Annotated in this window: 44 protein-coding genes and 2 pseudogenes (1 of these 46 running past the window's edge); 19 read left to right on the forward strand and 27 right to left on the reverse strand. The window is 39.4% G+C overall.

The window, feature by feature from the left end; translation table 11 throughout:
* Positions 1–97: 97 nt before the first annotated feature.
* Together QSE00_RS14000 and QSE00_RS14005 are read right to left on the reverse strand one after the other, a co-directional pair.
* Positions 98–358 (reverse strand): hypothetical protein, encoded by a 261-nt coding sequence (locus QSE00_RS14000; RefSeq protein WP_286106432.1) that lies wholly within the window; start codon positions 356–358, stop codon positions 98–100.
* 216 nt (positions 359–574) lie between these two features.
* Positions 575–991, reverse strand: a complete 417-nt coding sequence (locus QSE00_RS14005; protein ID WP_286106433.1) for a hypothetical protein — start codon at positions 989–991, stop codon at positions 575–577.
* 645 nt (positions 992–1,636) lie between these two features.
* On the opposite strand from QSE00_RS14005, the gene QSE00_RS14010 reads away from it, so the two are divergent.
* Positions 1,637–2,766 (forward strand): IS3 family transposase gene (locus tag QSE00_RS14010; protein ID WP_286106434.1). Its coding sequence is split into 2 segments (ribosomal slippage): positions 1,637–1,898 and positions 1,898–2,766, totalling 1,131 coding nucleotides; the frame shifts between segments, so codons are not numbered across the junction.
* A 250-nt stretch (positions 2,767–3,016) separates the two neighbouring features.
* Here the strand turns inward: QSE00_RS14010 and QSE00_RS14015 are convergent.
* From QSE00_RS14015 to QSE00_RS14030, 4 genes and pseudogenes are all read right to left on the reverse strand, one after another.
* A pseudogene (locus QSE00_RS14015) lies at positions 3,017–3,172 on the reverse strand (type I methionyl aminopeptidase); the annotation flags it as partial.
* A 33-nt stretch (positions 3,173–3,205) separates the two neighbouring features.
* The gene (locus QSE00_RS14020) at positions 3,206–3,901 is read right to left on the reverse strand and encodes a LytR/AlgR family response regulator transcription factor (protein ID WP_286106435.1); all 696 of its coding nucleotides are present in this window, start codon (positions 3,899–3,901) and stop codon (positions 3,206–3,208) included.
* The gene (locus QSE00_RS14025; RefSeq protein ID WP_286106436.1) at positions 3,901–4,941 is read right to left on the reverse strand and encodes a sensor histidine kinase; all 1,041 of its coding nucleotides are present in this window, start codon (positions 4,939–4,941) and stop codon (positions 3,901–3,903) included. The genes QSE00_RS14020 and QSE00_RS14025 overlap by 1 nt, the downstream gene beginning before the upstream one ends.
* Before the next feature lie 86 nt (positions 4,942–5,027).
* Positions 5,028–5,495, reverse strand: coding sequence for a hypothetical protein (locus tag QSE00_RS14030; protein ID WP_286106437.1), 468 nt, complete (start codon positions 5,493–5,495; stop codon positions 5,028–5,030).
* A gap of 519 nt (positions 5,496–6,014) precedes the next feature.
* Between QSE00_RS14030 and QSE00_RS14035 the strand changes: the two are divergent.
* Positions 6,015–6,233: pseudogene (locus QSE00_RS14035) on the forward strand (hypothetical protein); the annotation flags it as partial.
* A 69-nt stretch (positions 6,234–6,302) separates the two neighbouring features.
* Here the strand turns inward: QSE00_RS14035 and QSE00_RS14040 are convergent.
* The 3 genes from QSE00_RS14040 to QSE00_RS14050 form a co-directional block, all read right to left on the reverse strand.
* Positions 6,303–9,674 (reverse strand): VCBS repeat-containing protein, encoded by a 3,372-nt coding sequence (locus tag QSE00_RS14040; RefSeq protein ID WP_286106438.1) that lies wholly within the window; start codon positions 9,672–9,674, stop codon positions 6,303–6,305.
* A gap of 173 nt (positions 9,675–9,847) precedes the next feature.
* The gene (locus tag QSE00_RS14045) at positions 9,848–11,704 is read right to left on the reverse strand and encodes a RagB/SusD family nutrient uptake outer membrane protein (protein WP_110354472.1); all 1,857 of its coding nucleotides are present in this window, start codon (positions 11,702–11,704) and stop codon (positions 9,848–9,850) included.
* Between the two features lie 19 nt (positions 11,705–11,723).
* Positions 11,724–14,954, reverse strand: coding sequence for a SusC/RagA family TonB-linked outer membrane protein (locus QSE00_RS14050; RefSeq protein WP_286106439.1), 3,231 nt, complete (start codon positions 14,952–14,954; stop codon positions 11,724–11,726).
* A gap of 449 nt (positions 14,955–15,403) precedes the next feature.
* On the opposite strand from QSE00_RS14050, the gene QSE00_RS14055 reads away from it, so the two are divergent.
* The 6 genes from QSE00_RS14055 (at position 15,404) to QSE00_RS14080 (ending at position 20,869) form a co-directional block, all read left to right on the forward strand.
* Positions 15,404–15,775 carry a VOC family protein gene (locus tag QSE00_RS14055; protein WP_110354471.1) on the forward strand — a complete coding sequence of 124 codons (372 nt, stop codon included), beginning with the start codon at positions 15,404–15,406 and terminating at the stop codon, positions 15,773–15,775.
* An 85-nt stretch (positions 15,776–15,860) separates the two neighbouring features.
* A complete protein-coding gene (locus tag QSE00_RS14060; protein ID WP_286106440.1) occupies positions 15,861–16,349 on the forward strand; it encodes a DoxX family protein in 489 nt (162 codons plus the stop codon).
* 164 nt (positions 16,350–16,513) lie between these two features.
* Positions 16,514–17,638: a serine hydrolase domain-containing protein gene (locus QSE00_RS14065; protein WP_286106441.1), complete on the forward strand. Its 1,125-nt coding sequence runs from the start codon at positions 16,514–16,516 to the stop codon at positions 17,636–17,638.
* 138 nt (positions 17,639–17,776) lie between these two features.
* Positions 17,777–19,225 (forward strand): sulfatase family protein, encoded by a 1,449-nt coding sequence (locus QSE00_RS14070; RefSeq protein WP_286106442.1) that lies wholly within the window; start codon positions 17,777–17,779, stop codon positions 19,223–19,225.
* 159 nt (positions 19,226–19,384) lie between these two features.
* Positions 19,385–19,681 carry a putative quinol monooxygenase gene (locus tag QSE00_RS14075; RefSeq protein WP_110354467.1) on the forward strand — a complete coding sequence of 99 codons (297 nt, stop codon included), beginning with the start codon at positions 19,385–19,387 and terminating at the stop codon, positions 19,679–19,681.
* Between the two features lie 81 nt (positions 19,682–19,762).
* Complete coding sequence (locus QSE00_RS14080; RefSeq protein ID WP_286106443.1) at positions 19,763–20,869, forward strand: Gfo/Idh/MocA family protein; 1,107 nt, start codon at positions 19,763–19,765, stop codon at positions 20,867–20,869.
* Positions 20,870–20,885: 16 nt separating this feature from the next.
* On the opposite strand, the gene QSE00_RS14085 is transcribed toward QSE00_RS14080, so the two are convergent.
* The 7 genes from QSE00_RS14085 to QSE00_RS14115 all read right to left on the reverse strand — a co-directional run bounded on the left by QSE00_RS14085 (position 20,886) and on the right by QSE00_RS14115 (position 31,226).
* Positions 20,886–21,407, reverse strand: a complete 522-nt coding sequence (locus tag QSE00_RS14085) for a hypothetical protein (RefSeq protein ID WP_286106444.1) — start codon at positions 21,405–21,407, stop codon at positions 20,886–20,888.
* Between the two features lie 71 nt (positions 21,408–21,478).
* A complete protein-coding gene (locus QSE00_RS14090; RefSeq protein ID WP_110354464.1) occupies positions 21,479–21,757 on the reverse strand; it encodes a F0F1 ATP synthase subunit epsilon in 279 nt (92 codons plus the stop codon).
* A gap of 78 nt (positions 21,758–21,835) precedes the next feature.
* The gene (gene atpD / locus QSE00_RS14095) at positions 21,836–23,344 is read right to left on the reverse strand and encodes a F0F1 ATP synthase subunit beta (protein WP_110354463.1); all 1,509 of its coding nucleotides are present in this window, start codon (positions 23,342–23,344) and stop codon (positions 21,836–21,838) included.
* A 194-nt stretch (positions 23,345–23,538) separates the two neighbouring features.
* Positions 23,539–26,349: a TonB-dependent receptor gene (locus QSE00_RS14100; protein ID WP_110354462.1), complete on the reverse strand. Its 2,811-nt coding sequence runs from the start codon at positions 26,347–26,349 to the stop codon at positions 23,539–23,541.
* Positions 26,350–26,596: 247 nt separating this feature from the next.
* A complete protein-coding gene (gene glmS, locus QSE00_RS14105; RefSeq protein ID WP_110354461.1) occupies positions 26,597–28,444 on the reverse strand; it encodes a glutamine--fructose-6-phosphate transaminase (isomerizing) in 1,848 nt (615 codons plus the stop codon).
* 128 nt (positions 28,445–28,572) lie between these two features.
* The gene (locus QSE00_RS14110) at positions 28,573–30,411 is read right to left on the reverse strand and encodes a DUF4270 domain-containing protein (protein WP_110354460.1); all 1,839 of its coding nucleotides are present in this window, start codon (positions 30,409–30,411) and stop codon (positions 28,573–28,575) included.
* Between the two features lie 5 nt (positions 30,412–30,416).
* Positions 30,417–31,226: a glycogen/starch synthase gene (locus QSE00_RS14115; RefSeq protein WP_110354459.1), complete on the reverse strand. Its 810-nt coding sequence runs from the start codon at positions 31,224–31,226 to the stop codon at positions 30,417–30,419.
* Between the two features lie 103 nt (positions 31,227–31,329).
* Between QSE00_RS14115 and panC the strand changes: the two genes are divergently transcribed.
* From panC to radA, 5 genes are all read left to right on the forward strand, one after another.
* On the forward strand, positions 31,330–32,172 hold the full coding sequence (gene panC, locus QSE00_RS14120; protein WP_286106445.1) for a pantoate--beta-alanine ligase: 843 nt from the start codon (positions 31,330–31,332) through the stop codon (positions 32,170–32,172).
* 76 nt (positions 32,173–32,248) lie between these two features.
* A complete protein-coding gene (gene panD, locus QSE00_RS14125; protein WP_110354457.1) occupies positions 32,249–32,599 on the forward strand; it encodes an aspartate 1-decarboxylase in 351 nt (116 codons plus the stop codon).
* A 2-nt stretch (positions 32,600–32,601) separates the two neighbouring features.
* Entirely contained in the window at positions 32,602–33,567 is a 966-nt protein-coding gene (locus tag QSE00_RS14130) for a lysylphosphatidylglycerol synthase transmembrane domain-containing protein (RefSeq protein ID WP_286106446.1), read from the forward strand.
* 25 nt (positions 33,568–33,592) lie between these two features.
* Positions 33,593–34,735, forward strand: coding sequence for an alpha/beta hydrolase (locus tag QSE00_RS14135; protein ID WP_110354455.1), 1,143 nt, complete (start codon positions 33,593–33,595; stop codon positions 34,733–34,735).
* Between the two features lie 231 nt (positions 34,736–34,966).
* Complete coding sequence (gene radA, locus QSE00_RS14140) at positions 34,967–36,328, forward strand: DNA repair protein RadA (RefSeq protein ID WP_110354454.1); 1,362 nt, start codon at positions 34,967–34,969, stop codon at positions 36,326–36,328.
* Between the two features lie 138 nt (positions 36,329–36,466).
* On the opposite strand, the gene QSE00_RS14145 is transcribed toward radA, so the two are convergent.
* Positions 36,467–37,507 (reverse strand): NADP(H)-dependent aldo-keto reductase, encoded by a 1,041-nt coding sequence (locus QSE00_RS14145; protein ID WP_286106447.1) that lies wholly within the window; start codon positions 37,505–37,507, stop codon positions 36,467–36,469.
* A gap of 53 nt (positions 37,508–37,560) precedes the next feature.
* Positions 37,561–38,322 carry an exodeoxyribonuclease III gene (locus QSE00_RS14150; RefSeq protein WP_110354452.1) on the reverse strand — a complete coding sequence of 254 codons (762 nt, stop codon included), beginning with the start codon at positions 38,320–38,322 and terminating at the stop codon, positions 37,561–37,563.
* 246 nt (positions 38,323–38,568) lie between these two features.
* Between QSE00_RS14150 and QSE00_RS14155 the strand changes: the two genes are divergently transcribed.
* On the forward strand, positions 38,569–40,650 hold the full coding sequence (locus QSE00_RS14155; RefSeq protein ID WP_286106448.1) for a TonB-dependent receptor family protein: 2,082 nt from the start codon (positions 38,569–38,571) through the stop codon (positions 40,648–40,650).
* Between the two features lie 82 nt (positions 40,651–40,732).
* On the opposite strand, the gene QSE00_RS14160 is transcribed toward QSE00_RS14155, so the two are convergent.
* On the reverse strand, positions 40,733–42,277 hold the full coding sequence (locus QSE00_RS14160; protein ID WP_110354450.1) for a glycine--tRNA ligase: 1,545 nt from the start codon (positions 42,275–42,277) through the stop codon (positions 40,733–40,735).
* 37 nt (positions 42,278–42,314) lie between these two features.
* Complete coding sequence (locus QSE00_RS14165; protein ID WP_110354449.1) at positions 42,315–43,211, reverse strand: hypothetical protein; 897 nt, start codon at positions 43,209–43,211, stop codon at positions 42,315–42,317.
* Positions 43,212–43,254: 43 nt separating this feature from the next.
* Here QSE00_RS14165 and QSE00_RS14170 point away from each other — a divergent pair, with 43 nt between their 5' ends.
* On the forward strand, positions 43,255–43,956 hold the full coding sequence (locus tag QSE00_RS14170) for a ComF family protein (protein WP_286106449.1): 702 nt from the start codon (positions 43,255–43,257) through the stop codon (positions 43,954–43,956).
* A gap of 29 nt (positions 43,957–43,985) precedes the next feature.
* On the forward strand, positions 43,986–45,623 hold the full coding sequence (locus QSE00_RS14175; RefSeq protein WP_353477476.1) for an Ig-like domain-containing domain: 1,638 nt from the start codon (positions 43,986–43,988) through the stop codon (positions 45,621–45,623).
* Here the strand turns inward: QSE00_RS14175 and QSE00_RS14180 are convergent.
* The gene (locus QSE00_RS14180; protein ID WP_309148901.1) at positions 45,607–46,377 is read right to left on the reverse strand and encodes an amidohydrolase; all 771 of its coding nucleotides are present in this window, start codon (positions 46,375–46,377) and stop codon (positions 45,607–45,609) included. The two genes, QSE00_RS14175 and QSE00_RS14180, sit on opposite strands and share 17 nt — an antisense overlap.
* Positions 46,378–46,495: 118 nt before the next feature.
* Entirely contained in the window at positions 46,496–46,966 is a 471-nt protein-coding gene (locus QSE00_RS14185; RefSeq protein ID WP_110354445.1) for an ankyrin repeat domain-containing protein, read from the reverse strand.
* Between the two features lie 343 nt (positions 46,967–47,309).
* On the opposite strand from QSE00_RS14185, the gene QSE00_RS14190 reads away from it, so the two are divergent.
* Together QSE00_RS14190 and QSE00_RS14195 are read left to right on the forward strand one after the other, a co-directional pair.
* A complete protein-coding gene (locus QSE00_RS14190) occupies positions 47,310–49,511 on the forward strand; it encodes a PAS domain-containing sensor histidine kinase (protein WP_286106450.1) in 2,202 nt (733 codons plus the stop codon).
* Between the two features lie 12 nt (positions 49,512–49,523).
* On the forward strand, positions 49,524–49,931 hold the full coding sequence (locus QSE00_RS14195) for a response regulator (protein ID WP_110354443.1): 408 nt from the start codon (positions 49,524–49,526) through the stop codon (positions 49,929–49,931).
* A gap of 2 nt (positions 49,932–49,933) precedes the next feature.
* Here the strand turns inward: QSE00_RS14195 and QSE00_RS14200 are convergent, their stop codons facing one another.
* Positions 49,934–51,304: a DUF5689 domain-containing protein gene (locus QSE00_RS14200; protein WP_286106451.1), complete on the reverse strand. Its 1,371-nt coding sequence runs from the start codon at positions 51,302–51,304 to the stop codon at positions 49,934–49,936.
* A gap of 41 nt (positions 51,305–51,345) precedes the next feature.
* Positions 51,346–54,087, reverse strand: a complete 2,742-nt coding sequence (locus tag QSE00_RS14205) for a TonB-dependent receptor (protein ID WP_286106452.1) — start codon at positions 54,085–54,087, stop codon at positions 51,346–51,348.
* A 121-nt stretch (positions 54,088–54,208) separates the two neighbouring features.
* On the opposite strand from QSE00_RS14205, the gene QSE00_RS14210 reads away from it, so the two are divergent.
* Entirely contained in the window at positions 54,209–55,252 is a 1,044-nt protein-coding gene (locus QSE00_RS14210) for an endonuclease/exonuclease/phosphatase family protein (RefSeq protein WP_286106453.1), read from the forward strand.
* Positions 55,253–55,256: 4 nt separating this feature from the next.
* Here the strand turns inward: QSE00_RS14210 and QSE00_RS14215 are convergent, their stop codons facing one another.
* The 3 genes from QSE00_RS14215 to QSE00_RS14225 form a co-directional block, all read right to left on the reverse strand.
* The gene (locus tag QSE00_RS14215; RefSeq protein WP_110354789.1) at positions 55,257–55,850 is read right to left on the reverse strand and encodes a 3-keto-disaccharide hydrolase; all 594 of its coding nucleotides are present in this window, start codon (positions 55,848–55,850) and stop codon (positions 55,257–55,259) included.
* Positions 55,851–55,948: 98 nt separating this feature from the next.
* Positions 55,949–56,407 (reverse strand): hypothetical protein, encoded by a 459-nt coding sequence (locus tag QSE00_RS14220; protein ID WP_286106454.1) that lies wholly within the window; start codon positions 56,405–56,407, stop codon positions 55,949–55,951.
* 92 nt (positions 56,408–56,499) lie between these two features.
* Positions 56,500–57,671: the final stretch of a TonB-dependent receptor gene (locus tag QSE00_RS14225; RefSeq protein ID WP_286106455.1), read on the reverse strand. Its footprint extends 1,393 nt past the window's final position; 1,172 of the gene's 2,565 nt are visible here — the last part of the coding sequence; its start codon lies off the right edge, out of view; the stop codon is at positions 56,500–56,502.

Raw genomic sequence — 57,671 nt, forward strand, 5'->3', positions numbered from 1 at the left:
CCTGGACAACCTTCCCGAAAACATACAACAAATGGTGCTCCGGGCAAGAGCGGAAGGAAAAGATATTGAATTCACTACAGAATATGAAGATCAATAACTAGTGTAGTTGCTCGGATGGATACACCGGATTGGTTAAATTATACATTGAGGAGTTCAAGTCAACTATGTATCCATATAGTTTTTCAATAATTTCTAGTCTTTTATTATGGAGAACTGTTTGTTTTGATTGGATTAAAGACAAGGTGCTTTTAAATTCTTCTAATCTTTTATTTGCTGAGTTTTCTATTAATTTTTTAATAAAAAATGCGGCAATAGCGAAAATACCTAAATCAGATACGATTTTAATTATGTTTTCCATTTTCTAATGTTTGCCAACGGTTCGGCTAAGCGTAGTGCGGAGGCAAGGAAACTTTTCGTTTCCGTCTGCCGACGTAGCTAAAGCTTATTGTTTTGCTTTTTCTTTTTTTGTTTCAAAGCTAAATTCATAAGATTTAGCGACATTATAAATATACACAGACCTTACGATTTAGCCTTAAAGTCCGCATTACGTTTAGGTTTTGTTGGCAACTGGCTTTTATTTCTCATTGAGCAATCTCAATCTTTTTAGATACTCTCCTTTTACCTCATTACTTACTTTTAATAAAACTCCTTCGTATTTATATTCAATATCAGAATTATACGGTGTTGCTACAATTTTATACTTGTTTTGGGCTATTTCTCTGTAATAGTTGAGCCAGATTATTGAGTCAATTCCGTTCTGTTTTTTTTCAATTCCTTTGAGGAAATAAGTTGAGTCCGTTTGATGGTCAATTCGCGCTATTAGTTCAACATTTTCAGGATAATCTTCAATCTGATAATGTCCAACTCTATAGATATATCCAATTAGAGTATCATTTTCATACAATTCAAAAGTTCCAGATTTTACTCCGTCCGTCTTTGAATTACAGGAAATGAATATGAATAGAGTTAAGAAATAATAATATTTTTTCATCTGCTTTTGAGCTTGTTGCCAACAATTGTATATAGCAACTAGTGTTTATATTCCTCTTATAGAACTAATTTAGTAAATCTTTTTAGATAGGCTGGTGATTTATTTAGGGGGCTTATAGCTCAACTGATCCCTACCCTATTCTATGGGGTTTCGGTGTCATTGGTTTGCACATTTCTTTGTGGAACTAAAGAAAAACAATTCCTTGAGAAGTAAGTTGCGGGAAACCGTAATTTGGGATGTTTCTAGTTTCTATTTTTTGAGAATGGCACAATTGGTCCGAAATGCATGGCACTTTAAACCGTAGTATCCTAAGGTTTAACAATCCGCATAGCTAGGAAAACTGAGGCTGGTTTAGACAACTGCGGTTTTCTTATTTTGGCTAATTCAATTCTAATAGACTTTTAGTACCGTCTTCACTGATTTTTAGTTATTACCTGCTGGCTTTTCCTATTCAGTCTACACATTGACATATACTGTAATACTCTAACACAATCTTCAGGTATTCCTTCAAGTTTATACTTTTCACTGCTTACTTAATAATTCCAATACCTTAATAATATCACGTGCACAGTATTAGGTTTGTAAGCTTCCCTTAAAACCGAACTGTTTAAAAGTAGAATAATAATCTTAATTTTAAACAGTATTATGAGGAAGAGTAGATTTTCACCCACGCAGATCGCGAAGATTTTAAAAGAGTTCGATAATGGCAAGACCGTTGCGGATATAACCCGTGAACACGGTGTGAGTTCGGCCGCTTTTTACAAGTGGCGCTCCAAGTATGCCGGAATGAGCGGTAAGGAGCTTAAGCGTATAAAGGAACTGGAGGAAGAGAACCGTAAGCTTAAACAGATGTATGCCAACCTGGCGCTGGACCATCAAATGGCCAAGGAGATTATTGAAAAAAAGCTCTGAAGCCTTGCCGTAAGCGCAGCATTACCAAAGAACTTGTTCATTACGGCATCAGCAGGGCGTGCCGTGTCCTAAATATGAGCAAGAGCGTCTATTATTATAAACCTTTGCCAAAGGACGATACGGATATAGAAGAAGCCCTTCGGCAAAAAGCAAGGGAACATTCAGAGGAAGGCTTTTGGAAGGCCTACGAGCGTTTGCGCAATGAAGGGAAGCCATGGAACCATAAACGGGTACACCGTGTCTACAAATCCCTTGGATTGCCTTTGAGAAGAAAAGTCAAGAAACGTTTGCCGGCAAGGGTAAAAGAGCCCTTGGAGGTTCCGGATGAGCTCAACCATACATGGAGTATGGATTTTGTGACCGATGTTCTGGAGAACAAGAGACGCTTCAGGTCATTTAACGTCATCGATGATTTCAATCGGGAAGCACTCCATATCGAAGTTGACTTCTCCTTGACCAGCAACCGCATTGTCTGGGTACTCAACCATCTTATCAACAGGAAAGGTAAGCCGAAGAAGATAAGAATGGATAATGGCCCTGAGTTCATTGCCCACATAACCAATGATTGGAGCCAGATGCACGGAATAGAATTCAAATATATCCAACCCGGAAAACCGACCCAAAATGCTTTTGTGGAAAGGTTCAACGGGACCTATCGAAGAGGGGTTCTTAACAAGTACATTTTTGAGGATATCCACCAAGTAAGGGAACAGACACAGATCTGGATGAAAGATTACAACCATCATAGGCCCCACGATGCCTTGGGTAAAATACCGCCCGTAAAATACGCGGAACTTAATTCTTTTGGGGCTAGCCCCAAAAGAATTAAAAACAATAACTTTAATGGAGTTTTAGAAAACTAAGCAGTTCTAACTAGGGGGAGCTTACACTAAGGCTTTACGAATGTTCGCTTTGAGCTCTTTTCATACGTATCATTTTTATCCCCGACCATGTGACGGACCCGGATCAGTCAACACGGTCTTCATGTTTGGATCCTGCAGAATTCACGGGACAGGTAGTACCGGCCACACGAAGACTTAGTTATTAGCGTTAGTTTTTAATTTACTTCTATTGGTGTAATTGTATAGCCAAGTTCAGCTAATTGATTAATCAAGCTGCATTTGTACTTAAAATCTCACCACCATATTCGTCCAGTTCTTTAGTTGACAAACCAACTTTAGCATATTCTCTCATTAGTTTTAGTGTAGTACCAACAACTTCACTAACTTTTTTCATTCCGATTAATTCTGATTCTTTTGTTATCGACATTTCGTTTTTTTTCAATTGCCTACTACACAGTTTTTATAATTTTTTATTTGGAAATCCAATTAGGTCAAAGAATTCATTTTTGTAGGTTTCACTTATCGGTATACGTTTGTCATTTATTTTAATTCTACTCCTTTCAACAAATTCTATTTTATCGATTGACACCATAAATGATTTATGAACTCTACAAAATCTATCTTTCGGCAATATCTTTTCCAACTCTGTGAAGGTTTCAAGGGTCAAAATCTTTTTATCCATAGTTTGAATATTTCTGTAGTCACGCATTCCCTCTATGAAAAGAATATCACTAAAAGCTATTTTTTCCAAACGGTATTCGGTTTTTACAAATAGGTGATTCTTTTTGTCAAGTATGTTCTGTCTTGTTTCATAACCAACCTTTTTGACAGCTTGTAGAAACCTTGGAAAACTAAAAGGTTTAAGTAAATAATCAGAAATATTCAATTCGTAGCCTTTAATGGCATATTTTTCGTAAGCAGTAGTTATAATTACTTTTGGTGGCTTAATCAGAGCATCTAACAGTTCAATACCGGAAAGTCCGTCCATTTCAATATCCAAAAAGATAAGATCAATTTTATTGTTGTTTATAAATGCAATTGCATCTATTCCGTTATTAAAAGAATTTAGCAAGTTTAAATACGGCACATTTGACACATAACTCTTTGTGCGTTCCAATGCTAGTGGTTCATCTTCTATTATAATGCAATTAATCATTAAGGTTTAATTTTTAATATAACGACAAATTGATTCTTTATAGTATTGATTTTCAATTCATAATTATTTTTATAAATCAAATTCAGCCTTTTCTTTATTGTCGAAAGTCCGATTCCATCTTTCTTCAAATCTTTTAAGGCTTTGTTGTCAAAAGTGTTCTTGCAACTAAAAGTAATATCATTTGCCGAAATATTAATTTTTATTTGAATTGAATTATCAATTTTTTTATCCAAAACAAATTTGAAGGCGTTCTCAACAAATGTTATAAAGACCATTGGTGCAATCCACAAATTATCAGAATTACCTTTTATATGAAACTCGATAAATTTGGGATTGGTAGACCTTATTTTTTGAAGTTCAATATATTCATTGAGATAATTTATTTCATCGGCTAAAAGAATTTTATCCTCTTTTGTTTGATACAAAGTGAACCTTAATATTTTACCTAGCTTCTTTAAATATCTTGAAGCTTCCTTTGGGTTGTTTTCTATTAAAACATCAATGTTATTTATTGTGTTGAATAAAAAGTGAGGGTCAATTTTTGCTTTTAGAAGCGCTAACTCTGTTTGTATATTTTGACTTTCAAGTTCTGCTTTTTCTCTGTTTTTTGTTTGCGAGTACTGATAAACTTGTAATAGTGCACCAAGTATGGAAAAGGGAATGAGAATTATATACGAGTAAATGATAAAAAGTTCTAAAAACCAATAAACCGCATCGAATACATAACTCAAAAGATGTATGAACAGAAAAGGAAAAGCCAGTAAAATAACAAAAGTTAAAACGATAAGTCCCATTTTCCTTTTGTTCAGTATTGAAGGTGTGATATATTTAAAGGTTATGTAGAAACCTAAAGCACCAATCAAAGTCGTTGTTGTGCTAATCAAAATGTTTCTTAAGAAGATTTCGAAGTAGCTTACAACTTGAGTTTCTACAACAGGGTTAAATACTGCAAATTGATAAGCCCAAATAAAAAATGTTATTACGAAAGGTACTAATGTCCAAATGATTAAGTATATAAAAAATTTAACTTCCTTTTTCATAATCAGTAGCCAATATATAAAATAGATATGGTTATGTTCATTACGCCACAACCATATCATTTAAATTTGTAAAATAAATTGGATAACTATTCCTTAATAAACGTATAGTAGATATTACCACTGGAATAGTTTTCTTTTGCTTCGAATTCTTGTTCTAATTCTATTGCATCATCCTTTATTTCCAATATTTTAAAATTAAACTCCATACCATTCTCAAACATAAGAATAAGTTTGTCGTTTTTTGACTGCCAGATGCCTTGTTGAACATCTTCGTTCATTTCAGTTACAGAAATAAAAGAGTCATTGTCTTTAAGAACTAATTCATTTCCCAAAATAATTAAATTCCCCTCTTTTTGGGGACTACCATTTTGACTGTTAACAATCATTAGGTCAAGTAATTCGAATTCTCCAAATAATTTTGCATCATTGTTTGAGACAGCACCAATTGATACGTCATCATTTTTACTACACGACACCATAATTGTTAGTACCAAAAGAATACTCATTGTAAAAATTGTTAACCATTTTCTGTATTGTTTAAAATGTGTTTTCATAATTGAATAATTTAATTTTTATTCAAATCTCTATCATATTATGTTCTTAATAAAATATATTCTGCATACTAGGGAATCATATCTGCAAAATGGAACAAATGAAGGTTTTTAGAGGAAGAACTTGTGTAAAAACTGGCTTTGGGCAGGCCTTAATTCAGTTTTCTTTTTCGCACGTTTTGTAATTCCTTTTGAGTAGTAATTCTACAATATTTTTCAGTTCCAGTTTTCTTTTTTAAAAATCCAAGAACTTTGACGAAAGCACGATTTTCGTTGGTGAAGTCAACTTGTGCATAAACATATGGATATAATAACTAGTCCTTATATCCCAGTATAGGTCTAATTTACTAAATCTTTTTGTTGAAATGAATTGTTATAAACTTTGAACCATACAACCATTTTATTTGGAATTGGATATGCTCTAAAAGTATGTGTATGCCTTCACAAAGAAATAGTATTAAGTGGTCATAACTTTGCGGGAAACCGTAAAGGGTGAATATTATTATGTAACCCAATCCGAATAGTGGAGAGTTCGTTGTCGACATAACCCTTTCCGAACGGGGAAATATCAATATCAAAATCTTCAACTTTGCCAACAACGCCCTTATGGCGTCCAAAAAAGATAGAGGAGCATCCACCTATACCCTTCCCTTCAATATCTCCGCCCTGCCCTCTGGGGTATACGCCGTTGTCCTGGAAACCCCTTTTGGAAATTCTTTAAGAAAAATAATCCATAAGTAAGGTGTATATGGACGTAGGCCTATAATAAAACTACAATCCTTTAAAAACTATAGCCATCACCTCTGCCATTTACCTACTGCCCACGCTAAACACCTCCAATGCCTCATCGTTTTTGGCAAAAATTATATTTCTGCTTCCTTTTATAGTAAGCATTTTTGCATTTTTAACCTCGCCCCGCACCATGAGACCGCTTTCCCTTGCCGGCATGGCTCTAAAATTGCCTTGCCCATCACCCTTTAAAACAAGGCCGTAAGCCGCATCATTTCTCGGAGTTTCCACCTCAGAGGTATATAAATTGCCTACCAGAAGTACATCCTCTAAACCATCCATGTCAAAATCTTGTATTAGTATGTCCTTTACCGCCGACATTTGTGCCGCATTTTCAAACTTCTTCATTACAAATGTACCTCCCTGGTTTTCAAAATAAGTGGTTGCAAAAGTATATGCCCTTAAATGGGTCGACTTTTCCAACTGCTCCTCTTCAAAAATATCCCCTATGGCTGCCTTGCCAAAGGAATCATAGGTTGGAAATTTTTCCTTTATAAATGGTAACTGCTCCGAAGAACACTGTCGGCCTCTTAAAGGTACCAATTTATCTTCATCATAATATCCTAGGACAATATCATTACTGCCAGACTGATCAAAGTCATCTGCAAACACCTCAAAAGGGGCATCCGCTGCAGCACGATATTTGTAATTTAGCCCCAAATTACCTCCTATGATATCCATATCCCCATCGCTATCAAAATCGGCGACGGCCAAACTATACCACCAGCCATTGGTGTTTTCCAATCCATATTTTTTTGTATTCTCCACAAAACGCTTGCCTTCCACATTCTCAAAAATCCTAACAGGCATCCATTCTCCTGTTACCAACAGGTCCATGTACGAATCATTGTTAATATCTACCCATACGGCTGCCGTGACCATCCCTAAATTTTGGCCATCTAGAATAGGTACCTCATCAAAGACAATTTTTCCCTCTTTACTATTGTTTTGCAATAGGTAACTTTTTGCAGGTGCTGGATACTTCCCAGGGACCTGCCGACCTCCAACAAACATATCCAAATCCCCATCATTATCATAATCCACTGCCTTGATGCAAGAGCCGCTTATTGCATTTTTGGGGAGACCGTCTGCCAAATTATTAAACTGCCCCATGCCATTGTTTATATACAACCTATCCTGTAACAACGGATTTCCCTGATCATATTCATTACCCCCGCTAACCACATATAAATCCAAGTCATTATCGCCATCCACATCCAAAAATTCTGAAGCAACGTCCTCAAATCCTGAATCCCGATTTAGCAGGTCCACATTGGTTTTAGTAAAACTTCCATCCTCGTTTTGTACAAACAAAACGCCCGGAAAGCCAGTGGCACCTCCAATATGTACATCGTCCAAACCATCCCCATTTATGTCCCCTACCACTAGGGAGGGTCCTTCCTGCGACATTTTATGGGGAAGTAAGCTCTCCCTCCCATAATCGTCAAATTCGTTTTCCACATGGAGAAAGGGCAATGGATCCTCCGTGTTTTTACTAAAAATGGGCTGGTTCATATTGGCGTCCTCCTTTACGGTACTGGACTTGGAATTGGCATAATCCAACACAAGAAGTTGATCGGTGTCCACATTGTTCAATAGCTGTTGCCTTCCGTCAGGCCATATAATTTCCACATTGGCTTCTGGGGAATTCCCTAATCCAAAATGTAATTCCCTGGCCATTGAGGACATAAAACCCCGTGTGAAATAAAGTTCCTGGACCTGCCTGCTATCCCCAGCACTAACCACAATTTTAGTTCCAATACCATCCCTATTCCCTAATGGACCCTTAAGCTTAAATGACAAATAGTGTCCCAATCCCAATTCCCTGGAATTGTTCTTTAATATAAAGGCTTCGTCATCGGTATTATTTACAACAATCTCAAGATCACCATCATTGTCGAGGTCGGCATAGACAGCCCCATTGGAACTGGTCATAGTTCCATCTCCCCAAGTCCCATTCATCTTGGCAAATTCAAAATCGCCCTTATTCCTAAAAAAATAGTTCTCCTTTTTCCTTACAGGCATTTTATCCAAAATATCCGTAATATATTTTTGCGGATCAAAAGCCTGATTATTTATAATTGAATCCTGTTTTTTGTTGACATAATTTACAAAGTCATTGTTCCGAAAATCCCGTTTGATCCCATTGGACACAAATAGGTCTTTAAGTCCGTCATTATCCATGTCAAAAAACAGGGGTGCCCAGCTCCAATCTGTTTTGGATACCCCGGCAAGTTGCGCTATGTCTGAAAAAATGGGAACGTTGTTTTCATTTAAATACCCTGAATTAATTTGAAGCGTATTGTACATATATTGGTGATGTAGTCCTGCATCCAAGGCCTCATAAAACTTTTTTGGATTCATTCCACTCATACTGGTCTTTATATCATAGCTACTTTCGCCCATCATATCCACAGTCATTATATCCATCCAACCATCGTTATTAATATCGGCCATGTCATTGCCCATGGCGAAAAACGAGATATGATTGGTTGCTTCCAGAATCCTATCCGAGAAAGTACCATTGGCATTGTTTATATACATATGGTCTTTTCCGGAATAGTCGTTGGACACATAAAGATCTGGCCAACCGTCATTGTTAATATCACCCACTGCCACTCCCAGTCCGTAATCCAGGCGACTATGAACAATTCCCGCCTCCTTGCTTACATCCTTAAAAAAATTATTGTCGTTTCTCAATAATCTATCATTGGCAACACCGCCATCCATATTGGCCAAGGCGGCAATTGTTATATTTTCCGGATATGTCGTTGGAGAATGGTTCAACTGGTACATGTCCAGGTCCCCATCCCTATCATAGTCGAAAAATACCGCCTGCGTTGAACAATCTGTTAAATCCAACCCATATTTATCAGCTTGTTCACTAAAAGTGGGGATTCTCTCCTTATTTTTTGCCCCCATATTTATATAGAGTTTATTTTTCCTTTTTTCTTCATCATTGTATTTCCCCGAATTGGAAATATAGATATCCATCCATCCATCGCCATTTATATCCACTATGGTAATTCCTCCAGAAAATCTTTGACGCAACAGTATGCCCGTCATATTGGAAACATCCTTAAACTTTAAATTACCCTCATTTAAAAACAATTTATGTTGTTGCAATGTGGATACAAAGAATATATCCTTCAATCCGTCATTATTAAAATCTGCTACTGCCAGTCCACTTCCATTATAATAGTATTCATATTGCAAACCATTAAACTTCATGTTTTCAATTAATTCATTGGTAAAGTCTATACCAGTATCCGTTTTTGTCAACTTCGTAAAAATTGACTGTTGTTCAGAATTTAGTCCGGACAACTTGTAGTCCTCGGTACAACTAGTAAGCACTAGTGTGAGTAATAAACTTGCCCGTAGAAATTTATTCATTTTATACAATTTTATTGTGATCTGTGTATGCCCGTTTCGGTGTACCAAACAGTTAAATGCACTTATTGGCCAATAACTGCCATACAATTCTTTAAAATAGGTTAATTTTTGAAATAAAAAAAGACCCAATGTCGAACAACCAACGTTGGGTCTTTTAATATTACTACTTTAATTTATTCATAACCGGGATTTTGAACCAAACTAGTATTCGCGTTCAATTCATTTTCCCTGATTGGCCTAAAATAGTTTTTATCCAACCATAGTCGGTTTTCAAAACCGGGATCTACCACTCCGGGTATATAGGAATAATCATAATTATCCGGGTCATATTTATATTTTGTTACATTGGCTCCAGGTTTCAATGTTCCGGTAATCTGAATAATCCCGGCCGGAGCTCCTAGGGTTGTAGGCGCAATCATCCATCGTCTAGCGTCGTGATATCGATGCTCCTCATAGGCGAGTTCCAACCTTCTTTCATTCCTATAGGCTTCCATTAAATCCTCTCCAGAAGCCGTAATAGCAGGCAATCCTACCCTATAGCGTATTTGGTTCAACCAAGCTTTGGCTTCTGCCTCATCACCATCGGCTTCTAAGACGGCTTCAACATAATTCAGCACAAGTTCGGTATACCTAAAAAACGGCCAAGGAATGGTTTGAAAATCTGTTTGGTCCACAAATCCTGGATCTGGTTCCACAAATTTCTTGAAATAATATCCGGTACGTGTTCCGTTCCAATCTTCAATTGGACCTTGGCGTGTATCTAGGCCAAAGTGGGTAGTAACCTCACCATCGGTTCCAATAATTTCGTATTGCCCAGTTTGTATCTGATTGGCCGGGTCGCGATCCGCAACATCTGACGGTCTCGGTTTCCAATCAGCACCATCGTAAAGAATGGTAGCATAAAACCTAGGTTCACGATCGGTGTAAGGCATACTGCTATGATCGGGGTTATCCCAGTCAAATTCAGAGCCATCACTCATTCCGTAAGCATCTATCAAATTTTGTAAAGGGGCGTTCCCTGCCCAGTTATGGTAGCCATTAGGGCCATTAAAAAGACCTATTCTACGTCCAGGGCCCCTAGCTTCCACATATTGTCTTTCCCAAATAATATCGGATTCACCTCCATTTCTAGCCAATGAAATATCCAGGTAATTTTGTTCTCCCTCCTCCAACGAAACGGGGGCGGTCAACCCAAACTTATAGCCGGCATTGGAATAATCCATGGCCGCTTTGGCTGCATTTTTGGCCTTTGTCCATCTATCCTGTTGACTTCCAGAAGTATAACCAATTAACTCTGGATTGGAATAACTCCCAATTAAAGAGGAATTCCCAGAGGCCGTGGAGTTATCGTATAAATCACTTGCTGCATATAATAGGATACGAGCTTTAAGAGCAAGTGCCGTAGCAGCATTAGCCCTTCCTGAATCCATACTTTTTCCATTGAGTAATCCAAACGCCATTTCACAATCGGACACTATAAAATTAACGCATTCCTCAAAAGTGTTTCTTGGGATATTAAAATCCGAATCCAACTCAAAAGGTTCCTCGGAAATTGGTACCCCACCGTAAAATCTTACCAATTGATGATAGTAATAAGCTCTAAGATACAGGGCTTCCCCTAACAAACGATCTCTTAAATCGGTGTTTTCCAAACCTCCTTCATTCAGTTTTTGAATAGCAAGATTGGCAGCCCTGATATACCGGTACATATTGTTCCATTCATGGGTATTATTGATCCAACCGGTATCATTTGAATTGGTACGGGATTCATTTACCGTATTAATTGACCTTCCAGTATGGGTAAATAGGGCTTCATCCGTTAAAGAAGCCAACATTTGTTCATCCAAACCACCAGCGCCTAGCCCATTATAGACCCCGGTTACTGCGGCTGTGGCCAATCCTTCATCGGTCCAAACACTCCCTTCGGACACCTCACTTAGAGGAGTAATGCTAACGAAATCATCGTTGCATCCAGTCACAAAAGCAATTGTTGTAATCGCCAATACGTATAATATATTTCTTTGTTTCATAGTTTTAACTTTGATAATTTTAAAATGTTACGGAAAATCCTGCACTTAGTATTTTGGAATTAGGATAATCCCTACCGCTAGAACTAAGTCCTTCTGGATCGAACAATGAGTTTGTAAATGTAAACAGGTTAGATCCGTTTATATAGAACCTAAATCTTTCCAACCCAATTTGACCAATCATTTCCTTTGGAAAATTATACCCAAATTCAAGATTTTTCACCCGCATATAATTGGTGTTTTGTCTCCAATAGGTATTACCATTACTGTAATATTGATCAGCTCTGTTGGTAATCCTTGGATCAACACTACTCGGATTATTCACCGTCCATCTATTATTGTATACACTTGTTGTGTAATTCCCTATAGTACCGGACTCCCCAAAGTTCAGGAATACTTCCCCTCCCGTGGCTCCTTGAAAAAGTAAACTGAAATCGAAATTCTTATAACTAGCCGTTAAATTGATACCTCCCTGAAAGGTTGGATCTGAATTTTTATCAGTTCTATAACGATCATCGGGTGTAATTTTACCATCATCATTATAATCTACCAGTTTCATATCCCCTGGTCTAAGTACATTGACCAATGCTGTATAGTCTAAGGTTTCAGCATCTATATCAGCTTGGGTGGCAAATACCCCATCATAACCATAGACCAAATTGGAGCGAATAGACCTTCCTGTTGCCAATTGCCATTCCGGTGCGCCTTCGGCCTCATCGTTAAAAATTATCTTGTTTTTGGCATAACCACCGTTTATACTTATTCCATAAGTAAAGTCTCCTGCATTTCCATTATATCCCAAGATAAAATCAAAACCTTTATTTTCAACCTCCCCAAAATTCTGTCTTGGAGGGGTTATCCCTGAAAGGGCCGGTAGGGAAGCGGAAGGTGTAGTTAAAATATCCGTTCTTTTATTAAGGAACCAATCAAATTCTAGATTCATTCTATTTTGTAAAAATCGTGCATCCAGACCAACGTTAATATTGGTTGCCACCTCCCATGTTATAGCAGGATTGGGCACCTTTGATTCACTTATCGTCGTAACTTCACCATTATTAATAACATAATTCCCAAAACCGTAGGTAGCGAGATATTGATTGGCAGGGAAATCGGAATCGTCAAATTTATCATTACCCAATTGACCCCAGGAACCTCTGAATTTCAGGAAATTTAAAAAAGAATCATTGTTCAAATCACTCAAGAAATTTTCCTTGGTAACAACCCATCCTGCAGAGAAACCTGGAAAAAACCCATATCTCGTATCTTCTGGGAACAAATAAGATCCGTCATATCTCCATAAAAACTCCAATAAATATTTTTCTTTAAAATCATATGATACACGACCATAGTAATTTAACCTTGCAGATTTATCTGAAGAACCACCATTATCCTTTTGAAGGTCACCACCAGCAAACAAATCATCTATAGCAGGTGAGATAAAATATCGTCGATAAGCATTAAAGCCCTCGTATTCCACAGTCTCTTTACTTATCCCGGCCAAAACTAGAAAATTATGGTTTTCCAATGAGCGTTGATAAGTGGCATTGGCTCCCAATAAAATATTCAGGGTATTACCTGTATATTGATTTAAGTTTGGCTCTGCCGGTCCCCTTTGACCCCTTACCAAATCTGGTAGGCCATCCGCTCCCATCGTATTTCCGTCCCAAGTATATAGATACCAAGGAGTCCTCCAAACCTTTCTATTTGAAAAACTTTTATCAATGGCAGCAGTTGTCTGTACCGACAATCCGTCTACCCATGGAATTTTAATATCCAAGGTAGCATTGGACTGAAAGTAATCCCGTTTATCCTTATCATAACCTGTATCATTCGTAGCTATGACAACCGGGTTTTGTCCGTTTTCTATATCCGGTCCTGGCAAACCATTCGGCCAATATGCAGGCTCGGTAGGCCTACCCCTTGTCAACATTCTGAAAATAGCTCCCGCACTTTCAGTTGGAAAATATCGATATTCTTCCCTAGCCAACACCCCTAGACTTAGTTTGATACCTTCACTAATTTTAGCGTCCAAATTTATACGAATATCATATTGCTCATATCCAGTGGCCGCATTCTTGTAATAGGCATCCTGCTTCAAATATCCCAATGAAGTAAAATAATTAAAATTTTCACTTCCTCCCGTAAGTTGCATGGTGTGTTTTTCTTGGGAGGCCGCTGTTTTGAAAGTCTCGTCAAACCAATCCGTATTCGGGTGGCCCCAAGGATCTTGTCCATTTCCAAAAAGCGCAATATCCTCGGGAGAATAAATGGCATTTCTAGTTGAACCATCCGGCCTAGTATAGGTCCCTGTAGAGTTAAACCCAGCAGTTGCCCCAGCCCATTCATTTACAGGAAGGTTATAAATTTCCAATTCATTTCTCAATTCCGCATACTGCTGAGCGTTGGCCATATCGGGAATAACAGTAGGTTTGGCCCAACCTTGGTTAGAAGAATAGGTGATTTGTGGTTTCCCCGTCTTTCCTCTCTTTGTTGTAATTAAAATAACCCCGTTTGCAGCCCTTGCTCCATAAATGGCGGCAGAAGCATCCTTTAGTACTGATATATTTTCAATATCGGCAGGGTTTATTCTACTTAGACCCCCATCCCTATCGGGAATACCATCAACCACAACCAAAGCACCAGTATTATTATAGGTATTTGTTCCACGAATCCTAATTGCGGCGTTATCATAACCGGGCTCCGCGCTCGATTGCTGAACAAACAAGCCAGCCACCCTACCGGACAAGGTATTGGTAAGGTTTACCGCTGGAGATTTTACCAATTCCTCCCCTTTTACGGACGAAACAGAACCTGTAACGGTAGCCCTCTTTTGGGTACCATACCCTACAACTACCACTTCCTCCAATTTACTTGCATCTTCCTCCATGGTAATATTAATAGTAGATTGGCCGTTTAAAGGTATTTCCTCTGTTTTATAACCAATATAACTGAATATTAGTACTGCATCATCAGATACACCGGACAAGGAATAATTACCATCAAAATCGGTCTGCGTTCCATTGGTAGTCCCTTTGACTACAATACTGGCCCCAGGTAATGGTCCGTTTGCATCAGATACCACTCCCGAAATAGTTTGCTGAACTAGGACAGGATTGGCATCTATGCTTGTAAGATTTGCGAACGCCTGCACACCGCACAGAGCCATCACAATCATAAAAACCATAAGTTTCTTCTTAGGCTTCCTTTTTTGAATGATTTCTTTTGGAATAGAAAACCAGTTTTTTTTCTCCATAATTTTAAATGTTAAGTTAGTTGAGTTAAAAGCATTGTTCAAACAATTATTGTCATAATCAGATTCTAGTATGGTACAACAAAAACCAAAAAAAAACCAAGATCAAATCCTATGTCATCTAATGGTTTTTTAAAAAATATTTGTGAAAATTTTCAATTAAAAACTGTGTGTCCAAATCGAAATAATTCCGCTCCCACTTAAAAGCTATCTAAACCAGCAATAAATGTAAGATTAACACTTACTGGCTAAATATATAAAATTTTCTTAAATTAAATCAAATTTTATGTTAAAAACTACTAAAACAATAAATTTTATCCTCAAAATTAACAAGTCAACAATATATCTTAGTTGAGAATTTTCTGATAGTATAATTTTGTATTGTAGTACAAATTATTTTCACACCCCCCTAAAAAACGTAAACAAACAATTAACAACATAAAAAAACCCATATGAAACTAGGAGCATTTTCAATCAGTCTGGCCGTAAAAGACCTATCCATTTCCAAAGAATTTTACGAAAAACTTGGATTTACCGTGTTTGCAGGCGACCCAACAATGAATTATCTGATCATGAAAAATGGCAACGCAGTTCTTGGTCTGTTCCAAGGTATGTTCCCTAATAACATCCTCACCTTTAACCCTGGCTGGGACGAAAATGCCACTGCACTAACCTCCTTTGATGATGTGAGAAAAATTCAGGCACATTTAAAAAGCAACAACCTAAGGCTGGACCAAGAGGCGGACATAAAAACATCCGGACCCGCAAGTATTATGCTGACCGATCCCGATGGCAACCAAATTTTAATAGACCAACACCTGTAAATTGAAAATAGGGTATTTTGAGAATGTTCCCTATCTTGATCTACCGTTGTGGGATTCATTCCTAACCTAATTATATTCACCAAGCATGAAGCCTTTATTAGTACTTCTTGTCTCGTTTGTTGCAACCCTATCTATCCTATATCTTAGGTCGAAAAAAATACAATGGCCATTGGCCGGACGAATTGCCATGGCCATAATGTTGTTGTTTACTTCCTTGGGACATTTTATGTTTCCCCAGGGTATGGGCGCCATGATGCCGGAATTTATACCCATGAAAAATGAAATGGTATATATCACCGGAGTCATGGAAATTCTATTTGCGATAGGATTACTGATTCCAAAACTTAAAGTCCGTACGGCTTGGTTGCTGATCATCTTCTTTATTCTTGTTCTTCCCGCCAACATAAAAGCCGCCATGGAAAACATCAACTACCAGACCGGGGAACTTAACGGAAATGGTATTAACTATCTTTGGTTCCGAATTCCGCTACAAATATTTTTTATAGCCTGGGTCTATTTAACGGCCATAAGAACAAGTATACTACCTCGGGGCAGGCCCGCGAGGCATTCGTAGGAAACGAACTTTAATTTTCAGGGCAAGCCTCGGGATAGTATACCCTTTGGCGGTGCCAATAAAATAGCAGCCGACCGAACTACCAATAGTATTAAGAACCAAAAAACTTGATCCCAACCCGTCCAGATTTTGGGCCACCACACTAATCCATAAAAATGATAATAATGAAAAACTATCTTAGGCTAATTTTACCAATCATTATAACTTATGGATGTAGCCACGAAAAAGCAGCTTTTAATGGTCAAAAAGATTTTGAACACAGTATTTCGGAAATACAATCGAAACATATTTATTCCGAATCCAAAGATTTTCCAAACAACACCCAGCTATCCTTTGCCATCATAAAGGGCGGGGCTACTAAATTTTATGGAATTAAGCGTAAAAACGATACCATTTTCTCTATTGACAATCATGATGGCGTTTTTGAAATTGGATCCATTTCCAAAGTATTTACAGCCACCCTATTGGCCCATTTGGTCGTGAACGGGCAATTGGGGCTGGATGATAATATCAACGATTATTTGGAATGGCCCTTAAAGGATGATATAGAAATAAGCTTTAAACAGTTATCCAATCATACCTCAGGGCTGCCTAGGTTACCCTCCAACCTGCAGTTGGATTCCGTAGACCTACAGAATCCATACAAGGATTATGACGAAAACAGGTTAAAACAATATTTAACCAAAGAGCTACAACTGAACCAAAATCCAGGAGAAAAATCCGAATATTCAAACCTAGGGGTAGGTTTATTAGGCTATATTCTAAGTAAAATAGATAGCACCTCCTACGAGAACCTACTCCAGACCAAAATCTGCACAAAATACCATATGGGCCATACTACAACAAACAGAACTCGTATCAGGGGACAGTTGATCAAAGGTCTTGATGCAAATGGCCAAGAAACCCCAAACTGGGATTTGAATGTCTTGGTAGGAGCCGGTGGAATTTTATCATCGGTAGCCGACCTATCAAAATTTGCGCAAGCACAATTAAATGGGTCCGACCAAGCCTTGGCCTTGACCAGAAAACCCACCTTTGCCCTACAGGAAAACAAGGCCGCAATGGGATTGGGTTGGGCCATTGAAAATAATATAGGGAAGGAATGGATCATGCATAGCGGCGGAACAGGGGGCTATAGATCCAATATACTACTGGATATTTCGAACAAAAATGGGGTAATTATTCTTTCCAACCTATCTGCATTTCACAAAAACAACATGAATATCGATAACCTTGGCGTTCGCTTAATGGAAACACTTAAAAATATAGACTCCACTGGCCACAACTAATACAATCTCTATGTACGTTCCTACTAAAAGATAACTGAATTTATCCTAATTGATCGTTTTTATATATTTTTAACCCGAACGTTGAATATTCTATGGAATAGCTTCCTTTAACCTGTCCCTTAAACCATCCTTCTTAAAATGAAACAATTATTTTTTCTAATCTCCTTACTTCTGTTCTGTTACAGTACAGTGGATGCACAAAATGCAAAACCGAATATCATTGTGTTTATAGCCGATGATGTTAGCTGGGACGACTTTGGTTGTTACGGGAACGCACAGGTTAAGACTCCCAATATTGATCAACTGGCAAAAGACGGATTAAAGTTTGATAATTTCTATTTAACGGCAAGCTCGTGCAGCCCAAGTAGAAATTCCATAATTACCGGCCGATATCCCCATAATACGGGAGCTGCCGAATTACACACCACTCCCCCTTTGGATATGTTATCCTTTCCTGAATTATTGAGGAACAATAACTATTATTCCGTCCTGGCCGGCAAGTTCCATATGGGACCTTATGCCCGACGTGGATTTGATATGATGTACGAGCATCGTAATGAAAATGGGGATGGAGGCGAAGAAAGTTGGGTAAACTCCTTAAAGAAAAGACCAAAGAACAAACCTTTTTTTATGTGGTTCGCATCCCATGACGCCCACAGGGATTGGGGACCCAATGAATTTAGTGGTACACACCGCCCCGATGATCTGGAAGCCCCATTTTATCTGTCCAATGGAGCCGAAACCAAATCTGATTTGGCCAAATATTATGACGAAATTAAAAGATTCGATTTTTACATTGGTGAGGTTGTCAAGGAACTAAAAACACAAAAACAACTAAACAATACCCTTTTGATTATTATGTCCGATAATGGACGGCCATTTCCACACAGCAAAACCAGGGTCAATGATCGGGGTATGAAAACTCCCTTCGTTATGCATTGGCCCAAGGCAATAAAAAATAAAAATGCCAGCAACAAAAGCCTCATAAGTGCCGTAGATATTGCCCCAACACTATTGACATTGGCAGGCGTTACTATTCCCAAACAATTTCAGGGCCATAGTTTCGACCGTCTTTTAACAAAACCTGACCAGCCCTTTCGCAACTATGTCTTTGCCGAGCATAATTGGCACGATTATGAAGCTCACGAACGTATGGTAAGAAATAAAGATTATATGTACATATTAAACTCGAGACCCTTGAAGCCACAAAACGGGCCAGCTGATGCCGTAGGCAGTCCGTCCTTTAAGGATTTGGAAATGCTCAGGGACCAAGGAGGACTTTCTTCGGCACAAGCCGATGTGTTTATAGTACCGAGGCCAAATGAAGAGCTATATGATTACCGTCGGGATCCCTTGCAATTGCTCAATGTGGCATCTACGCCAGAATACAATCGGAATCTCATGGATTTGAGAAGGGTTTTGAAAGAATGGATGATGGAAACAGGCGACAACATCCCTGAAAACCTAACCAAGGATTGGTATCTTAAAGAAGCGGGATTAATAAAAACGGAATATCATAATGTAAGGGGCGAAATGCCCGGCGAAAAGTTAAATGCCACACAAAATAACGCAAAAGGGGCATTTTAGACTAGGTCCTTGGCCATGGCCCTGCACCCCGAATGGGTAAGGGACACAAATGCCTAAATGTCCTATGGACAATTCAAGCATTGACTACCAAAGAATACGAATTGACTTTCGCCTCCCCTGGAAGTTCCATATATTTAAAGAATTAAATTCAAATTAAAAATGAGCAACAAGCAATTGACCATTACCGCCAGTATTTTGGCCAAACCGGATAAAAGGGAATTTGTAAAACAAGCCTTATTAAAACTTATTCCACCTACTTTAAAAGAAGATGGCTGTCTAAACTACGATCTGCACCAGGACAATGAAAATCCCGACCGTTTTTTCTTTTATGAAAATTGGGCAAGTAGGGAATTGTGGCTAAACCACAATGCCAGTGAACATATTGCAGCGCACAGAAAAGCTACGGAAGGAACCATAGTGGAGGTTATTATTAATGAGCTATCTCCAGTGGGCTGAACATCTTGTATTTAAAAATATAGTATCTTTCAAAGACCACTGCACTCCTATTTACTGCGGTCCCTTAATATTTGAATAATCATGAAAAACACGTTTATACTTTCCTTTTGTGTTATTTTTTTGACGCTTACAAACGTTTTTGCGCAGGAAAAACCAATAAAATTGGGAGTTGTAGGCCTTTCCCATGGGCATGTTGGCTGGATTTTAAGCAGGGAGGCTAAGGATGATGTGATTATGGTAGGCATCGTAGAGACCGATCGCGATCTGGCACAGCGACTTTCCAAGAGTCACGGCTTTCCCATGGAAATGGTGTTCAATACCATGGAAGAGATGATTGCCGCCGTAAAACCCGAAGCCGTGGCAGGCTTTGGAAATATATACGATCATTTGTCCATCGTAGAGACCTGTGCCCCAAAAGGTATCCACGTTATGGTGGAAAAACCTTTGGCTGTTAACTTGGAACATGCCAAAAAAATGGAAGCGCTGGCCAAAAAACATAAGATTCATCTACTCACCAATTATGAGACCTCCTGGTATCCTACCAATCTAAAGGCCTATGAACTTCTGCAAGAAGGCACAGTAGGCGAACTTAGAAAAGTTATTGTACGCGATGGACATAAAGGGCCCAAAAATATTGGGGTAAGTGCCGAATTTTTGAAATTCCTAACCGACCCCAAACTCAATGGGGGTGGGGCCATCATGGATTTCGGATGCTACGGTGCCAACCTCATGACCTGGTTACAACAGGGTAAAAGACCCAATTCGGTTACCGCGGTAACCCAACAGTTACAACCCGAAAACAACCCCAAAGTAGATGATGATGCAACCATAATACTTACCTATGACAGTGCCATGGCCATTTTGGAACCTTCATGGAATTGGCCCATTGGACGCAAGGATATGGAGATCTATGGAGTAAAAGGTGCTATTTATGCCGATAACCGCCATGATCTGAGAGTTAGGATTGCTGAAGGCTATGGCGGCTATAAGGAAGAGGCTTTTAAACTTGCGGAAAGGGAGGCCCCCTATGATGAACCCTTTGCCTTGTTTGCCTCGGTGATAAGAGGGGAAACTACCCTTGGTTCTTACGATCCCTATTCCTTGGAGAACAATATGATTACCATGGAAATTCTGGAAGCAGCCGTTCAAAGTTCTAAATCGCAACGCACCATCCAGTTTAAAAACTAATCCTTTAACAAGGCCTCTAAAAATTGATCCACTTGTAGTTATTGGGCACCGTTGCATCCAATAGATTTACTTTTAATGCCTTTGCGGTGCTTTCGCCCATGGCAAATGTAATGGCCATATCATTCGTTTCATAAATGGTAAAGCTTTTATTCCCTTTTACCCACAAATTTACCTCATAAGTATGGGTGCCATTGGCCTTTAATTGTCTAAAGACGGATACATATTCTATGGCGGGAAGGGCTTTCCATCTACCAACAGCACAGGGACCCACACGATATTCTTCCTTATAATTGCGATTCTCCAGATCGAAAAAAATACTTTTTACACTCGAAAATAAAATGCCTTGGGACGCGCAGGCAACGGCAAGATAGAACACCCCAAAATTCCACCTGTTATCCATTCCATTCTCCGGAAATATCCCATAACCAAACAAGAACATGGCCAGTAAAATAAAGGTCACCGTATAAAAGACCGCAGCCACTAGGGTTTGCCACAGGGGCCTAACTCCTTCCGATATAATAATTTTGCCTTTAGCCATCTGCTTTAAAACGACAAAAGCCATACGAAACGTATGGCTTTTTGCTTATTTTTTATTGGCATCAAATTTTCTTAATCTGCCAATACAATAACTTTATTGTTCTTCATTTCAACAGTACCACTGTTTATGGCCAGGATAGTATCCCCATTGGGAGCTTTGGAGAACTTGTTCTCATAAGCCTCTTCCAGCACAACATTTCCTTTTATCCTTACCTTTCCTTCCTGCAATAGGGAAACGATAGGGGCGTGGTTGTTCAACATTTGAAATTCACCATCAATTCCAGGAACGGTTACTGCAGTAACTTCTCCGGCAAACAAAGTAGCCTCTGGCGATACAATTTCTAGATACATATTATTTTAGTATTCAGTATTCAGCACTCAGTATTCAATCGGATCCTGTCAATCGATCACTGATTACTACCTACTCATTTACGCTTCAGCAAGCATTTTCTCTCCAGCTTCAATAGCCTCTTCAATGGTACCTTTAAGGTTAAATGCAGATTCTGGAAGATGATCCAATTCCCCATCCATAATCATATTAAACCCTTTAATAGTCTCCTTAATATCTACCAAAACTCCTGGGATACCGGTAAATTGCTCAGCTACGTGGAACGGCTGGGATAGGAAACGCTGTACACGTCTTGCCCTACCTACGGCCAATTTATCCTCTTCGGATAATTCCTCCATACCTAGGATGGCAATAATATCCTGAAGTTCCTTATATCGTTGCAATAACTCCTTTACCCTTTGGGCACAGGCATAATGATCTTTCCCCAATATCTCGGCAGTCAAAATCCTTGAAGTTGAATCCAATGGATCCACCGCAGGGTAAATTCCCAATTCCGCAATTTTACGGGATAATACCGTAGTAGCATCCAAGTGGGCAAATGTTGTTGCCGGAGCTGGATCCGTTAAATCATCCGCAGGTACGTAAACCGCCTGTACCGATGTAATGGAGCCTCTTTTGGTTGATGTAATACGCTCTTGCATAGCACCCATCTCCGTTGCCAAAGTTGGTTGGTAACCTACCGCTGACGGCATACGTCCCAATAGGGCCGATACTTCCGAACCGGCTTGCGTAAAACGGAATATATTATCTACGAAGAAAAGAACGTCTTTTCCCTGACCTTCACCTGCACCATCACGGAAATATTCTGCAATGGTCAATCCGGACAAGGCTACACGGGCACGGGCACCAGGAGGTTCGTTCATTTGTCCAAAAACGAATGTCGCTTTGGAATCCTTCATTACTTTTTTATCAACTTTGGATAGATCCCATCCGCCTTCTTCCATAGAATGCAAGAAATCATCACCATATTTTATAATTCCGGACTCCAACATTTCACGAAGTAAATCGTTCCCCTCACGAGTACGCTCACCTACCCCGGCGAAAACAGAAAGTCCACCATGACCTTTTGCAATGTTGTTGATCAATTCCTGGATAAGTACTGTTTTACCAACACCCGCACCACCGAATAAACCAATCTTACCACCCTTTGCATAAGGCTCGATCAAATCAATTACTTTAATTCCAGTAAACAAAACTTCCGTAGAAGTAGATAAATCCTCAAATTTGGGCGCATCCCTGTGGATTGGAAGACCGTCTTTACCGGCTTTTGGCAAATCTCCAAGACCATCTATAGCGTCGCCAATTACATTAAATAGACGCCCGTAAACAGCATCGCCTATCGGCATCTGGATTGCGCTTCCTGTTGCCTCTACACCGACTCCCCTACTTAGACCATCTGTTGAATCCATAGAAATAGTCCTGACCGTATTTTCACCAACATGTGACTGTACTTCCAAAATCAACTTGGAACCATCCTTGTTGACAATTTCCAAAGAATCATAAATTCTGGGAAGGTCCGTTCCGGACTGAAATTCAACATCAACTACCGGGCCGATGATTTGAGAAACTTTACCTGTAACTTTAGACATTACTTGAGTATTTACGTTTTACTGTTATCTTTAAAATAAAAACAGCGCGACTTACCGCTTTGTTTTTAAGGCTGCAAAGATATGTTTTCCTTCTTAAAATGGAAACTACTTTTATCCTTTTTTTACCAAGAAAAATGGCGTCAAATAATTTGACGCCATTTTTCTTTAAATTATATCCTTTATATTACTATATGTTATGGATTAATGGTCCAGGAAACGTAATATTGGGATCCAATATATCCTGTTCCAAAGGCAGTGTAATATTCATCTCCCAATACATTGGAAGCACCCAGTTTAAATGCCGATTTTATACTTGGTGCATTATAACTTATTTGCGCATCCACTACATGGTAGGCCGGAATTTGTCCGTTACCAAAGGTAGCTTCCCATAAATAGGTGTCGCTCCATCTCCAAGCCACATTGAATCCAAAATTTTTAACTATGGCCGTATTTCCGAAAGAAGCCTTCACCTTATGTTCGGGAGTATTAAAACTGGTCATGAAATCAGGATCATCCTCTTGGTCAAAATCCAATTTAGCATAGGTATAGTTCATTCCAAGGTCATAATTGCCCCAAATTTTCACATCAACTCCAAGAGCGGCACCATAAGAATTTACTTTGGCGTCCGTATTAGTGTAGGATTGATATCCTTGAAAATCGCCACTTCCCAATGCTACTATGGCTGCAGGTAATGGCCCACCTGGAGTAGGCACCGTTTGGGTAAGTTGCACGTCTCCATAAAAGGGCACTACCACGTTTTGACCTGAAAGGAAGTCCTTATAGGCGCTGTAATAGGCGCTAACATCCAAGGTAACTTTATTTAATTTTCCGCGATATCCCACCTCATAGGAGGTAACCTGTTCCGGTTTTACAAAATCCGGATTTGCTATGACCAAGTCAGCCGGATTTCTACTTGCCGCAAATGCCACAGCTGAACTTGCCGTAAAAGAGTTGTTATAAATCCCTTCCCCACTAAAGTCGAGGGTTGGACTTCCTATTATGGCCGTTCCTGTCGGACTTAGATCAAAAGTCCTAACGTCCCTGGCAGGATTGTCCGGGGCACTACCTACCAATATACCTCTACCTGCATTCAATCCAATATATAAATCCTGGGTGGTGGGGTTCCTGAACCCGGTCTGATAGGAAGCCCTTAAATTGTGATTACCACTTTCACCGGCCGTATACCCCAAAGACACTCTTGGAGAGAAAAACCCATCGAACAGTTCGGATTTGTCATAACGTAAGGAAGCTGTTAACTTAAGACGGTCATCCTCCATAAACTTCTTTTGCACTTGCGTATAAAGTCCATACTCAGAATAGGTAATAGGTCCGTCGGCATCCGTATAAATAGTTCCGGAAGAATTTAATTTGTATTGCCTATAGGCCCCACCTAACTGGATTTCGGCAAAATCTATTAAATGGCTAAAATTGTAATTGGCATCGGCATGATAAAATTTGGAATTATCCTGAAACTTAGACCCTGTAGTTAGGTCCGGGTCATTGATTACCCTATTAAAAGCACTCTCAAATTCTGGTGTCCCCGGAAGGAAACGTCCTGTATCGGCAGCTTGCCTGGCTAGTATATGCGCCTGTTCGGCAGGAACATTTTGGGAAACGGCTCCTACATAGGTACCCACATACTGACCAAACCAAGTACTTCTATCCTTCCAAATTTCATTGATATTTACCCCGGTAAAAACCATGTCATAGGAATCCCCGGCCTTATCTTCATTAAAATATCCCCTCACAAAGAAGTTGTCATTTTTAATTTCCAATTTATGCTGCTGCATAAAAAAGCCATCAATATTATACCTATTGGTACCTTGATAAATGGTATTTCCCTTTCCTACCTTTCCCACATAGGCTATTTCAAAATCATCCTCAAAAGGACGATAATAAAGACCCCAATCCGCTTTTACACTTTCCGCCTTATAATCGGTAAGATCGCCTTCATTATATCCAGTCCTACTTATTACTTGCGAAGGAATCAACGGCACTGCAGCCGGATTTAAAAGACCCGCTTCAACTAATTTGGCGGCCACCACCTGCATATTTTCGGATACCTCATCCCCATAGACATTTATACCATCATAGTCGGTTGAAGCCCTAGTGGCTCCGCCACCGGCTTTTCCCATTTCATTATTTGCAGCCCAATCCGTTCCTCTTAAATAGGAGAAATTGACTTTTCCCGCAAACTTATCACTAAACTTATGGGCAGCTCTAATACCAAAATCGGTATAAGCATTATCACCCGCCGCTTCCTGCGAGGTAATCCCCTTTTTGGCATAGGCACTTATCCCTGTGTAATCAAAAGGACTTTTACTTCGCATAAACAGTATTCCGTTAAAGGCATTTGCCCCATATAGGGCAGAGGAAGCTCCTGGAAGCAATTCAACACTGAGCACATCCGTTTCTATCATCCCAATAAGATTACCCATTGGGAAGTTAAGGGCTGGGGTTGAGTTGTCCATACCATCTACCAACTGCATAAAACGAGTGTTGGCAAAAGTGGCAAAACCCCTTGTATTAATAGCCTTAAATGTTAAACTATTGGTATTGATGTCCACTCCCTTCAAATTCTCCAAGCCATCATAGAAATCGGCCGAGGCTGTACTCTGAATATCCCTTAGTCCAAATCTTTCCACGGTAACGGGAGATTCAAAAATACGCTCAGGCGTTCTAGAAGCAGAAATAACCACCTCGTCCAAACTTGTTTGCGCTTCATTTAAGGTGACCGAAATAGTTTGATTGCTTTGAGTGATGTTGGCTGTGGAAGCCACAAATCCAATACTGGTAATATTTAAGGTAAATGGAGGATTCTCACTTGTGTTCAATAAGAAATTTCCATCAAAATCTGTTACCGTACCAATGGCTTTGCCTACAATTACAATATTGGCACCAGGAACTGGATCATTATTTTGGTCCACCACATTCCCTTTAATTGTCGTTTGTGAATACGCCAACATTCCAAACATGAAAAAGGATAATAGAAGAATTGATCTCATAAGATATTTGAGTTAAATTAGTATTAGATATTGGTAAGAAATCATCTAATTAGCAATATACATTAATTTTCAAATTAACAATACAAAAAATCAAATAAATTATGCATGCATAGTATTTTTTGTTCAAAATTTAACATTTATTAGTGAATATTTGACAAAAAATAGGTTGTAAAAAAATGACATCCATATATAATGACCCTTTTGGACCATCATTTATGGATGTCAATATAGTATCTATTTGGTAGAATTATTCCACTGTAACCGACTTGGCCAAGTTACGGGGCTGGTCAACATTGCAACCTCTCATAACCGCAATGTGATATGACAACAATTGAAGCGGAATAGTAGTCAACAAAGGAGTTAAACTCTCCAAGGTCTCAGGAATTTCTATAACATGGTCTGCCAATTCCTTCACCTGCACATCCCCTTCCGTAACCACCGCTATGATTTTACCCTTACGGGATTTTATTTCCTGAATATTGCTCACTACTTTTTCGTAATGCCCCTTATTCGTTGCAATTACCACTACGGGCATATGTTCATCTATAAGGGCAATTGGGCCGTGCTTCATTTCTGCCGCGGGATAGCCCTCGGCATGTATGTAACTAATCTCCTTCAATTTCAATGCACCTTCCAAAGCTACCGGAAAGTTGTATCCCCTTCCCAAATAAAGGCAATTGGTAGAATCCTTATAGACATTGGATATTATTTCGACCAATGGATTTGAAAGCAGTGCCTTCTCCACTTTACCGGGAATATTTTCCAATTCGGTTAAATACTCATGGAAACGCCTAGTATTGAAAATCCCTTTTTCCTTGGCCAATTTTAACGCCAATAAGGTCAGTACAGTAATTTGTGTGGTAAATGCCTTGGTCGAAGCCACTCCAATTTCCGGACCGGCATGGGTATAGGCACCTGCATCGGTTTCCCTAGCTATGGAAGAACCAACCACATTACACACTCCAAACACAAAGGCTCCTTTTTCCTTGGCCAATTTAATAGCGGCCAGTGTATCTGCCGTTTCCCCCGATTGTGAAATGGCAATCAGCACATCCTTATCCGTGATTACCGGGTTTCTATATCTGAATTCAGAGGCGTATTCCACCTCTACAGGTATTCTGGCCAAATCTTCAAAAATATACTCGGCCACCAAACCGGCATGCCAAGAAGTTCCACAAGCAACAATGATAATCCGATTGGCGTTCAGGAATTTTTCCAGGTTATCATCTATACCTGCCATTTTAATTATCCCTTCCTTGGCCAAAAGGCGTCCACGATAGGTATCCAAAATAGCCCTCGGCTGTTCGTAGATCTCCTTTAACATAAAGTGGTCAAAACCGCCCTTTTCAATTTCCTCAAGATTAAGTGCCAATTCTTGAATTGAAGGGTAGGCTATGGCATCGTTCTTAATTTTCCTCAATTTAATTTCCTTGCCCAATCTAATGACAGCCATTTCCTCATCTTCCAAATAAATGGCATTGTTGGTAAATTCTATAAAAGGTGATGCATCGGATGCTATAAAAAATTCGTTCTCCCCGACACCTATAGCTAACGGACTGCCCAATTTTGCCACCACTATTTCATCTGGTTTTTGCTTGTCAAAAACTGCAATGGCATACGCCCCAACAACCTCATTCAATGCAATTTGCACAGCCTTACCCAGTTTTACCCCTTCCTTGCGCTTAACCTCTTCTATAAGGTTTACCAATACTTCCGTATCGGTTTCTGAAGAAAAGGTGTAGCCCCTTTTTGTCAACTCCTTCTTTATGGAATCATAATTTTCAATTATACCATTATGAATTATTACCAAATCTCCAGAATTGGAATAATGCGGGTGCGAATTAACATCATTGGGGACACCATGCGTAGCCCATCTTGTATGGCCTATTCCCAGTTTACCTTCTAGGGAAATGGTGCTTTTAGCCTTATTTTTTAGATCCTCTACCTTCCCCTTCGTCTTGGATAAATTTATTTCGCTTCCATCATATAATGCGATACCGGCACTATCATAACCTCTGTACTCCAAACGTTGAAGTCCTTTTACAATAATGGGATAAGCATCCCTATGGCCTATATATCCTACGATTCCACACATAATTCAAAATTTAATGGTTAGTAATTAACAAAAGGTTTTACATAACAAATTTAACTGCTTGTTATTTAAAACCTTTTATCTTTTAGTTAATTAACGTAAAAATACTATAAGTGGTATTTTTTTTGCCTTTAATTTGCTTTGGTGTAGAAAATTTCGAGTTTTAATTTTTTTCCTTCCTGTCCACTAGGTAAATTATCACTGCCGTAAAGGACGGTCCCAAAAGGGTTTACAGAGGACATTACCGGTACTTCCCCCTCCGTACTATTCGCCAACATGGCCTTTCCGGTGGCTGTAATCCTAATATCCGAAGTCAATGCCAAATTCAGGGTGGCATTGGTAGAGTCCCTTACTATAAGATCGTTAATATAATTGGTAATCTTAATTTTATAACTCTGGCCTTTGCCGCCTTCCTTTTTTAGACTTCCGTCATAGTTGGTAATATTACCGTCGTTGAAATCCTCCTCAGATTCCAGGAATTGATTGTAGACCGGTCCATTTGTATTGTCCTTGTACAAATATAATTTTGAAGGTTCAATAGTGCCCCCAGCTGCATCCAAAGAATTTCTGTCAACATAAAACACCAAATTGGCCTCATTTATTATCCAATTCCGATTCTTGATCTGGTTAATGATTTCACTACCATTTACTTCATCAAAAAGCTTGATCTGGGCATAACTTCCGGCCCCACCTTTCAAATAAATCTTTGAAGCATTTTCACTATTGTCCAACCCATTGGATATTTCGGTAGGGTATGCCTCATTGATAAAGGTATTCACTGCATTTCCAATTACTGCTCCAGTGCTGGTATCGCGCCTGATAAAGTTTAGGACAAATTCCCGCTCATTTTGGATTACGGTAGCATCTGTTGAGCTGGTTACGCTATCATATTCGTATTTTATAGTAATATTCCCTTGTGTTAAGTCCAACATCACCAAAACATCGTCCGGAATGGACATATGGACACCTCTAAAAAACTCAGCAAAATTAGCCTGGCTCAATAACTCGGAAGAACCTTCCTTATCCAAAATATTTTGCTGAAAAAATGAAGAATTCAGTTGCACCCTAATTCCAGGGGCAATTCTAACAGGGGCTTCCTCGGATTCGTCCACATCTTCCGTTTCCGGATCGTCTTCCTTAAAAATCAACTCTTCCACATTGCTTATTTCGACCGGTCCTTCATACAGAAGGTCGGACACAAAGCCGGGAGAAAATTGTTGGGACGAATAATATTGCTGGGCCTCCTGAAAATTGGTATTGGGATCCAAATCCCTCAGGAAATACGTAGATCGTTCCACCTTAAGATTAAAGGATTCCGGAATAGCTCCATTGGCATCAAAAATACTATCCAGATCATATTTTATCGGAAACCTATTTACCGCCGTATCATCGTCCAAGTTATCATTGGTACCATCTCCATCCGTATCCCTATTCAGGGGATCGGTACCCAGAGCCTTTTCCTGGATATCGGTTAAGGTATCCCCGTCACTATCGCTGTTGGCATCCTCGGGGTCGGCATCATACTCATCCGCTACACCGTCCAAATCCCTATCGCCCTTGGGATTGGTTAAAAAAGGAATAAACAGAAAAACTTCCTTTACCGTCTCATTCTCTTTAATGGTCAGCGTACTGGAATCCGTATCGGCCGTTTCTTCAACTTGTGCGGAATAACTCCCAAAAGTGGGGTTTGCCGCGGACAATTGTACCTGGGTAGTTATACTGGCTTCGGTTTTCCCATAAATTGGGTCTGTATAATTTCCTATTTGATAAACCGGTAACTTATTGGTCCTTACCGCCTCTATCTTTTTATTGTAGGCAAAAACATCGTAAACCGCCTTGCCAGCTGTAAATGGTTCACCACCTACCACACCACTACCAACGGTAGTCAAATCCTCCTCACAGGACCACAAGACTACAACAAGCAATATACCTACCACGGTAGGTAATTTTAATCTGTTCAGTAAATTCATTTAGATTATTTTAATACTTTGGTGTTATAAAAATTCATGTAAGCTTCCTCAAACTCCTGTAATGGCACAAACGGCAAAACAGGTTTTTCGAGCTTGGATATGTAGTCTTCCAATTCTGATGGAATATCTTCCGCAGCTAAAATAACAGCATCGGCATAATCCACAGCAACTTTTAACAAATTATTATAATTGGGCTCTTCAAGCGATTTTATACTTTCTTCCGGAACACCGTCGAAGGCAATCTTTTTAATTAGGTCTTTATCCAAGGTACCATCAAATCCTTGCCCATAAACAGACATGATAATCTTGCTTTCGGCAAATAAAGGCTCGTCCGCATAGAATTTTTTAAGATAGAGCGGCAACAATGATGCCATCCAACCATGGACGTGAATAATGTCTGGAGACCAATTCAATTTCTTAACGGTCTCTACCACACCCTTGGCAAAGAAAATAGCCCTTTCGTCATTATCCGGAAATAACTTTCCGTCCTCATCGGTAAAGGTGGCCTTTCTTTTAAAGTACTCATCATTATCAATGAAATAAACCTGAATACGCTCTCTGGGAATCGAGGCCACTTTTATGATCAATGGCATATCCATATCATTAATCACCAAATTCATCCCGGATAACCTAATAACCTCATGCAATTGATGCCTACGTTCATTGATATTCCCAAACCTTGGCATAAAAATCCTTATCTGGCCACCATTACTATTGACCATTCTTGGGGTTTCGTAAGACATTAAGGAAACTTCGTTCTCTGGAAGATAGGGTACTAATTCTGAAGATACAAACAATATCTTTTTGCCATTCATAAAAGCAATATTTTATTAATAGAGTAAGAGAAAGTGCAAAATTACAAAAATTATGCAGATTAGCAGTAATTATAGTAAGTTTGCTCTCTTTTAAGTAAAACGAATGCAGCTAATTAACTCACAAAAGGAACTTAAGTCTTATCTAAACTCCATACAAAAAACCAAATCGATTGGTTTGGTCCCAACCATGGGGGCATTGCATTTGGGACATATGTCCTTGGTCCAAAGATCGGTCGGGGAAAATGACATCACCGTTGTGAGCATTTTTGTCAACCCCACCCAATTTAACAACAAGGAAGATTTAGAGAAGTATCCAAACACTTTGGAAGCCGATTTAGCCATATTAAAAGGAGTTACCGATAGGATGGTGGTTTTTGCCCCTTCCGCCAGGGAAATGTATTCTGGAGACATTAGCTCCAAATCGTACAATTTTGAAGGATTGGAAAATGTTATGGAAGGGGAATTCAGGGAAGGACATTTTGACGGTGTAGGAACTATTGTAGAAAAGCTTTTGCGCTTAATCTCACCAACAAGGGCCTACTTTGGGGAAAAGGATTTTCAACAACTCCAGATTATCAAAAAACTGGTAAAAATCACCAATCTACCTATAGAAATCATTGGTTGCCCCATAGTCCGGGAAGCCAACGGGCTGGCCATGAGTTCCAGAAACGAACGATTGGACCCTCAATTAAGACAAGAAGCTTCTTTTATATACAAAACCCTAAAAGCTGCCAAACAAAAATTTGGCACGAAAAGTGCTAATTTTACAGTAGATTGGGTAAAAAAACAGTTTAATGCCCATCCAAAATTAAAACTGGAATATGTTAAAATTGCAGATGAAGACCAGTTGAAACCGGTTAAAAGAAAAAATAAAAAAACAAAATACAGAGCCTTTATTGCCGTTTATGCGGGAGATGTTAGGCTTATAGATAACATTGCCCTTTAAAGTTGAAAACCAATTCCAAAATGTAGACCATACTGAAATTGGAAATCCAATTGGCATAAATGATTAACTTTGTCCCATGCAAATAGAAGTAGTAAAATCTAAAATACACCGCGTAAAAGTGACGGGTGCTGACCTCAACTATATAGGCAGTATTACCATTGATGAAGATTTGATGGATGCGGCCAATATTATTAGAGGTGAAAAGGTGCAAATTGTAAATAACGACAATGGTGAAAGGCTAGAAACCTATGCCATTCCTGGAACCAGAGGCAGTGGTGAGATAACATTGAATGGTGCTGCCGCCAGAAAGGTAGCAGTAGGCGATGTTTTGATTTTGATAACCTACGCCACCATGGATATTGAATTGGCCAAAAAATTTAACCCATCCTTGGTTTTCCCCAATGAGGAAACCAATCTCTTGACCTAGTTTTGAAGTCTTCCATTAAGAATACCCTAAAAACAATTCTCCCCATACTGTTGGGAGTTTTTTTAGTTTGGTATTCTTATTATTCCACTTCTGAAGAGGATAGGTCGGAAATAATACATTACATAAAAAATGCAGATTTTTTTTGGGTCGGGGTATCTATTTTATTGGGCATACTTACACATCTTTCCAGAGCTATTAGATGGAATTACTTGCTGCAACCACTGGGCTATAAGCCAAAACTATTCAACAATATATTGATCATATTAACGGCCTATTTCACAAACCTGGGAATACCAAGGTCTGGGGAAATATTGAGGGCTACGGCTTTGGCTACCTACGAACATGTTCCATTCCAGAAGGGATTTGGAACCATTGTTACGGAAAGGGTCATCGATTTGATTATGCTGTTCCTGATTGTTGCCTTAGCACTCTTCCTTCAAACCGAAATTATTTGGGACTTCCTACAACAAAAAGGTTTTAATCTTGTATTGTTATTGGCACTTCTTGGTTTCGGGATTTTGGTGCTGACCTTGTTAACGTATTTATTAAAAAGATCACAATCAAAATTTGCCCTTAAACTAAAAACATTTTTGAGAGGCCTTTTGGAGGGCATCCTCAGTATTTTCAGAATGAAAAATAAATGGGGCTTTGTCTTACACACCTTATTTATATGGCTAGCCTATATAGCTATGTTCTGGGCAATAAAATTTACAGTGTCGGAAACCGTGGACCTAAGCGTAAGTCAGCTTCTAGTAGCTTTTGTGGCAGGAGCCTTTGCCATGTCGGCCACCAATGGCGGTATTGGTATTTATCCCATTGCCGTTAGCAGCGCCTTGGCAATATTTGGCATTAGCAAGGTTTCGGGAGATGCTTTTGGATGGATTATGTGGATTTCACAAACTTTAATGATAGTGGTTTTTGGCGCAATATCTTTTCTGATTTTACCGTTATGGAACAGAAACAAATAGTCTTCTATTGCCCAAATTCTGTTCTATGCAACGTTTTTTCACCCTATTGGCCTTATTTGTCTACTTTGGTAGCAATGCACAGGTAACCCAAGAAATTTTCGAATCCTTCAAGTTACAGGAACGGAGGGATGTACAATACTACTTCCCTGAAAGCTACACTGCAGAAAAAAAATATCCGGTGATTGTAGTTCTGGATGGGGAATATCTATTTGACCAAGTGGTGGCCAATGCAAAATTTTACAGCAACTTCCACGGCATGCCCGAAGCTATTATAGTTGGTGTTCATCAATCAAAAAACAACCTAAGGGAACAGGACTGTGGCTTTGAGCCCGATAGTGGCCTGCCCACCGAAAAAGGCAAATTGTTCTTCGAGTTTTTGGGAATGGAACTTATTCCCTATTTGGAAACCAAATTCAGCACGGCCCCCTTTAAGATGTTCGTAGGTTATGATATTACTGCCAATTTTGGAAATTTTTACCTCTTTAAGGACGATTCCCTATTTAACGCCTATATAAGTATTTCCCCCTATTTGGCCACAGAAATGGAAACTAGGGTGCCTGCCAGATTATCGGTGATGAAAAAGAAAATATTTTACCAATTGATCTTGGAGGGTGAAAAAAGTGAAAATAGCAATAGGATCTTGACATTGGATCAAAACTTAAAAGGGATGGATAGTGATAATTTGCACTATTTCTTCGATAAATACGAAAACGCCGACCATATTTCCGTAGCCACTTACGGCATTGGGAAAGCTTTCGACAATATCTTCGGAATGTTCAAGCCTATAAGTCCAAAAGAATACAAAGAAAAGATCTTAACCCAAGTTGGACCTGTTTTTGATTATTTGGCGGACAAACAAACTTCTATAGAAAATCTATTTGGCTTTAGAAAAACGACTAGTCTAAACGACATCATGGCCATTTACGCCGCCTCCAGAAAAAAGGAAGATTTTGAATCACTAAAACCCTTGTCGGACCTTTGTAAAAAGGAGTATCCCAATACTATGTTGGGCTTTTATTTTGAAGCTGAATATTACGAGCAATTGGGCGAACCCAAAAAGGCCCTTAGGACATTTGAAAAGGCTTTTGGCATGGAAGAAATAGATTTTCTTACCAAAGAAATGGCCTTGGAAAAAATTGATGCCCTCAAAGCGGATTTTGGATATTAAAAAACTTTTCCAAAAAATGTCCAAGGCCACTTAATAAAGTCTTGGAATCCGAATTTTACCTCTTAATCTTTGATGAACACCCCTATAACTACCTGTTGGGGCTGCTAGGTTGTGACAAATATCCTTACCGTTAAACCCTATTTGCACTTGGTATCAATTTAAGCCAAGTGTTTAAAACCGTATGTCCTTTTCAAACTTCTTACTACCTTAGCGCAAACCGTAATTAGAATAATGGCCAAAACAAAAACCGCTTTTTTTTGTCAGAACTGTGGAACACAATATGCCAAGTGGGTAGGACAATGTGGAGCTTGCAAGCAATGGAACTCCGTTGTGGAAGAGGTGATTCAGAAAGAGGAAAAAGTATCCTGGAAAAGTTCTTCCCAACCCTCCAAAAAAATTGCAAGGCCATTAAGGGTCAATGAAATTAGCATCGATAAGGAGGTAAGGCTCAACACCTACGATTTGGAATTCAACAGGGTTCTTGGTGGAGGGTTGGTTCCTGGCTCCCTAACCCTTTTGGGCGGGGAACCGGGAGTGGGGAAAAGTACATTGTTACTACAAATAGCCCTTAAACTTCCCTATAAAACTTTATATGTTTCAGGTGAGGAGAGTCAAAAGCAAATTAAAATGCGCGCCGATCGCATTCACCCCAATAGCGAAACTTGTTTTATCCTAACCGAAACCAAAACACAGAATATCTTTCAACAGATCGAAGCCACTGAGCCGGATATTGTGGTCATAGATTCCATACAAACCCTACATACAGATTACATTGAGTCTACGGCCGGTAGTATTTCCCAGATACGCGAATGCACCGCGGAACTTATAAAATTCGCCAAGGAAACCAACACACCGGTTATCCTCATTGGTCATATCACCAAAGACGGTACCATTGCCGGTCCCAAAATATTGGAGCATATGGTAGATACCGTACTGCAATTTGAGGGCGATAGAAATTATGTATACCGCATCCTAAGGTCACTTAAAAACCGTTTTGGATCTACTTCCGAATTGGGAATATATGAAATGCAGGGCAGCGGTTTGAGGGAGGTCAACAATCCGTCCGAGATTCTGATTTCCAAGAACGATGAAGGCTTAAGCGGTACATCCATAGCATCTACCGTGGAAGGTATGCGCCCATTGATGATTGAAATACAAGCCTTGGTAAGCACAGCGGTTTACGGAACGCCACAGCGCTCCACTACCGGTTACAATGCCAAGCGTTTAAATATGCTTCTGGCCGTCCTGGAAAAAAGGGCCGGATTCAAGTTGGCGGCCAAAGATGTCTTTCTCAATATTACCGGGGGAATATCTGTAGACGATCCGGCCATTGATCTTGCCGTTATTGCGGCCATCCTCTCCAGTAACGAGGACATCCCCATAGAAAAAGGGGTGTGTTTTGCTGCCGAGGTAGGTCTTGCCGGTGAAATAAGGCCTGTACAACGTATAGATCAGCGTATCTTGGAAGCAGAAAAATTGGGTTTCAGTACTATCTATGTTTCCAAAAACAACAAGATAACCTTAAAAAACACACAAATCAGAATACAATTGGCTACCAAAATCGAGGATGTGGCCAATAGTCTGTTCTCTTAGCGCCTGCCTAAGCAAGTGTTCAAGTATTAATTTTTTGAATTAAATATCCTTGCCAGAACCAACATCAGTACCACAACCACAACAATTAATCCCAGTTGCCAAAAACCTACTTTTAAAAAATACAATGCCATCATAGGGTTAAGGAGCTGGATTTGGAATTTCATTATGGATCGCTTCAATATCTTTAAGCAGTTCCTCGCTCAATTCCACCTCTATACTGCCAATATTTTCCTTCAACTGGTTCATACTGGTAGCACCAATTATATTGGAGGTTAAAAAGGGTCTTGAATTTACAAAGGCAAGTGCCATTTGCGCCAAAGACAAATCGTTGGCCTGGGCCAATTCATAATATTTTTGGGTTGCCTTAACGGCCATATCACTACTATACCTATTGTAATTTGGAAAAAGGGCAATCCTAGAATTCTCAGGCTTTCTTCCTCCAAGGTACTTTCCGCTCAAGGTGCCAAAACCCAAAGGCGAATAAGCCAAAAGGCCCAAATCTTCACGATGTGAGATTTCTGCCAATCCAACCTCAAAAAGACGGTTTAAAAGGCTATATGGATTCTGAATGGTGATCATTCTGGGCAAACTGGCATGTACCTTGCTTTCCTCCAAATACCTCATGGCTCCCCAAGGAGTCTCATTGGAAATGCCCACATGTCTAATTTTACCTTCCCGAACCAAGTCTCTCAACGCTTCCAAAATCTGATGGATATTGTCTTCCCAATGGTCATTGATACTATACTTATAACCTCTTTTTCCGAAATAATTTGTTGTCCGGTCCGGCCAGTGCAATTGATATAGATCTAGGTAATCTGTCTGCAAACGCATAAGACTTCCTTCCACGGCCGATTTTATGGTTTCGCGGTTAAACCCTGTAGTTCTAATAAACTTGGACATTTCCGCCTTACCAGCAATTTTGGAAGCCAAAATAACCTTATCACGGTTTCTTTTCTTCTTAAACCAACTACCTATAATTCTTTCGGTATCCGCATATCGCTCCTTGGTTGCGGGAATGGGGTACAACTCCGCCGTATCAAAAAAATTAACTCCCTGTTCCAGGGCATAATCCATCTGCTCGTGACCCTCTTCTTCTGTATTTTGCCGGCCCCAGGTCATGGTTCCCAGACATATTTTGCTTACTTCAATATCGGTTCGGGGGAGATTGGTATACTTCATATTCTATTATCACTTTATTATTATAAATTCAATGTAGGGAAAGACCATCGGCACTAGTCCAATTCAACCAGTATGGGACAATGATCGCTATGAACGGCCTGCGACAAAATAACGGAACGTTTTAGACGGCTCTCCAATGGCCTGCTGACCAATCCATAATCCAATCTCCATCCCTTGTTATTGGCTCTGGAGTTTGCCCTATAGCTCCACCAGGTATAATTATCTGGCTCCTTATTAAAATGCCTAAAGCTATCTATAAACCCACTATCCATAAAATTGCCGATCCACTCCCTTTCCACAGGTAAAAATCCGGAAACATTTTTGTTTCTAACCGGGTCATGAATATCTATTGCCTCGTGACATATGTTATAATCCCCGCAAATAATAAGATTCGGTTTTTCTTTTTTTAAATCGTCGATATAGTCCTGAAAATCGGCCATATATTGTAATTTATGATCCAATCTGGCTATATTGGTGCCTGAAGGTAAATAAAGGCTCATGACAGAAACTCCATTAAAATCGGCCCTTAGGTTTCTTCCCTCAAAATCCATATAGTCTATTCCCGTTCCATACTCCACATGGTCCGGTTGTATTTTGGCAAGAATGGCCACTCCGCTATATCCCTTCTTTTGGGCACTGTACCAATAATGATAGTGGTAACCCAAGGCCTCAAAGACCGTAAGATCCAACTGATCCCGATTGGCCTTGATTTCCTGCAAGCACACCACATCCGGATTTACCGTTTTTAGCCAATCCAAAAATCCTTTGTTCACCGCAGCCCTGATTCCATTTACGTTATAAGAAACAATTTTCATCTATATTTATTTTATCACAACTACCCGCCTTAAATCCAAGGGGTAGGCATATGTGTTCCAATTCACTTCAATATCGGCTTTTACCAAAATATGGCCAAAAATAGCCAATGTTTTTTGTAACCAAAAAGTAAGAGCAAAATAGTTGATAATTATACCCGTTTTAAAAGTTCCAAGCAACGGACCTTTTGAATTTCAGTATAAAAATATTAGATATTAATCCTTAAGTTTGAGCCTTAAATTAAATACATGAAATCCTCCTTTCATTTTCTAATTGCCTTTATTTCCCTATTGGTATCCAATGCCCAGGAACCCATCCAAAGAGACAGCATCACTGAATTGGACGAGGTAATCCTTTTGGATTCCCTACAATCGGCCGCGGATAACGGTATTATATCCACTAAAATTATTGGCACCAAGGTGTTTCAGAACTATAGTCCCGTAGATATGGTTTCGGCAATCAACCAAGTATCCGGGGTATATATATTGTCCGGGGCACTAAACACCAATAGGATCACCATCAGGGGGGTAGGTGCAAGAACATTGTTCGGGACGGACAAACTGCGCCTTTACTACAACGATATCCCAATAACGAACGGTTCGGGTTTCTCTACCATTGAGTCTTTCGATTTGGAAAATCTAAGTTCGGTAGAAGTCATCAAGGGACCAAAGGCGACTAATTATGGCGCTAATTTAGGTGGGGCAATTTTGTTGAATTCCAAACAGCCCACCAACGAGTCTACCTATTTCAGAAATAACTTTACAATAGGCTCCTACAGTTTGGTTAAGAACAATCTACAATTTAGCCTTAAAGAAAATAAGTTAGCACTAAACTTTCATTACGGATTTTTGGAGACCGATGGCTATAGGGAAAACAACAGGTTTAAACGCGAAGGTGTTCTCCTGGATGTAAATTACCAAATTAATCCCAAAACCAACATTGGACTTCTCTTCAATCATGTAGATTACAACGCCCAGATACCCAGTTCTTTGGGTGCGACCGATTTTAAGGAAAACCCTACCAAGGCTGCATTTACATGGAAATCTGCCCAAGGATACGAGGACAACAAATATAGTCTGGCCGGCTTGGCCCTAAATCACGCTTTTTCAAACAAAATAAACAACACCACTAGTATTTTTTATTCCTATCTGGACCATTATGAACCCAGACCATTTGGAATTTTGGAGGAATACACCAACGGCTATGGTTTTCGGACCAAGTTCGCCGGTACATGGGCTACCAACAGCTCCAAAATTGACTATAATTTTGGAGCAGAATTATACAAGGACGAATACCAATGGAGCGAATTTGAAAATCTATACGAAGATAATAATGGACAGGGTAGTTTAGCGGGCGATCAATTTGCAGAAAACAAGGAGTTTAGGCGACAGTTCAATGCTTTTGGAAATCTACTTATTCCTTTTGGGCAGGCCTTTTCCGCCCAACTTGGGTTAAGCGTGAACAAGACTTATTACGATTTTAGGGATAGATTTAACCAAGGGGCCGACAATAGGAGCGCAGAAAGGGATTTTGACGCCATAGTCCTGCCCAGCCTAAACCTCAACTATAATTTATCTGCGGCAAATTCAATCTATGCCAATATAAGTAGAGGTTTTTCCAATCCTACGGTGGAGGAAACCCTTACTCCGGACGGGGTTATCAATCCCGATATTGCCCAAGAAACGGGTGTAAACTATGAAATAGGCACTAGGTTACTGCTACTGGATAGGAGTTTACACATAAACCTTGCCTTATACAAAATGGACATCAAAAATCTACTGGTTGCCCAAAGGGTTGGCGAGGATCAATATATAGGCAAAAATGCAGGCAAGACCCAACATCAAGGGTTGGAGTTGGATATGGAATATAATTTGGACATTACCTCCAACCTTAGGGTTGCCCCTTTCATTAGTTATACTTTTAACGATCACAGCTTTGTGACCTTTGTGGACGGCGACAACAATTATTCGGGAAATGCATTGACAGGGGTTCCCAAACACAGATTAAACTCTGGATTACAAGCCCAACTGAACAATAAGTTTTATTGGTATACCACCCATCAGTATGTAGGTGAAATTCCCATGACAGACGCCAATGGGCTCTACAGTGATGCCTTTAATGTAATCAATACCAAGGTAGGGTACAAGAACCAATTGGGGAAAAAGCTATCCCTGGATTTGGCCTTTGGCATCAATAATATCTTCGACCAAAACTATGCACAATCCGTACTCATAAATACCACAGGATTCGGTGGGGCCGAGCCTAGGTACTACTACCCCGGAAACGGCAGGAATTATTATGGGAGCCTGAGGTTGGGGTATAGCTTGTAAAAGAAAAGGTCTAAAAAGTAATTGTATTCGCCCTTGCAAATACACCTACCTTTTAGACCTTTAAAATCCTATTTTTTTGAAATTACACCATGCGCTTCAACCAGCTCTTCATGTCTACCTCCTTATGGATAATTGCCTTTACCTCTGCAATGGCAACGCGTTGTTGTTCCATGGTATCCCTATGACGTATGGTAACCGTTTTATCTTCCAATGACTGGTGATCCACGGTAATGCAAAATGGCGTACCGTTGGCATCCTGTCTTCTATAACGACGGCCTACGGCATCCTTTTCATCATAAACCACATTAAAATCCCATTTAAGGTCATCTATGATTTCTTGGGCCAATTCCGGTAAACCATCCTTTTTTACCAAGGGCAGTACTGCCGCCTTCATAGGTGCCAAAACAGCCGGTAATTTAAGTACGGTCCTAGTAGTGTTGTTCTCCAATTCCTCTTCTACCAGGGAATTCGAAAAAACGGCCAAGAACATACGATCCAGACCTATGGAAGTTTCAACCACGTAGGGAACATAACTTTCATTCAGTTCAGGATCAAAATATTGTAATTTTTTACCCGAGTATTTTTCGTGGCTACCCAGATCGAAATCGGTTCTGGAATGTATCCCTTCCAATTCCTTAAATCCAAAAGGAAATTTAAATTCTATATCGGCAGCGGCATCTGCGTAATGCGCCAATTTTTCGTGATCGTGAAATCTGTAGTTCTCAGCGCCCATACCCAATGACAAATGCCAGGCCATCCTTTTTTCCTTCCAGGTCTCGTACCATTCCTTTTGGGATCCGGGACGAATAAAAAATTGCATTTCCATTTGTTCAAACTCCCTTTGGCGAAAGATAAACTGCCTTGCAACGATTTCGTTCCTAAAGGCCTTGCCCACTTGGGCTATCCCGAAAGGAATCTTCATTCTTCCGGTTTTTTGTACGTTCAGGAAGTTTACAAAAATACCCTGTGCAGTTTCGGGCCTAAGATAGAGATCCATGGCGCTATCGGCAGAGGCTCCCAGTTTGGTGCCGAACATTAGATTAAATTGCTTTACGTCTGTCCAATTCCTTGACCCGGACAAAGGACAGGCAATTTCAAGTTCCTCAATTAAATTTTTTACATCTACCAAATCCTCGTTCTCCAAGGATTTGCCCAATCGCTTCAAAATGGTCGTTATCTGTTCTTGGTAACCCACCACTCTTGGATTGGTTTCCAAAAATTGCTTTTTATCGAAAGCCTCTCCAAAACGTTTTTCTGCCTTGGCTACTTCCTTGTTTATTTTAGCTTCAATTTTAGCGGTATAATCCTCTACCAAAACATCGGCACGATATCTTTTTTTGGAATCTTTGTTATCTATCAATGGATCGTTAAAAGCATCTACGTGCCCGGATGCCTTCCAAACGGTTGGGTGCATAAATATTGCGGAATCCAGTCCAACAATATTATCGTTCATCTGAACCATGGCCTTCCACCAATATTCACGGATATTCTTTTTTAACTCGGCCCCATTTTGGGCATAGTCGTATACCGCACTTAGTCCGTCGTAAATTTCGCTGGATTGGAAAACATATCCATACTCTTTTGCATGCGAAATTACTTTTTTAAAATCGTCTTCTTGTTTCACCATTTGGCAAAAATATAATATTAGTGGAAAATGAAGAGATTTATTTCAATTGAAATTCTGAAGTCGCCAATAATTTTTCATTCTCGAAAACATTTAGGGTATAGATTCCCTCCTCCAAAGAACCTTCAGGTACCGAAATAGCATCACAAACACTAAATTCCTGTCCCATAAAGACTAGTTCTACGCGTTTGCTGTAAACATTGCCATTTACAGAAATGGTACTGGCATTATCCTCTATAACTCCCATATTTGGGCCTAGGAATTGCAGGTAGATAACACGCTCCTCATTTTTGGAATTGGGATTTCCCATTACGGTAACACATCCCCTTAATTTGGATATGATATTCGCCTTATTGGTTTTAATGTGTTTGCCGCTTCTAAACCTAAAACCACTACCCTCGGAATTTTCCAATTTTAGATAGCTTTTGGTCTTGAGCTCCTGACTAAGTTCCCTGTTCTTTCTTCTAAGCAAAGCTTCGGCCTCCGCCAACGAACTGCTCTTTCCCCTTAGTTCCTCGATTATCTTCTTGGTTTCCTCATATTTGTCCCCAAGGAGCATATTGTTATACTTAAGGAAATTGTTCTTAAGTTTAAGGCTATCATTTTTGGCCTCGAGCTTTCTAAGTTCGGTTTTGTATTCCTTTAATTTTTCGACCGTAAAATTCAAGCGTCCCACGGAATCCAACAACTGTTGCACCCTATATTTTGAATCCTGTAATTCTATTTCATTTACCTCATTAAGTGCAGAAAGCCTATCTACATCAGATTTCATCAATGTAAGGTCCTTAACAAGCAATTCTTTCTCTTGCTCCAAAAAATTTATGCGACTTTTGGATTGGGCGTAACTATAATAAAAGGCAATAAGTATGCCTAGTATAATAGCTGCCAGAGCGGCAAGTATTATCTTATAATTAAATTTATTATCTTCAGTATCCATCTAAAAGCATGCGTATTAAGTAGGTTAATAGTAATCAAGATTTGTGTATTCCAAGATTTCAAATATACTAAACGATATCAACACGGTCCTTGTACCTAGGCTATGTTTTGGATGTAATACCCTATTATATAGAGGAGAAGAACATATATGTACCGTTTGTCGAAATCAATTACCACTCACCGAGTATACTTTTAACGCTCTAAACCCTGTTGACCGTATATTTTTTGGAAGAATTAACATTATAAAGGCAAGTTCTTTTCTATTTTTTACTGAAAAGGGAATAGTAAAAAGTATAATTCACTACCTAAAATACAAAAACCAGGAACAAATAGGTGCATTTTTAGGGAATTGGTATGGCCATATCTTAAAGGAAAACAATTTTCTTAACAACATTGATTACGTGGTGCCCGTTCCCCTTCACCGAAAAAAATTAAAAAAAAGAGGCTATAACCAAGTATCCCTTTTTGCCAAATCAATAGCGGAACACATTGGTGCCCAATATCTAGAAGGTGTCCTGATTAAAACCGCCAATACAAAGACCCAAACCAAAAAATCCAGAATATTAAGGTGGCAGCATAAACAGGCCCTTTATGTTTTAACGGAACAAGAAATATTAAAAAATAAAAATGTGCTCTTATTGGACGATGTCATTACTACAGGGGCTACCATGGAGGCCTGTGCTACGGCCTTGTCCGCAGCAAAGGGAATCAATTTATATGTTGCGTCTATGGCCATAGTACCTTAATTTTACAATTCTACAAATTAGTTGTTTCTTTGTTGAACATTTTCAGAACTGCTATGATCCAACGCATTTTAGGGTTTTTATTTCTCCTTTTAACCGTATCGGCCCTTGTACAGTGCGCACGTAGAGGTGCGCCCAGTGGAGGCGATAAGGATGTTACACCACCGAAATTGGTAAAGGCAGAGCCCGAAAACATGTCCATAAACTTTAATACCAATAAGATCCGATTGTATTTTGACGAATACGTAAAGCTTAAGGATATTGAAAAACAACTTATTGTTTCCCCCCCTTTAAAGTATACTCCCTTAATATCCCCACAGGGTTCGGCCAACAAATATGTAGAGATAATCCTAAAGGATACGCTAAAAGAAAATACTACCTATACTTTTAATTTCGGCCAAAGTATCATAGACAATAACGAGGGCAACCCCTTTAGCTATTTTACCTATGTGTTTTCTACTGGAGACTATATAGATTCCCTAAAGGTCTCCGGCGTGGTCAAGGATGCATTCAATAAAAATGCAGACACTTTTATTAGTATTATGCTTTATGAGATCGATAGTACCTATACCGATTCTACCATCTATCGGCAACCGCCAAATTACATAACCAATACGCTGGATAGCACCCCCATTTTTCATTTAAAAAATCTAAAGGAGGGACAATATGCCATGTTCGGGCTAAAAGATGAGGCCAAAAACAATATCTTCAATCAAAAGGTAGATAAAATTGCTTTTATAAAGGACACCATTACCCTGCCGACGGATTCCGTTTATTTATTGACCATGTTTAAGGAACTACCGGACTATAGTATTTCCGTTCCCAATTTTGCCGCGAAAAACAAGATTATTTTCGGGTATCAGGGCAATGCCAAGGAGATTTCAATTAGTACCCTGAGCAACATTCCCGATACGGTTAAGACCAAGATTACCAAAGAGCGGGAAAAGGATACCCTAAACTTCTGGTTTACCCCTTTTAATGCGGATTCACTGGTTTTTACAGTGGCCAACGAGAAAGAAAGGCTAATAGATACCTTTACCGTTAAAACAAAGAAAGTTGGCGTGGACACCCTTATTGTACAGCCAAACCAAAGAGGGTCCCTAGATTTTGGAAACCCCTTTTATATTGGTACCAATACTCCCATATCGCGTATGGACAGTTCAAAGATCCGGATGGAACGCAAGGATTCAACCCTGGTAAACCTCATCACCTCATTGGATACCATAGGCAATAAAATTGATTTTGATTTTGAAGTAGAACCCAACGAGAGTTATACTTTGGATCTACTGCCAGGGGCGATAGTAGACTTTTTTGATACCGAAAATGATACCATATCCATAAAGCTAACTACCAAAAGTTATGCAGATTTTGGAAATTTAAGACTTACTTTGGATGGTACGGTTACCTACCCATTGATCGTGCAATTGACAGACGAAAAAGGAGTTACCGTAAAGGAATTGTTCGCCAATGAACAGCAGGTCTTTGAATTCACCCATATTAAGCCGGCCAAATACCTGATTCGGATCATTTTCGATAGTAACGGTAATCAAAAATGGGATACTGGAAATTACCTTCAAAGAATTCAACCGGAAAAAGTAACCTACTACCCTAAGGTATTGGAAGTAAGGGCCAATTGGGAATTGGAACAAACTTTTACCCTTTCAGATTAAAATGGTCCCGATCTTCCAAAAACCTTAATTTTTCCCTAGCGTCGGAAATACTTTTTTTATACAAGGTGGCATATAGAACCTGTTCCTCTTTGGAAAACACTATTGGTTGGCCAAAGACATCGTTTACTGTGGAATGGCCGGGATAATTATGTCCGGTATTATCCGTTCCTGTCCTATTTACGCCTATTACATAAGCCATATTTTCAATGGCACGCGCCTTTAAAAGGGCATCCCAGGCATTAATTCTTGGTCTAGGCCAATTGGCAACATAAATTAACACATCATAGTTCTCCGTATTCCTGGCCCAAACAGGAAAACGTAGATCATAACAAATAAGCGGACAGATCCTAAAACCCTTAAAATTGATCAAGATCCTTTTTTCCCCTCTGTTATATATCTTATCCTCACCGGCCAACGTGAAGGTATGTCGCTTGTCATAAAAACTCGATTTTCCATCGGGTTCCACAAACCAAAGTCGGTTATAATAATGCCCTTCTGCAAAATAGACCATACTGCCTGTTAAGGCCACCTTTTTTCTCTTGGCCTCCATTTGCATCCATTTAACCGTCTCACCCCCTTCCTCCTTGGCAATATTCCAAGGAGTCATGGTAAAACCCGTGGTAAACATTTCGGGAAGTATCACTAGGTCTACCTCTTCACTTATGGCATTGAGTTTCTTGGAAAAGTGTTCCCTGTTCTTTTCCGGATTTTCCCAAGCTAGGGGGGATTGTATAATTGCTACTTTGAGTTCCATTTCCATATGCTATTGCTCCAATCAAAATATACTAACGGATAATTCTAGAGGGTCTGTTTGTACAAATGCTTGATTCTTTTGACAAGAATGACCTTGCCCACAAATCCATGAATTCATTTTAGGCATTTTCCAGCAGTGCTATAAGTGATGGCGTACCCTGTTCTTTTGCATGATCCAGAGCCGAAAGGCCGCGTATATCTTTGATCGAGGTATCGGCGCCTTTGGCCAAAAGCATTTTCACGATCTCTTCCCTATTGAATGTTGCGGCATAAATAAGGCAGGTTGCCCCCATAGTATTTCGTTCGTTTACACTGGCCCCATTATCTAGCAACTTTTTGGCCACATCCGAATACCCTTTAAAGCAGACACCCATTAGGGCTGTATTGCCAGTGGCATCTTTGGCGTCAATTTTGGCTCCATTTTGCAACAAAAGATCGGTAATTTCCTCTTGGTCGTAATAGGTAGAAAGAATAAGGGGAGTAGATCCGCGTTGGTCCTTGCTGTCCAACAACAGGGGGTTTTTCTTCAACATGGCCCTTACCTCATCAAAGTTCCCATTCCTAATTTCGTTAAAGAAAAACTCGTTCATAATTATATGCCATTAGTTAAATGTATAAAAAAACATTCACTTTAGTAAACCGAATATATAGATTAAAAAATTTATTCCCATTGACCCAAAAAAATACGGGTCATGCGCTAAAAAATTCCCTAACCTATAGTTGTATCTCCATAATGGTTCAAGGTCATTCATTCTAAAAATCAAATATGTCCTTAATGAAAGTGCCGCCTCGTTTAAAATGGTGTTTCATGGAATAATTACCCTTTAAAATGTCTAAAATCCAACATCTTTTGGTAATTTAATTGCCCTTCACAATTTATAGCCATATTCCTACGTTTATATAATTACTTGTCTAATTCCCCTAAAACCCTGTATGATTTTGGATACCTTAACACGAACGATAACAATAGAAGAAGCCCCTATTGCCATTGCAACCTTGGATACCAATCTTTGTTTTATAAATTGTTCCAACTCTTGGCAACAAGAATTTGTAAGCCAGGATAAGGAAATCTTTGGAAAATCCTTTTTTGAGATAGTTCCCAATACTCCTCCGGCATTTCGAAAAGTCCTCGAAAATAGTTTTTCCATTGAGGATAGTATTGTTGAAGAACAAAAACATATTATGCCAGATGGCAGCAACCATTGGTATCAATGGAGCATTAAACCTTGGAAAGATTTGGACGGCACCATAGGTGGCCTTATAATAACCAGCACCAACATTACCAAAGTGAAGCGCGCTAAAGATCTTTTGATTGCGGCTGAAAATGTAGCTAAAATGGGAGGCTGGGATATGGATATAATAACCAACACCATTCATTGGTCCAGAATTACAAAGGAGATACATGAAGTGCCTATGGATTATGTTCCTCGTCTGGAGACAGGAATAAATTTCTATAAGGAAGGGGAACATAGGGAAAAAATTGTCAAATTGATCCAAAAGGCCATAAACAAAGGAGAAGAATGGGATACCGAATTACAGATCGTTACGGCCAAAGGCAAAGAGAAGTGGGTACGGGCCAAGGGAATGCCCGAGTTGGTCAATGGAAAATGTGTTAGGCTATACGGAATATTTCAAGATATAGACAAAAAGAAAAAGGCCGAAATCAAAAATGCCCAAATTAAGGAAAGGCTCGATTTGGCTACGGAAGTAGCCAATATAGGAATTTGGGAATACAATGTACTGGAAGATGAGCTTGAGTGGAACGACGAAATGTTTCCTTTATTTGGAGTAAAACCTAAAGACTTTAAAGGCACTTTCGAATCTTGGAAAGCTACCGTACATCCGGATGACCTAGAGCGATGCCTAAAGGAATTTGACATGGCATTGGCCGGAATTCAAGATTTTAAGACCGCGTTTCGAATTATTCATCCAGACGGCACTATAAAACACATTAAGGCCAATGCCGGAATTTTTAAGGACAATGAGGGAAAAATAATTAAAATGGTCGGGACCAATTGGGACATCACAAAATTAGTGAACACCCAATTAAAATTAAATAAGAACGAAGAATCCTTTAAGGGATCCTTTAAATCTTCGGCTGTAGGTATGGCGTTGGTCGCAACCGATGGCTCGTGGTTGGACGTAAATGACAACCTTTGTCTTAGCCTGGGGTATTCAAGAAAAGAACTATTACAGCTTTCCTTTCAAGATATTACACATCCTGAAGATCTTGATAAGGACTTAAGCCAATTACAAGCACTATTGGAAGGGAACAGCAATAGTTACCAGTTGGAAAAAAGATACTTCCACAAAAAGGGACAGATCGTATATGTTGTGCTCACTGTTACTGCCGTTAAGGATATAGAAGGCAATATTTCGCATTTTATTTCCCAAGTGTTGGATATTACCGCTAAAATAGAAGCCCAAAAGAAATCTGAGGAGTTTTTGGAATTAACTAAAAGTCAGAATAATAGCTTATTAAATTTTGCCCATATTGTTTCCCACAATCTCCGCTCACATTCTTCCAATCTTTCCATGTTATCCAATTATTTACAAGAGGAACAGGGGGAAAGCGAAAAAAAGGAAATTGAAACAATGATAATGCATGCATCCGAAAGTTTAAACGAAACGGTTATGCATCTAAACGAAGTTGTTCAGATCACTACTGATGCCAAAAGCCAATTACAGGATGTTAATTTAAATAAAATAGTTAAAAACGTAGAAAAAAATATTAGTGCCCTCCTACAACAAAAAAATGTAGAATGCCATATTTCCATAGACCAATCCATTAAGGTCAAAGGTATACACGCCTATCTGGATAGTGTTCTTCTAAATCTTTTCACCAACAGTATTAAATACAGTAGTCCCAATAGAATTCCAAAGATTACCATACAGGCCACCAAAACAGAAAATAACATCATTTTGAATTTCAGGGATAATGGCTTGGGAATCAATCTTGAGCGACATGGCAAAAAGCTCTTTGGAATGTACAAAACATTTCACGATCATGAGGATTCCAAGGGCATAGGGCTTTTTATTACCAAAAACCAAATAGAGGCCATGAATGGAAAAATTGAAGTGGAGAGTGCTGTTGACCAGGGAACACTTTTTAAAATCACCTTGGTCGCTGCATAAAATTAAAGAATCATGGAAAAAATTGAAAGTAGTTGTATCATAGATGACGACCCCATTGCCATATATGGAATTAAAAAATCGATGAAGGAAATCGATTTCTGTAATACCATATTGGTCTATCAAAACGGACAGGATGCTATAGATGGATTGAACAATATGGTTACTGAGTGCATAGCACTTCCCTCCATTATTTTATTGGACCTGAATATGCCCATTATGGATGGATGGGAGTTTCTGGACGATTTTATTAAAATGCCAAATAGCAGTACCAAGGAGGTAACCATTTATATCATCAGTTCCTCCATAGATCCACGAGACGTAATTAAGGCAAAAGATTATAGTTTGGTAAGCAATTACATTTTAAAACCCATCAAATCGGCAGATCTTCTTAAATTAATAACCAATAGGAGCAACGCTTAAAATTACCGAATACCAGGATCAAAATCGTCCGGAGCATTTTGAGGTTCATTAATGGTACCCCCTTTTCCGGAATCATTGTAAATGGTCCATTCACTGGGCGTAAAATGTGGATTTGCTTCAGAGACGTTTTCATTCCTTAAGGCCCTGCCATCCTCAAATTCATGGTTGGTACCGGAGCCATCCTCTCCAATGACCCCAAAACTATCTATAACGGTCCCAAAAGGATCTACCAATTCCAAATTATCATCCCCGTTGGAATCTGCAGGACTATTGGTGGAAACGCTGTGATTGGGCGGAAAGCCATATACCGCTTCAAACTCCAAAGCATTCGGGGAAATAACAAAGGTAGTATTGCCCTCAATGACATATCCGGACAAGTCAATGGTAGAACCAACTTCAGTATTGCCATTAGTGTACCTTCTTAAAGTCCATCCCTTTAAATTCAACTGTTCCGAATCTGAATTATAAAGCTCTACAAACCTAGCGCCTGCATTGTTATCCGGATCCGCCAACTCCGAAATAAAAACTTTCGTGGAGGTAAATTCATCCACCAAATCCTCACAACGTATATTCGTAAGAGCAATATCCGTGGTATCCCTTATTACCAACTGATAAGTCTTATTGTCCTTTACCAATACCCCGGTTATGGATCCATTGCCTTCCGGCAAAAAACTAGCCTGAAAATCGGAATACCCACTGTTCAACAGTTCTAGTTCCAAATCCTCACAATTGGTCAAAGTCCTTATGGTTTCTTTCTCTTTTTCGGCAAAGGTTTGTCCCAATTCGTCCAGTAAAATTTCCATATTGCTAAATTGAACCAAGGTGCTTAACATGGAATCGTCCAACTCATTAATACCAACCGATTTGGGCTGGAGTATTCCCAATGGATCACAGGCCTTATATAAATGCTGCTGAACTATCGCAGCAGGCAAACGCCCCACAGAGAGGTTTCCGAAAGCACTAAAAACACCGCCAAGTACAATTGCTCCCTTACTCTTACCCAAATAAAGCCCCTTAGCTCTTATAAAGATTTTTGTTCCCACTTCATAAAACAAATGTGAATCCCTGAGGTCAATTTCCAATTGAAGACCCTGGGTAGGATTGGCAAGATTATCCTGTATGTGCAGGGTGCCAAAAAAATTGCCCGCTATATCGGATGATACTACATACCCCTCTAAAATGTAATCTTCCTGAATCTGTATCAATTCATCAACATAAAGTGCTTTTAACTCCCCTATGGTAAAATTGGCCGAAAGATCCGATTCACAAATGGCATTGGGAGTTTCAAAATTATTGTCATTAACACAGGCTATTACAAGGTATAGACCCAGAAGCGTGGTAATGCATCCAAAATTGTTGATCCTGAAATTCATTGTTCCATTATTTCTCTCCAATCCGTTTACAAATGGGAATATTAAAAACCAATAGCAAAATTTATAAAATAGGTTCGTCCATAGCCATACCAATATTTAGGTGCAAAAGAGGGGTTACCACTTAAATTGTCCTGATGCAACTGACCAAAATTACCGTTCCTACTTTGTTCGTATCCACCCGTTCTAAAAACTGAATCAAAAACATTGTTAATACTCGCAAAAACGCTTATATACTTACCCTTTTTCAACCATGATTTGCCCCCCACAATATTCAGTAAATAAAAGTTGTCCAATTTATTTTGGGACAGTAAGCGTGCTACATTTTCATCGGTAGCATTGGGAAATGCCATCCCGGTATCGGGATCCAAATAAAAGCTCTGTGTCCTTGTTATAGTAGAAATACCGGGGTAATTGTTCCCTAAATAATTGGCAGTAGCCCCTATCCACCAATATTTGGGGTCTCTGTATTCCATCCCCAAGGCAAATGCTTTTTGAGGTCCTTGGGACAATTTGTAATCCTTCAACTTTGCAACCCCTAATTCTATATTGCCTTCTGGACTTAAAATATCCTCCTCTGCTCCGGCCGTATCAAAATTTATGGTTACATATGGATCACTGGCATACAAAAATTTGCCCAAGGCCGCCACCAAGGATATTTTCACAGCCGATGAAAGTTGATACTCCAACCCTAATTCCGTTCCCAAATGAAGCTTGTCCAAATCCGTAAGTACTTCCTGCACAAAATCGCTGCCCACCCCTGCATCCACAAAGAAAAAATTGATATCGGTAGTATTCTGAAATCGCGTATAATAGCCAGAAAAGCGTCCGGTTACATTTGGTAGTCTAAGATAATAATTAAGGTCTGTGGATGTTATTATTTCACTTTGAAGATTATTTACCACCTGATTATTCTCCCTTGGGTTAATAAAAACATTTTGATAAACCGGTGGCTTGGTCAAAAAAGCCCCATTTAAGGCAACCCAATGCCTCCCATTAAATTTATAGGTTAAACCCGCTTTGGCTCCAAAATTGGAAAACCCAACTTTTTCGCCCTTACCAAAGGAAGAATTTGCAAATCGTTCGTTCCTAAACTTACCGTACCTTTGATAATTGGTAGAGACATAATTTGCGGCCAAGAACCCGTCCCATTTCGGATATCTTATACCGATTTGGGCAAAGGCATCATAGACTTCAGCCTTTATATTGTAATAATAGTTGAATAGATTGGATGTTGTCTTATTGATATTTCCGTCCAAATCATTTTTTGTATTGGAAAACGGGTCTATATCCTCGTGATAATCCGCTCCCAACAAATCGCTGATTTCTGCATAGTTGTCCGAGTCCAAATTGGAATAATGTCCTCCAAAATCAATTTTGAAGTGGTCGTTTAGAGCGTAATTACCAATGGTAGTTACATTAAATTGTTGATTTTCATTGATATCCTCGTAGGAAATATAGGCGGCTTTTCCTTGTACAGACAAACTGGAATTTGCCCCGTATAGTTGGTCCCAATTTAACTGTGGATTTTTCAAGAATCCGTCCTTGGCCATATTGGCAGCTATAAAATTGGCTCCTATAGGACTATTGATATAATAACTAGGCAAATATCTATAATAAGTTTTATCCGGATTGGGGGCATTATAGTATCCTATCCTTCCTTTGGAAATTGTTCCAAATTGATAGGAAATTCCGGTGTTTAGATAGAACCTTTTAGAACTGAAATAGTGGTTGAACATAAATATAGGCTCCACAATTTTTCTTTCCCTCGAGTTTCTAATTTCACCATTTTGGGTACCCCAATAAGGGTTGTATTTGTTCCCGGCCAACTGAAAAACTTCCTCGGTGATCGCTGAAGAACTTCCTCGGCGATTGGAGGCCCATATGCTCGTTAGATTTACACTATTTCTGTCATCCAATTTAAATTCAAAAGCACCAAAAAAAGAATTGGCATCGTACAAGGTTCCATCTATATAACCCTCTTTGGCCCACCTTCTGGATGCGGAGATACTATAACTTATACCTTTCTGTGGCAGATCCGAGGTATAGGTTGCCATAAATCGGCCTGTATAAGTTCTATTGGATGCCGAGGTAGATAAACGCAATCCTTTCCTTAAAGAAGATGGCCTAGTACTAATATTGGTAACTCCCAAAACACCACCAAAGGAGTAATCCGATGCCTGTAACCCATGGGTAAATTCCTGATTTCGTGTTACATCGTTAAGGCCTCCCCAGTTATTCCATTGAGGGCGTCCGTCCATCAATTTGTTCATTGGAATTCCATTTAGAAGTATAATGCCATTTTCCGATCCATAGCCCCTTACACGAAAAAATGCCTGGCCAAAATCGAATGCTGCCCTATTTAAAAAAATATCCTTGGTGGCCTGTAGCATGCCCACGCTCATTGAAATGCTCCCATCTTCCAACAAATCGGAATCCGTTAAAGTAATTAAATTGTCTGTTTTATCCTGAACAATATCCCGGTCCAAAAAAATAATTCCCAAATCCAGATCTCCATCCCCTATGGAAATAGGGATTCTTTTAGACAGATAATCTTGGGCGGAAATAGATAGAATAAAATCTCCAGGTTTTTTTAGGGAAAGCACAAATTTTCCATTCACGGGATCAGATTCCACAAACACAGACCCCGAAATTTCAATTTTGGCAAATTCAATGGGATCACGGGTTGCTATATCCTTAACAAAACCCTTAACATAGTAGATTTCCTGTGCATAACTCCAGATGCTATGCAGTATGAAATAGGATATTGCTAAACCAATTCTCATTGATGAAGATGGAATACTTTAACAAAACGACCATTAATATATAAAATTTGACAGATTATTCTTAATTTATTCCAAGAAAATTAATATAAATACTGCATTAGTTAAATCAATCATATAATCTATGGGTATTGGCTTCACATTTTTTATACTCCTATTTATCCTGAACATTACCATGGCACAGGAAAGTAAAACATACCAAATAAGGACCGTGGCCTTTTACAATTTGGAAAACTTATTTGATACCTTCAACGACTCCCTAACTTATGATGACGACCGCACACCAACTGGGAAAGACAACTGGACCTTAGAGCGATATAACCAAAAAATACACAATTTGTCCAAAGTCTTGTCGGAAATAGGAAGTCCCGATGCCCCATCCTCCCCAGATATTATTGGGCTGTGCGAATTGGAAAATAGACAGGTAGTTGAAGATCTGACCAACCATCCCCACCTTAGAGATAAAGGCTATGGAATAGTACATTTTGACTCCCCTGATGAGCGAGGTATCGATGTGGCCCTTTTATATAAAAAAACTGCTTTCCTGCCCACTTCATTTATCAGTCGTCGACTTTTGCTCAGTAATGAAGAAGATTATAGGGATTACACTAGGGATCAACTGGTTGTAAGCGGTCTTTTGGATGGAGAGGAGATGCACTTCATCGTAAACCACTGGCCTTCCAGAAGCGGAGGGGAAGCCAGGAGCAAACCCTATAGACTAGAGGCGGCCCGACTCAACAAGCGAATTATAGATTCCATTTCAAAGTTGGGCCCAGAGGTCAAAATCATCAGTATGGGCGATTTTAATGACGATCCAATAGACGATAGTTTAAAAAAAATATTGAAGACCAGGGGAAAGCTATTCAATTTGGAGAATAGCGATCTTTATAATCCTATGGAACAACTTTATAAAAAAGGAATCGGCTCCTTGGCCTATAGGGATCAATGGAACCTATTTGATCAAATCTTTTTCACCGCCAATATTACACGCAAATTGCCAGGCCAATATTACTTCTGGAAGGCGGGAGTATATAATCCGCCTTACCTCATTGATAAAAAGGGCCAATATAAAGGATATCCCTTACGCACTTATGCAGGCGGAAGCTATACTGCGGGCTACAGCGACCATTTCCCGGTATATATCCACCTAATTAAGGCCATAGACTAAATACTTATTGCGGAAGTACAATATTGATATTTCTCCACTTTACCTTTATTCCGCCACCGTCGTGTATTTGAAGGGCAATGGCACCTTTACCGGCTCCAATTTTATCGTCGGTAATGCTAACCATTTCCGTGCCATTGAGCCAAGAGGTCAACTTATTGCCGGACAGCTTAATTTTCATCGTATTCCACTCCCCTACCTTGAGTACCTTATCCTTTTCGGGATCGGGCTTAATTAGCCAACCCCTGCCATAGGATTCATAAACACCTCCCGTATTATGGCCCGGAGGTGCAACCTCCACTTGCCAGCCACTAACTTTGGTGCCATCTACAGTAGACCGAACAAACACCCCACTGTTTCCATTGGCTTCCTGTTTAAACTCCAAGGTAAGTTCAAAATCATCATAATATTTATCCGTGGCCAAATAACCATATTGTTTGTCCGGTCCACTTTCCGAAACAAGTAGTCCATCTTCCACATACCATTTTTCGGTGCCGTAGATGGTCCAGCCCGACAGATCTTTGCCATTAAACAAGGATATTTCCTGGGATATTCCGGGTATGGCCATAAGCGCCAGAACAACAATAACTAAATTTTTCATATGGTACATAAATTTGATTAATGACTTTTTTTAATTAAATCTGTTAAGATGGTAACAGTGGCAAACAGATAAACCTTGACATCCCCAAAGACAATTCCTTAATTGAGCCATTGTGCCCATGGAATTCTGCTAAGGATAAGGATTAATCCCAAACCGTAAAAAATGGTAATGGTCTTAAACTTCCTTTTACCTTCCAATACTTTCTTGTGTTTGGACCAGCCAACAGTAATAAAGACAATTGCGATTATATTGATAAACGGATGTTCCACTGCCAACAAACGGGATGCCGAGTTTAAGCCGCCCATACCTAATGTTTTTATGGCGTTTAGCCCGTTGGAAGACACAAAATAGAGTACTAGCCCCACCAACAGCTGTAAATGCGATAAAATAAGCGCAAATAGGCTAATTCTAAAATCCTTTTTCAGAGTGAAATCCTTTTTTCCTGTCCACCCCAAAATACCATTGGCCACGGCTAAAAACAATACAGCCAATACCACATAGGCAAAATAAGAATGTAAGGCGAGAATCCATTGATGTGCTAATCCGTAATCTTCCATAGTTTTTATTTTAATTTATAAATGTAAGGATTTTTGGGAATAAAAAAACCCCGCAATTTAGCGGGGTCATTAATTTTTACTTCCAATAGTACTTAGAAGTTATACCGCATGTTAATGTTCCAGGTCCTACCATAACCAAACCTAACCCGGTTATCGGTATTTACACCGTTCCATACGTCATCTCCAGGCTCAACATGTGTGTTATCACTAGAGCTTTCCAAGTAAACCTCGTCAAAGACATTATTAATGTTTAAACGGAATTGTAGGGATCTATTGTTCTCCTTCCCGACCAACATACGGTAAGAGAGTCCGGCATCCATGGTGTCATAGGAAGGCAATTTAATAGCTCCCCTATTATTGGCCGTTGAAAATTCGGAATCCCCAAATTGGGTGGAACCATATAAATTATCATATAGATTCCAGTTGGCATCCACTTTAAATCTGGGTAATATTTCGTAGTCCCCACTAATACCGGCAGTAAACTGTGCAGCCTGACCTATTTTCACACCATCTATATAACTTGGGTCTCCTGTAGACAGTATATTTCCATTGTCATCAGAGGTAGTGGTAGTAACATTACCATCATATTCCCAATTACCAATAGATACGAAGCCCTGAAAATTCAACCCGTCCGTTGGGCGTACAAACAACTCCAATTCCACTCCGGAATGTACCTGTTTTAATGGGCTCGTTTGGGTGTACTCGTCTACAATATTATCATCATTGGTATCATCGGAGCTATATTGTATACGGTTATCCCAAATAGTGTAGTACACATTTAGGTTGGCCGATAAAATATCGCCCATAAACTTATATCCACCTTCCAATCCTGTAATCTTCTGATTTTCGGTAGCCAAAGGATTCAATTCATTTGAATTTCTATCGTCTACATACAAATCACTGTGATAGGGCTGCCTTGAGTAGTAACCTGCATTTGCAAATACTGTGTTTTGCTCGGATAGGTTATAGGCCACCCCTGCCTTAACATTAAAACCTGGGTTGTTTACTTTTTCCGATTCTTCCGATTGCCCTTCATTGGCCGCACTCAAAAATTCCTCCCTGATATGTGATTGTGTAGAAGCCGACCCTTGAAAGAAGGTAGAAAAAGCACCCTTGGAATATTCCAATTGGCCAAATACCCCCGCGTAGTTTATTCTTTCCTCGTAATCATAACCAAATCTCTGGGAGTGGTCATCATTAGGGTTAAAGGTTATATTCCAAGGATTAATGCCACCATACGCATTGGTAAGTTCATAGGCTCCAC

Origin of the sequence: Arenibacter flavimaris (assembly GCF_030291335.1) — a bacterium.
Taxonomy (GTDB): Bacteria; Bacteroidota; Bacteroidia; order Flavobacteriales; family Flavobacteriaceae; genus Arenibacter.

Coding starts and splice junctions, on each gene's coding strand:
- glmS (WP_110354461.1), bottom strand. CDS start 28,444: ATGTGTGGAATCGTAGGATATATAGGCCATAGGGATGCTTATCCCATT.
- QSE00_RS14065 (WP_286106441.1), top strand. CDS start 16,514: ATGAAAAACTATCTTAGGCTAATTTTACCAATCATTATAACTTATGGA.
- QSE00_RS14190 (WP_286106450.1), top strand. CDS start 47,310: ATGATTTTGGATACCTTAACACGAACGATAACAATAGAAGAAGCCCCT.
- QSE00_RS14145 (WP_286106447.1), bottom strand. CDS start 37,507: ATGAAGTATACCAATCTCCCCCGAACCGATATTGAAGTAAGCAAAATA.
- QSE00_RS14150 (WP_110354452.1), bottom strand. CDS start 38,322: ATGAAAATTGTTTCTTATAACGTAAATGGAATCAGGGCTGCGGTGAAC.
- QSE00_RS14005 (WP_286106433.1), bottom strand. CDS start 991: ATGAAAAAATATTATTATTTCTTAACTCTATTCATATTCATTTCCTGT.
- atpD (WP_110354463.1), bottom strand. CDS start 23,344: ATGTCTAAAGTTACAGGTAAAGTTTCTCAAATCATCGGCCCGGTAGTT.
- QSE00_RS14060 (WP_286106440.1), top strand. CDS start 15,861: ATGAAGCCTTTATTAGTACTTCTTGTCTCGTTTGTTGCAACCCTATCT.
- QSE00_RS14090 (WP_110354464.1), bottom strand. CDS start 21,757: ATGTATCTAGAAATTGTATCGCCAGAGGCTACTTTGTTTGCCGGAGAA.
- QSE00_RS14020 (WP_286106435.1), bottom strand. CDS start 3,901: ATGATTAATTGCATTATAATAGAAGATGAACCACTAGCATTGGAACGC.
- QSE00_RS14165 (WP_110354449.1), bottom strand. CDS start 43,211: ATGGATACTGAAGATAATAAATTTAATTATAAGATAATACTTGCCGCT.
- QSE00_RS14180 (WP_309148901.1), bottom strand. CDS start 46,377: ATGGAACTCAAAGTAGCAATTATACAATCCCCCCTAGCTTGGGAAAAT.
- QSE00_RS14055 (WP_110354471.1), top strand. CDS start 15,404: ATGAAACTAGGAGCATTTTCAATCAGTCTGGCCGTAAAAGACCTATCC.
- QSE00_RS14220 (WP_286106454.1), bottom strand. CDS start 56,407: ATGGAAGATTACGGATTAGCACATCAATGGATTCTCGCCTTACATTCT.
- QSE00_RS14115 (WP_110354459.1), bottom strand. CDS start 31,226: ATGAATGGCAAAAAGATATTGTTTGTATCTTCAGAATTAGTACCCTAT.
- QSE00_RS14070 (WP_286106442.1), top strand. CDS start 17,777: ATGAAACAATTATTTTTTCTAATCTCCTTACTTCTGTTCTGTTACAGT.
- QSE00_RS14135 (WP_110354455.1), top strand. CDS start 33,593: ATGCAACGTTTTTTCACCCTATTGGCCTTATTTGTCTACTTTGGTAGC.
- radA (WP_110354454.1), top strand. CDS start 34,967: ATGGCCAAAACAAAAACCGCTTTTTTTTGTCAGAACTGTGGAACACAA.
- QSE00_RS14205 (WP_286106452.1), bottom strand. CDS start 54,087: ATGAGAATTGGTTTAGCAATATCCTATTTCATACTGCATAGCATCTGG.
- QSE00_RS14080 (WP_286106443.1), top strand. CDS start 19,763: ATGAAAAACACGTTTATACTTTCCTTTTGTGTTATTTTTTTGACGCTT.
- QSE00_RS14215 (WP_110354789.1), bottom strand. CDS start 55,850: ATGAAAAATTTAGTTATTGTTGTTCTGGCGCTTATGGCCATACCCGGA.
- panC (WP_286106445.1), top strand. CDS start 31,330: ATGCAGCTAATTAACTCACAAAAGGAACTTAAGTCTTATCTAAACTCC.
- QSE00_RS14085 (WP_286106444.1), bottom strand. CDS start 21,407: ATGGCTAAAGGCAAAATTATTATATCGGAAGGAGTTAGGCCCCTGTGG.
- QSE00_RS14075 (WP_110354467.1), top strand. CDS start 19,385: ATGAGCAACAAGCAATTGACCATTACCGCCAGTATTTTGGCCAAACCG.
- QSE00_RS14030 (WP_286106437.1), bottom strand. CDS start 5,495: ATGAAAACACATTTTAAACAATACAGAAAATGGTTAACAATTTTTACA.
- QSE00_RS14025 (WP_286106436.1), bottom strand. CDS start 4,941: ATGAAAAAGGAAGTTAAATTTTTTATATACTTAATCATTTGGACATTA.
- QSE00_RS14100 (WP_110354462.1), bottom strand. CDS start 26,349: ATGAGATCAATTCTTCTATTATCCTTTTTCATGTTTGGAATGTTGGCG.
- QSE00_RS14200 (WP_286106451.1), bottom strand. CDS start 51,304: ATGAATTTCAGGATCAACAATTTTGGATGCATTACCACGCTTCTGGGT.
- QSE00_RS14210 (WP_286106453.1), top strand. CDS start 54,209: ATGGGTATTGGCTTCACATTTTTTATACTCCTATTTATCCTGAACATT.
- QSE00_RS14160 (WP_110354450.1), bottom strand. CDS start 42,277: ATGGTGAAACAAGAAGACGATTTTAAAAAAGTAATTTCGCATGCAAAA.
- QSE00_RS14045 (WP_110354472.1), bottom strand. CDS start 11,704: ATGAAACAAAGAAATATATTATACGTATTGGCGATTACAACAATTGCT.
- panD (WP_110354457.1), top strand. CDS start 32,249: ATGCAAATAGAAGTAGTAAAATCTAAAATACACCGCGTAAAAGTGACG.
- QSE00_RS14185 (WP_110354445.1), bottom strand. CDS start 46,966: ATGAACGAGTTTTTCTTTAACGAAATTAGGAATGGGAACTTTGATGAG.
- QSE00_RS14040 (WP_286106438.1), bottom strand. CDS start 9,674: ATGAATAAATTTCTACGGGCAAGTTTATTACTCACACTAGTGCTTACT.
- QSE00_RS14195 (WP_110354443.1), top strand. CDS start 49,524: ATGGAAAAAATTGAAAGTAGTTGTATCATAGATGACGACCCCATTGCC.
- QSE00_RS14110 (WP_110354460.1), bottom strand. CDS start 30,411: ATGAATTTACTGAACAGATTAAAATTACCTACCGTGGTAGGTATATTG.
- QSE00_RS14050 (WP_286106439.1), bottom strand. CDS start 14,954: ATGGAGAAAAAAAACTGGTTTTCTATTCCAAAAGAAATCATTCAAAAA.
- QSE00_RS14155 (WP_286106448.1), top strand. CDS start 38,569: ATGAAATCCTCCTTTCATTTTCTAATTGCCTTTATTTCCCTATTGGTA.
- QSE00_RS14000 (WP_286106432.1), bottom strand. CDS start 358: ATGGAAAACATAATTAAAATCGTATCTGATTTAGGTATTTTCGCTATT.